A 57,671-nucleotide genomic window follows, 5' to 3' on the forward strand; every position below is an offset into this window, starting at 1 on the left:
ATCCGCGGAAGGGGCATCCTGCCCCTGCCGCGGACGGCGCACGTCCTTGTGCGCCGCCCCTTCGGGGTTTTTCCCCGTGATGGCCGCCGCTTCGGAAGGGGACCCGGTAAGTCAAAAGCCAAAGCCACTGCAACAGCAACAGCAACAGCAACAGCAACAGCAGTATTCGCTGACGGTGCAGTTGTGCGACGCGCATGAGGCGCGGACGTTCCTCGACGTTCTCCCCCAGTCCGCGCCCGACGATAGGAAGCTAGCGACCCACCAGCGGCCGCGAAACGGAATCGCGCGCGACCAGCCGATGCGGCACAACATGATCGACATAAGCGAGCTCGGAACCAGCCCCCTGCCGGATCTCCCGCAGCAGCAGATCGATGGCCGTGTCGGTCATGTCCGCCACCGGTTGATGGATGGTCGTCAGCTCCGGCCACACCATCGTCGACGCCGAGGTGTCGTCGAACCCCACCACCGACAGATCCTCCGGCACCTTCAGGCGGCGGCGATGCGCCACCGACACCACCGCCGACGCCATGTCGTCGTTGCTCGCGAAAATCGCAGTGGGGCGCGGCTGCAGGGCCAACAGCCGTTCGGCGGCCTCAAGTCCGGCGCGATAGGTGAAGTCGCCCGGCTGCACGAGCGTGGTGTCGTAGTCGATGCCCGCATCGGCGAGGGCATCCCGATAACCCTGCCAGCGGTGCGCACTGGCGGTCTGGTTCGGGTCGCCGGTGATGTAGCCGATGCGGGTATGCCCGTGCGCGATCAGGTGCGACACCATGTCATGGCTGGCACGGCGGTCGTCGATGTGCACGCAGGACAGCCTGTCGCTGAAACGGCTCGACGCAATGGAGACGACGGGAATCCCGGCGTCGACGAACACGGCGACGATGGCTTTCGATTCGCACAAGGGCGCCGGGAGCAACACGCCGGCCACGCTGCTGCAGAGCGTGCGTGCGGCCTCGCGGCGCGCCCGCGGATCCAGTCCGTCCCAGGTGGCGATCACCAGTTGCGCCGCCACGCGGGTGGAACCGCGCAGCGCGCCGACCAGCAGTTCGCGCAGATAGCTGGAGCTGGGATTGGTGTAGATCAACGCGATGCAGGTGTGCTGCGCTGCGGCCAGCGCGCTGGCGGCCGGGTTGGGCCGGTAGTCCAGTGCGTGCACGCTGCGCATCACCCGCTCGCGCGTGCTCTCGCGCACGCCGGCGTGGCCATGGGTGACGCGCGAGACGGTCATCGGCGAGACGCCCGCATGCGCCGCGACGTCGTCGATGGTGATGGCGTTCGCTCTTCGACGCGTCGTTTTGGGGGTGTTCTTCAAGGAATGCCGTCCTTTGTTGCGACGCATGATGACAAGCGATGTCCCGGGTGCGTAGTCTGCGCCGTGACGCGATGATAGCGCTATCAATCAGCGGCAGTCGGGCTCGGGGGGAGCCTTTATCGCGCGTCGTCTGGCAATCCTGAAACGGAGTTTTGAGTCGCAGCGACCGCAGAGCGCGCTGCGATGTTCGGCGTGGAAGACGGGCATCGCCCGTGCGTGCCTCTTAGGGGAGGGGCGGTACATCCATCGATCGCATGTCAGAGGGGAGAGTCATGAGCGCTTCTATGTTTCGTCGTAGCCCAGACCTGGGGGCTCGTCCATGAGCCGCACGCTGGCGAAGTTCAAATCCAGGGCCATGTTCACCTTCGTCGGTGGCGTCCTGGTCATCAATCCCGCATTCGCACAGGACGCGTCGACGCAGGCGCCGCCGGCGGCAGAGCAACAGGCGCAGAGCAGCCCGACGCAGCTGGACACGGTCCAGGTCACCGGCCTGCGCAACAGCCTCAGCCAGGCGATGGACATCAAGCGCGACGCCGCGGGCGTGGTGGATGCCATCAGTGCCGAAGACATCGGCAAGTTCCCCGATACCAACCTGGCCGAGTCGCTGCAGCGCATCACCGGCATCTCCATCGAACGGCGCGATGGCGAAGGCGCCCAGGTCACCGCGCGCGGCTTCGGCCCGCAGTTCAACATGGTGACGCTCAACGGGCGGCAGATGCCGGGAGCCGATGCGTTCGGCGCTGCCGGCCAGGTCCCCATCGGCGGCGTCGACGGCGGTACCCGTGCCTTCAACTTCGCCCAGCTGGCTGCCGAAGCCATCAATGGCATCGAGGTCTACAAGACCAGCCAGGCCAACATGCCCAGCGGCGGCATCGGCGCCACCATCAACATCCTGACCGCGCGCCCGTTCGACCACCAGGGCATCGTCGCCAGTGCCGGCGCCAAGGCCGTCTCCGACCGCAGCCAGCCGTTCGACAACGACATCACCCCCGAACTGTCGGGCATCTTCAGCTACAGCAATCCGGACAAGACCTTCGGCGTCGGCGTGAGCGCGAGCTACCAGAAGCGCAAGGGTGGCTCGGTGCAGGCCACCGAGAACTACTGGAACGTGCAGCCGTGGACCGGCTCGATGCCCGGCAATCCGACCGTGGTCAATGCGCCGCAGATCGGCGCGCTGTACGCCCGGCCGAACGACCTGCGCTATGCGTTCTCCGAGTTCGAACGCGAGCGCGTCAACGGCCAGGCGGTGCTGCAGTTCGCGCCCACCGACAGCCTGACCCTGACCCTGGACTACACCTACTCGACCAACGAGATCACCGAGAATCGCGGCGAGCAGGGCATGTGGCTGCAGAACAGCAACTACACCGATGTGACGTTCGACACCAGCGGCGCGGTGGCCGTGCCGACCTACATCCGCGAGATCGCCGGCACCAAGGATTTCGGCCTTGAGCAGCAGCGCAGCATGCAGAAGTACAAGCTGGGCTCGCTCGGCCTGAATGCGGTGTGGAACGTGACCGACCGGCTCAAGCTCAGCTTCGACGCGCACGACTCGAAGAACGAAAGCCGTCCGAACGATCCGCTGACCGGCGGCGGCTCCCTCTTCATGAGCATCGCCGGCACCAACAACTGCACCACCGGGCCGCACTGCGGCGGCTCCTGGGTGCAGGAGCTGAACTTCAACAACGGCCTGCCGGTCGGTACCCAGGTCTGGTATCCGAGCGATGCCGCCGCTGCGGCCAAGGCCAATGGCGTGGTCAACCCGGGCTTCGTGCCCGGCGAGATCGGTTCGCAGGTGCTGCGGGTCAATTCGCAGAGCCAGATCAGCCAGATCAAGCAGGCCCGCATCGACGGCGAGTGGAGCTTCGACCAGGGCCGCTTCCAGTTCGGCGTGGACAGCAACAAGTCGACCACCCATCGCATCCAGGCCGCCGAGGCGTATTCCACCCTGGGCGACTGGGGCGTGGCCAATGTCGACCGGGACACTGCCGGCGGCCTGATGAATCTGATGCAGCCGGTCAGCATCGTGGGCCTGTTCGACGACTACAGCGCCAACAGTTGGCCCGCATGGCGGGGCGATGCCGGCCGGCTCGCGCAATGGGCGGCCAGCCAGTACGGCGTCGGCCTGGGCGTGAGCCCACAGCGCGCCGCCGACAACTTCGTGGAGGAGAAGACCCGCTCGGCGTATTTCCAGGTCGAACTGGATGGCGAGCTGGCCGGTCGGCGCACCAATACCCGGCTCGGCGTGCGCTACGAAACCACCGATGTGGTGTCGACCTCGGTCATCGCCACGCCCGAAGCGATCGAATGGCAGTCCAACAACGACTTCCGCGTGGTGCTCTCCAACGAGCAGCAACCCTTCAGCGAGAAGACCACGTACAGCTACATCCTGCCCAACCTGGATTTCAGCATCGACCTCACCGACACGCTGAAGGGCCGCGTCTCGTTCGGCAAGAGCATCGCGCGCGCGCCGATCGGCAATCTGTATGCCGGCCCCGGGGCGCAGCAGCCGTTCGGCTCGGTGCTGATCGATCCGTCCTCGCGCGCCAGCGGCACGGCGCAGAACCCGTCGCTGAAGCCGCTGGAGTCCGACAACCTCGACCTGGCGCTGGAGTGGTACTTCGCCGACGCGAGCTATCTGTCGGTGACGTACTGGAACAAGTCGGTCAACAACTTCATCGGCAACACCGTCGTGCAGGAGAATCTGTACGGCCTGCGCGATCCCACCTCGGGTCCGGACGCGAAGTCGGCGCTGGCGTTCCTCACCAGCGGCGCCTGCCTCGCCCAGGTCGGCCCGGCCAATGCGGCGGCCTGCTCGGCCAACGACACCTCGCTGTTCACCGCGCTGGCCCTGCTGCGCAACAACCCGGCCGGCCTGGCCGCCTACAACGGCACCGGCGCGCAGGTGCTGGCGACCGAAGCGGCCTACGATCTGTACGGCGAGGCCGACGATCCGCTGTACGAATTCAACGTCAACCGTCCGATCAACCAGAACCAGGCCAAGCTGCACGGCTGGGAGCTGGGCGGGCAGTACTTCCTCGGCGACACCGGGTTCGGCATCCTCGCCAACTACACCATCGTCAAGGGCGACGTCGGCTACGACAACGGTGGCGACCCGGGCATCGACCAGTTCGCGCTCACCGGCCTGAGCGACACCGCTAACGCGGTGCTGATGTACGAGAAGTATGGGTGGTCGGTGCGCCTGGCCTGGAACTGGCGCGACCAGTACCTGATCCTGGCCAACCAGGGCACCAGCCGCAATCCGTACTATGTGGAACCCTACGAGCAGTGGGATCTCAGCGTGAATTACACGTTGAACGATCACTGGTCGTTCGGGCTGGAGGCGATCAACCTGACCGGCGAGGACGTACGCTGGCGCTCGCGCACCTCGAAGATGATCGTGAAGCTGGCCGACCAGAGCCCGCGTTATATGCTGGGCGTTCGCTACAAGTTCTGAACAAGGCGGAGAGGTTCTCTTCGCATGTCGCCACGGGCGCCGCTGCGATTGCGGCGGTGCCCCGTGCCGGGCTCCAGAGGGGAGTGCGCATCACCATGCCGCGTTACGAGATGCTCAACAACATCGCCCATCGCGACCTGCGCGTGGCCACCGACTTCGGCCCGGAGTTCGGCGACGCGGTGGGCATGGTGCCGGCCTACCCCAGCGAGTACGCGGAGCTGCAGCGGGAATATCCGATCTTCCTGCGCAAGGATCCAGCGACGGGAGAGTGGCAGTCCGTTGCGTTGCTGGGGTTCGAGCAGCACGAGAACCTGTTCCTGCAGGACCGGCGCTGGATGGCCTCCTATCTCCCCGGCGCGGCGGCCAAGGGGCCGTTCCTGATCGGCTTCCAGGAGCAGCGCATCGACGGCGTGCTGACCCAGGACGCGGTGTTGCACGTGGACATGGAGCATCCGCGGGTGACGGCGATGCAGGGCGAGCCGGTATTCCTGCCGCAGGGCGGCAACACGCCCTATCTCGACCACATCGCCGGCGTGCTGCGCGGAATCCACGAAGGCCATGCATTCGGCGCGGAGATGTTTGCTGCGCTCGATGCACACGGCTTGATCCAGCCGGTCGCGCTCGACGTGCAGCTCGATGCGCAGCACCGCGTCGGCGTCAACGGCCTGCACGCGATCGACCGCGAACGCCTGGCCCAGTTGGACGGCGCCGCGCTGGCCGCGCTCAACCGCGCCGGCTATCTGGAAGGCGCGTACCTGATGCTGGCCTCGCTGCACAACATGCGCCGCCTGATCGCCGAGAAGCAGCGACGCCTGCGCCTGCAGGATGCCGCCGGCGCGGCAGGCAGGAACTGAGCGTGCCGGACGGCGCAGCCATGCGGACACTGGAAGGCGTGCAGCCCACGGCCCTGCCGTTGCAGGCGCTGGTGGCGGCCGGGGAGCCGGTGGTCGTGCGCGGCATCGCGCGCGACTGGGGACTGGTCCAGGCCGGCTTGCGCTCCACGCAGGACGCCCTGGCCTACCTGCGAGGGTTCGATACGGGCGTGCCAGTTCCGTATTCCTTCGGCGAACCCGGGATCGAGGGACGCCCGTTCTACAAAGCCGATTTCACCCAATTGAACTTCGAGGTCCGCCGCGGACCGCTGACGCAGGTGCTGGAGGCGATCGCCGCCACCTTCGAGGATCCGCGGCCGCCCACCTACTATGTCGCGTCGCTGCCGATCGAGCGGGCGCTGCCGGGGTTCGCGCAGGCCAACGACGCCGGCCTGGCCGGGCAGGGCATCGATGCGCCGCCGAGCATCTGGATCGGCAACCGGGTGACCGCGTCCTGCCATTTCGACACGCCGGACAACCTGGCCTGCTGTGCGGTGGGCCGGCGCCGCGTCACCCTGTTTCCGCCGGGGCAGATCGACAACCTGTATCCCGGGCCGCTGGAGCCGACGCCGGGCGGCCAGGTGGTCAGCGTGGTGGATGTCGATCGCCCCGACTTCGCGCGTTATCCGCGTTTCCGCGATGCGCTGGCCAGCGCACGGCACGTCGAGCTGGAGCCGGGCGATGCGCTGTTCATCCCCAGCATGTGGTGGCACCACGTGCGCAGCCTGGCGCCGTTCAACGTGCTGGTGAACTACTGGTGGCGCAGTGCGCCGGCGTTCCTGCCCTCGCCGCTGACGGCGCTGCAGCACGCGATGTGGGCGTTGCGCGATCTGCCGGTGCGCGAGAAGCAGGCCTGGGCGAAGCTGTTCGACTACTACGTGTTCGGCCCCGGCGAACGTGCAGGCCAGCACCTGCCCGAGGCCGCCCGGGGCGAACTGGCGCCGTTCGACGAGGCACGCGCGCGCCGCACGCGTGCGCAGTTGCTGGCGCGGCTCAATCGCTGATGGGGAGCTTGCCGTGAACCTTGCCAACACAACGGACGGACGCATCCGCAAGGTCGTCATCGCCGGCGGCGGCACCGCGGGCTGGCTGGCCGGCTGCGCGCTGGCGCACCAGTTCCGCGATCGCCTGGACATCACCCTGGTGGAGTCCGAGCAGATCGGCACCGTGGGCGTCGGCGAATCGACCGTACCGCCGATCCGCACCTTCCACCGCTTCCTGCAGATCGACGAGCAGGAGTTCCTGCGCGCCGTGGCCGGCACGTTCAAGCTGTCGATCTCGTTCGAGCATTGGCGCCGCCCCGGCGATCGCTTCATCCATCCGTTCGGCACCATCGGGCAGGGCACCTGGGCCACGCCGTTCCATCATTTCTGGCTGGACAGCCTGCGCCGCGGCATGCCGTCGGACCTTGGCGATTTCTGCCTGGAAAGCGTCGCCTCGCGTGCGGACAGGTTCTCGCTGGAGACCCAGCCGCAGGTCAACTACGCCTATCACTTCGATGCCGCGCTCTACGCCAAATTCCTGCGCAAGAAGGCCGAAGGCCATGGCCTGCGCCGGGTGGAAGGGCAGATCCGCGAGGTGCGACAGCATGCGCACGACGGCTCGGTCGCGTCGCTGCTGCTGGAAGACGGGCAGGTGATCGAGGGCGACCTGTTCATCGACTGCACCGGCTTCCGCGGCCTGCTGACCGAGCAGACCCTGCACACCGGCTACGAGGACTGGCGCGACTGGTTGCCCAGCGATCGCGCCGTCGCGGTGCAGACCGAGGCGGTTGCGTCGCCGGTGCCGTATACCCGTGCCATCGCGCACGAGGCCGGGTGGCGTTGGCATATCGCCCTGCAGCACCGGGTCGGCTGCGGACTGGTGTTCTCCAGCCGCCACATGTCCGACGACGAGGCGCACGCCAAGCTGCTGCGCGACGTCGACGGCCCGCCGTTGCGCGATCCGTGGCTGGTGCCGTTCCGCAGCGGGCGCAGGCTGAAGGCCTGGAACAAGAACGTGGTGGCGCTGGGACTGGCCAGCGGCTTCATCGAGCCGCTGGAATCGACCAGCATCCACCTGACCATCAGTGCCGTGGTGCGGCTGATCCAGCTGTTTCCAAGCGATGGCATCAGCCCGGCGCTGGTGGAGCTGTACAACACGGTCAGCCGCCAGGAGATGGAGCACGTGCGGGACTTCATCATCCTGCACTACCACGCCACCCAGCGCGACGAGCCGATGTGGAAAGCCTGCCGCGAGATGGCGCTGCCCGAGTCGCTGGCGATCCGGTTGCGCGCCTGGCGCGAGCGCGCGCACGCCTGGCAGGACCCCGGCGAACTGTTCCGCGTGGACTCCTGGACCAGCGTGTTGCTGGGGCAGGGTATCCAGCCGGGGCCGCCGCACCCGCTGGCCGCCACCCTCGACGACGCCGACCTGCGCACGCTGCTGACGCGGATCCGCCAGCCGCTGCAGCAGGCGAGTGCGGCGATGCCATCGCAGGCGGAATTCATCGAACGCTATTGCAAGGCGTCGCCGGACGTCTGGCAACGGAGTGTTTCCCTGGCGTAACAGCACACACGCTGTTGTCCAAAAATGATAGCGCTAACTAGAAGTGGAGGCGACGTGGAAGAGCGGGAACTGGTGGCCGGAATCGATGCGGGGACGCAGAGCCTGAAGGTCGTGGTCTACGACCCGGTCGGGCGCAGCGTCGTGGCCAGCAGCAGTGCGCCGCTGGAGTTGCATTCCGCCGCCGACGGCAGCCGTGAACAGAACCCGGCCGATTGGGTCGCGGCCCTGCAGGCCTGCTTCCAGGCCATCGATCCGTCGCTGCGCTCGCGCCTCGCCGCGTTGGCGGTGTCGGGCCAGCAGCATGGCTTCGTTGCGGTCGATGCGGCAGGCGAGGTGCTGGCACCGGCCAAGCTGTGGTGCGACACCAGCACCGCGGCCGAGTGCGCGCAGATCATGGACGCGGTCGGCGGCGTGGCGCGCACCATCGCGCTGGCGGGCAATCCGATCCTCACCGGCTACACCGCCTCCAAGCTGCCCTGGACCAAGACGCACCGGCCCGACGCCTATGCACGGCTCGCCACCATCCTGCTGCCGCACGACTACCTCAACTTCGTGCTGACCGGCCAGCGCTTCTGCGAATACGGCGACGCCTCGGGCACGGGCTGGCTGGACGTGCGCACGCGCACCTGGTCGACCGAGCTGCTGCGCGCCACCGATCCGCAGCGCGACCTGGCGGACTGCCTGCCGCGCTTCGCCGCGCCGGATGCCTTGTTCGACATCGCCCCGGCCGCGGCCAGCCTGTTCGGCCTGCCGACGACGCTGAAGGTCGCCGTCGGCGGCGGCGACAACATGATGGCGGCCATCGGCACCGGCTGCGTCGTGCCCGGTCGCCTGGCGATGAGCCTGGGCACCTCGGGCACCCTGTTCGCCTACTCCGACACGCCGGTGGTCGATCCGGACGGTGCGTGGGCCGCGTTCTGCTCGTCGACCGGCGGCTGGCTGCCGCTGATCTGCACGATGAACTGCACCGTGGCGACCGAACAGGTCGCCGCCGCGTTCGGCTTCAGCACCCGCGACGGCGACGCGCATCTGCACGCCACCGCGCCCGGTGCCGACGGCCTGGTGATGCTGCCGTTCCTCAATGGCGAGCGCACGCCGGACCTGCCGTTGGGCAAGGGCGTGCTGGCGGGCCTGGACACGGCCAACATGACCCCGGCCCACCTCTATCGCGCGGCGATGGAAGGGGCGACCTACAGCCTGAAGTACGGCTTCGACGCGTTCGTGCGCGCCGGCATGCAGTTCGAGCGCATCGTGCTGACCGGCGGCGGCAGCAACAGCGGCGCGTGGCGGCAGCTGGTGGCCGATGTGTTCGGCCTGCCGGTGGACGTGCCCACGCAGCCGGAAGGCGCGGCGTTCGGTGCGGCCTTGCAGGCGCTGTGGGCCATCGGCCTGGCGCGCGGCGATGCCGCCTCGATCGCCGACATCGCGCAGCGGCACGTGGCGGTGGATCCGCAACGGTCCGCCTGCCCGGATCCGGCGCGCACCCAGGCCTATGCCGCGGCCTATGCGCGTTTCCTGCGCCATCTCGACGCCAGCATGCCGCTGTTCCGCGGCTGATCCCTTTTCGCGACCCCTCCCACCACGACAGGAACCCACACCATGCACACCCAGCCCTTTATCGGCGCCAAGGAATACTTCCCCGGCATCGGCCGCATCCCCTTCGAAGGCCGCGGCTCGGACAACCCGCTGGCCTTCAAGGTCTATGACGCGAACAAGGTCGTCGGCGGCAAGACCATGCAGGATCACCTGCGTTTCGCAGTCTGCTACTGGCACACCTTCTGCAATGCCGGGCAGGATCCGTTCGGCCCGGGGACGCGCCACTTCCCGTGGGAGGTCGGCGCGCCGATGGCCAGCGCCGAGGCGAAGGTGGATGCGGCGTTCGAGTTCTTCACCAAGCTCGGCGTGCCGTACTGGTGTTTCCACGACATCGACCTGGCGCCGGATGCCGACGATGCCGCGCAGTACGAGAAGAACCTCAAGCACATGGTCGGCCTGGCCAAGGCGCGCCAGGACGCGACCGGGATGAAGCTGCTGTGGGGCACGGCCAATCTGTTCTCGCATCCGCGCTACATGAACGGTGCCGCGACCAATCCCGATTTCGCCGTGGTGGCGCGCGCCGCGGTGCAGGTCAAGGCGGCGCTGGAGGCGACGGTGGAACTGGGCGGCGAACACTACGTGTTCTGGGGCGGTCGTGAAGGCTACGCCTCGCTGGTCAACACGCAGATGAAGCGCGAACTCGACCACTTCGCACGCTTCCTCAGCATGGCGCGCGACTACGGCCGCAGCATCGGCCTGAAGGGCAACTTCCTGATCGAGCCCAAGCCGATGGAGCCGATGAAGCACCAGTACGACTTCGACAGCGCGACGGTGGCGGGCTTCCTCAAGCAGCACGGCCTGGACAAGGACTTCAAGCTCAACATCGAAGCCAACCACGCCACGCTGTCCGGCCACACCTTCGAACACGACCTGCAGGTCGCCTCCGACCACGGCCTGCTGGGCAGCATCGACGCCAACCGCGGCAATGCGCAGAACGGCTGGGATACCGACCAGTTCCCGACCGACCTGTACGACACCGTCGGCGCCATGCTGGTGGTGCTGCGCCAGGGCGGCCTGGAGGGCGGCCTGAACTTCGACGCCAAGGTGCGCCGCGAGTCCACCGAACTGGAGGATCTGTTCATCGCCCACATCGGCGGCATGGACGCGTTCGCCCGCGGGCTGGAAGTCGCCCATGCGCTGCTCAACGACTCGCCCTGGGAGCAGTGGCGCCAGGAGCGCTATGCCAGCTTCGACAGCGGCGCCGGCGAGCAGTTCGCGCGTGGCACGCTCGGCCTCGCCGAGCTCGCCGCATTGGGCGCGAAGGGCGGCGAGCCGCGGCAGATCAGCGGCCGCCAAGAGCGCTACGAGAACCTGATCAACCAGTACCTGCTGCGCTGAGCGCGGCGGCAAGGAGAGCGCCGTGACCGACACCCATTCCACACGCAACACCGGCGCGCTGCTGGCCGCGCTGCTGCTCGCGCTTGCCGTGTGCAAGGGCGATGTCCAGGCCGCGGCGGAGGCCAGCGCCTGGCCCAACGTGACCTGGCCGCTGCCCGAGGATCCCGCGCTGGAAAAGCGCCTCAGCGACCTGATCGCCACCATGACGGTTGAGGAGAAGGTCGGCCAACTGGTGCAGGGCGATATCGGCAGCCTCACCCCGGAGGATGTGCGCAAATATCGCCTGGGGTCGATCCTGGCCGGCGGCAACTCCGATCCCGGCGGCCGCTACGATGCCGCGCCAGCCGAGTGGCTGGCGCTGGCCGATGCGTTCTATGCGGCGTCGATGGACACGTCGCAGGGCGGCAAGGCGATTCCGGTGCTGTTCGGCATCGACGCGGTGCACGGGCAGAGCAACATCGTCGGCGCCACCCTGTTTCCGCACAACATCGGCCTGGGGGCGACCCGCAACCCGGCGTTGCTGCGTCGGATCGGCGAAATCACCGCGCTGGAGACCCGTGCCACCGGCATGGAATGGACCTTCGCGCCGACCGTGGCGGTGCCGCAGGACGACCGCTGGGGGCGTACGTACGAGGGCTATTCCGAGTCGCCGGACGTGGTGGCCAGCTACGCGGGGGCGATGGTCGAGGGACTGCAGGGCAAGGTGGGATCGCCGGACTTTCTCGATGGCCGCCATGTGATCGCCTCGGTCAAGCATTTCCTGGGCGATGGCGGCACCACGGACGGCCGCGACCAGGGCGACACCAGGATCGGTGAGGCCGAGCTGGTCCGCATCCACGCCGCCGGCTATCCCCCGGCGATCGCCGCGGGCGCGCAGACCGCGATGGCCTCGTTCAACAGCGTCAACGGCGAAAAGATGCACGGCCACAAGGCCTACCTGACCGATGCGCTGAAGGGGCGCATGCACTTCGGCGGCTTCGTGGTCGGCGACTGGAACGGCCACGGCCAGGTCAAGGGCTGCACCCCCACCGATTGCCCCGCCACCATCAACGCCGGCCTGGACATGGCCATGGCCTCGGACAGCTGGAAGGGGTTCTACACCACCACGCTGGCGGCAGCGAAAAACGGCACCATCTCGCAACAGCGCCTGGACGATGCGGTGCGCCGGATCCTGCGTGTCAAGATGCGGCTGGGCCTGTTCGAGGCGGGCAAGCCGTCGTCGCGTGCGGTCGGTGGCCAGTTCGCGCTGATCGGTGCCCCGGCGCATCGCGCGGTGGCACGGCAGGCGGTGCGCGAGTCGCTGGTGCTGCTGAAGAACCAGGGCGGCGTGCTGCCGCTGTCGCCGACGCAGCGCATATTAGTGGCCGGCGACGGCGCCAACGACGTCGGCAAGCAGGCCGGCGGCTGGACGCTGAACTGGCAGGGCACCGGCACTACCCGCAAGGACTTCCCGAACGCGGACACCATCTACGAAGGCCTCGCGCAGCAGGCCAAGGCCGCAGGTGGCGAGGCCGTGCTGTCGGTCGACGGCACGTACACCACCAAGCCGGACGTGGCGGTGGTGGTCTTCGGCGAGAACCCGTATGCGGAGTTCCAGGGCGATCGGCCGACCCTGGCGTACAAGCCGGGCGACGACACCGACCTGGCGCTGATCAGGCGGCTCAAGGCCGACGGCATCCCGGTGGTCGCGGTGTTCCTCAGCGGTCGCCCACTGTGGGTCAACCGCGAACTCAATGCCGCCGATGCCTTCGTGGCGGCGTGGCTGCCGGGTTCGGAAGGTGCGGGTATCGCCGACGTGCTGCTGCGCAACCCGCAGGGCGGCGTGCAGCACGACTTCAAGGGCAAGTTGAGTTTCAGTTGGCCGCGCACGGCGACGCAATACGCGAACAACGTGGGACAGAAGGGCTACGACCCGCTGTTCGCCTTCGGCTTCGGCCTGCGCTATGCCGACAGCGGCAATCTGGCCAGGTTGCCCGAGGTGTCCGGCCTCACCGGCAACGAAGGCGCGGCCGGGGTGTTCTTCGTCCGCGGCGCGGCCGGCCCGGGCATGGCGCTGCGCCTGGAAGGCAGCACCGGCCAGGGCGTCACCGTCACCCGCGTGCCGGAATCGCTCGACGGCGCGCTGCTGAAGGTCACCGGCGTGGACCACCTGGCGCAGGAGGATGGCCGCCGCCTCGCCTGGTCGGGCGGGCGCGAGGCGGTGGTCGCGCTGCAGTCGCATACGCCGCTGGACCTGCAGCGCGAGAGCAACGGCGACCTGATGCTGGTGACCACGCTGCGCGTGGACGCCGCCCCGCAGGGCGAGGCGTGGCTGGCGGTCGGCTGCGGCAGCGGCTGCACCGCGCGGGTGGCGATCGGGCCGACGCTGGCAGCCCTGCCGGTCGACCAGTGGACGCGCGTGGGCGTGCCGCTCAAGTGCCTGGCGGCGGCCGGCGCGGATCTGAGCAAGCTGGACCGCCCCTGGGCGTTGACCACGGCGGGCGCGATGACGCTGTCGGTGTCGCGGGTGGCGCTCGGCGCGTTGAACGAAGCGGAGAGCACCGTCGCATGCCCGAGCGCGTGAGCATGCGTGCTGCGTCAGTGTCCCTTGGGTGGGCCGGCGACCGAACCGCGCAGCACCAGCCGGTGCGGGACCACGTGGTCGCTGGACACGCGCGCGTCGTCGCGCTTGCGGCGGATGCTGCGCAGCAGGATGTCGATGGCGGCATCGGCCATCGGGGCGATCGGTTGGTGGATGGTGGTGAGCTCCGGCCAGACGGTGGTGGCGGCCGAGGTGTCGTCGAAGCCGACCACCGACAGGTCGCGCGGCACGTCCAGGCCGCGCCGGTGCGCGACGGAGATCGCCGCCGCGCCCATGTCGTCGTTGCTGGCGAAGATCGCCGTCGGCGGCCGTCGGTGCGACAGCAGCTTTTCGGCGGCGGCCAACCCCGAGCGGTAGGTGTAGTCGCCCTGCTGGACCAGGCCGGGTTCGACCTTCAGCCCGGCCTCCTGCAGCGCGGTGACGAAGCCCTCGTAGCGCCGCGCGCTGGCGCTGAGGTCCTGGCGCCCGCGGATGAAGCCGATGCGCCGGTGGCCGTGCTGGATCAGATGCTCGGCCATCTCCTTGCCGGCATGGAAGTCGTCGATGCGCACGCAGGAGATCGCGTCGCTGAGGCGCCCGGCGGCGATCGCGATCACCGGGATGCCGGCCTTCACCAGTTCGCTCACCGCCGCCTGCGATTCGCACAACGGCGGCGGCAGGATCACGCCATCCACGCGCCCGCCCAGGGCACGTGCGGCCTTGCGCTCGGCGTCGGGGTCCAGGTCTTCCCAGTAGTGGATGACCAACTGGATGGCGGCGTTGGACGCGACGCGCAGCAAGCCGACCAGCAGTTCGCGCAGGTAGGCGCCGCTGGGATTGGTGTAGATCAGGGCGATGCGGGTGTGCTGCGCGGCGGCCAGCGAACTGGCCGCCAGGTTGGGCGTGTAACCCAGCTCGCGCACCGCGCGCATCACGCGCTCGCGCGTGGCATCGCGCACCTTGCCCTGGTTGATCGCGCGCGACACCGTCATCGGCGAGACCCCGGCCAAGGCCGCCACCTCGTCGATCGTCACCCCGCTGGTCTTGCGGCGGACCGCTTTCTTCGGCTTGTCCAAAACGCGTTCCCTTTGTTGTTCCTGACGCTGCCGCGCCGCGGGTACGCCGTCAGCTTACAAGGTTTGCTGGCGGCGCTTGGGCGCCGTCCGCATGTCATGCGGTGTCAGTGGATGGCGTGTGCTGCCATGGCGTTGATGGCCTGCGCGGGCAGCGTGCGCGCGGAGGACGGCGCTGCGCTGTGGCTGCGTTACCTGCCCTCACAAGGCGCCGCAGGTGCGGATGACGCCGCGCGCCTGGACGAGGTGGTGGCGCCGGCGCGGACGCCGACGCAGCGCGTGGCGCGAGACGAGCTGGTGCGTGGACTCACCGGCCTGCTGGGGCGCGCCCCGGCGGCGCGTGCGGCCGCAAGCGGCGATCATGCGGTGATGCTGGGCACGCCGCAGTCGTCGCCACCGCTCGCGCCGTTCCGCGAGGAGATCGCGTCGCTGGGCGAGGAGGGTTACCTGCTCAAGCGTGCCCGTATCGATGGGCACGCGGTGGTGCTGGTGGCGGGACGCCGGGACATCGGCGTGTTGTACGGGGTGTTCCATCTGCTGCGATTGCTGCAGACCGGCGCGTCGCTGGACACGCTTGAGGAACGCGAGTCGCCACGGATCCACTTGCGCGTGCTCGACCATTGGGACGACCTGGACGGCCACGTCGAGCGCGGCTATGCGGGCCGCTCGCTGTGGGACTGGCAAAGCCTGCCGGAATGGCGCGACCCGCGTTACACCGACTACGCGCGCGCCAACGCCTCGATCGGCATCAACGGCACCGTGCTCAACAACGTCAACGCCAACGCGCAGAGCCTGGCGCCGTCCTACCTCGACAAGGCGGCGGCGCTGGCGGACGTGTTCCGGCCCTACGGCATCCGCGTCTACCTGAGCGCACGCTTCAGCGCCCCCATCGAGTTGGGCGGGTTGAACACCGCCGATCCGCGCGACCCGGCCGTGCAGCGCTGGTGGCGCGACAAGGCCGACGAGATCTATGCGCGCATTCCGGATTTCGGCGGCTTCCTGGTCAAGGCCAATTCGGAAGGCCAGCCCGGCCCGCAGGACTATGGCCGTTCGCATGCCGACGGCGCCAACCTGCTGGCCGATGCGCTGGCGCCGCACGGTGGCGTGGTGATGTGGCGGGCCTTCGTCTACGCCCACGACGTGCCGGTGGACCGCGCCATGCAGGCGTATACCGAGTTCGTCGGCCTCGACGGGGTCTTCCGCCCGAACGTGATCGTGCAGGTCAAGAACGGCCCCATCGATTTCCAGCCGCGCGAGCCCTTCCACCCGCTGTTCGGCGCAATGCCGCGCACGCCGCTGATGCTGGAATTCCAGATCACCAAGGAGTATCTCGGCTTCGCCACGCACCTGGTGTACCTGGGGCCGTTGTACGAGGAAGTGCTGCAGGCCGACACCCATGCCCGCGGCACGGGTTCCACGGTGGCGGAGGTGGTGGACGGCTCGCTGGAAGGCCATGCCCTGACCGGCATCGCCGGCGTCGCCAACCTCGGCAACGACCGCACCTGGAGCGGCTCGCACTTCGACCAGGCCAACTGGTATGCCTTCGGCCGCCTGGCCTGGAATCCGCACCAATCCGCCCGCGCGATCGCCGCGGAATGGGCGGCGATGACCTTTTCGCCGGCGTCCGAGGTGGTGCAGCCCATCGTCGGGATGATGATGGGTTCGCGCGAGGCCGCGGTGAACTACATGACCCCGCTGGGCCTGCACCACCTGATGGCGCGCGGCCACCACTACGGCCCCGGCCCCTGGGTGGATGGCGGCCCGCGCGCGGACTGGACCGCGGTGTACTACCACCGCGCCGATCGGGATGGCATCGGCTTCGACCGCACCGCGCGCGGCAGCAATGCGGTGAGCCAGTACGCGCCCGAGGTGGCCGCCGTGTACGGCGATCTGGCGCAGGTGCCCGAGCCGCTGCTGCTGTGGTTCCACCATGTGCCGTGGGACCACCGCATGGCCTCGGGGCTCCCACTATGGGACGAGCTGGTCGGCCGCTATGCGCTGGGCGTGCGCCAGGTGCAGGCCATGCAGGCCACCTGGGACGGCCTGCGCGGCAAGGTGGACGACGAACGGCACGCGCAGGTGGTGGCGTTCCTGCGCATCCAGTTGCGCGAGGCGCAGTGGTGGCGCGATGCCAGCGTGGCGTACTTCCAGTCGGTAAGCGGACGGCCGTTGCCTGCAGGCGAAGCACCGCCGCCGCATCCGCTGGCCTGGTACCAGGCGCTGCAGTTTCCTTCCGCACCCGGAGATGGACGATGAAGCCGACCATGTGGAGGGGCTGGCTGCTGGCGGCGGCCTTGGGATGCTGCGCCACGCCCTGCATGGCACAGCATGCGGCGGCGCCGCTGTTGCACCCGCTGTTCCAGGATCACGCCGTGCTGCAGCGCGACCGGCCGCTGCCGGTATGGGGCGACGCCGCGCCGGGTGCCACGGTGTCGGTGACCTTCGCCCGGCAGTCCGTCAGCGCACGCGCTGATGCCGGCGGCCGCTGGCGTGCCACGCTCAAGCCCATCGCTGCCGGCGGTCCTTACGACATGACAGTGCGCGCGGGACGGGATCGCCAGGTCGTGCGCGATGTGCTGCTGGGCGATGTCTGGCTGTGTTCGGGGCAGTCGAACATGGAACTGCCGGTGTGGCGCGCGCTGGATGCGAGCCGCGAACTGGCTGCGGCCGCCCGGCCGAACATCCGTCTGTTCACCGTGCCCAAGGCCGCGGCAATCACGCCGCAGGGTGCGTTCGCGGCCGCCGTGGCGTGGCAATCCGCATCGCCGGAGACGGTGCGCGAGTTTTCCGCGGCCTGCTTCTACTTCGTACGCGAGTTGCAGAAGACGGTCAAGGTGCCGATGGGGCTGATCCAGGCGGCCTGGGGCGGCGCGCGGATCGAGGCCTGGACCAGCGCCGATGCGCTGCGCGCGCAGGGCGGCATGGACGAGGCGCTGGACGTGCTGGCGCTGTATGCGACCGACCCCGTCGCCGCGAGCGCACGCTGGGGCCGGCACTGGCAGCAATGGTGGGCCACGCGCGCCGGTGCCACGCCGGGCGATACGCCCTGGCAGCCCGGCACGGACAACACCGGGTGGCAGGACGCACCGACGGCGCTCGGCGCATGGGAGCGCTGGGGCGTGCCTGCGCTCGCCGACTACAACGGCATGGTCTGGTACCGCACGCAGGTCACCCTGACCGCCGCGCAGGCGGCGCAGGGTGCACGGCTGGTGCTGGGGCCGGTCGATGAGACGGACATGACCTGGGTCAATGGCGTGGCCGTGGGCAGCCAGAACGCACCGAGCGATCCACGCCGATATGCGCTCCCGCCCGGCCTGTTGAAGGCGGGCAGCAACACGGTGGTCGTCAACGTGCTGGATACCTACGGCGAGGGCGGGTTGGCAGGTCCGGCGAGCGCCCATGCCGTGCAGTTGGACGATGGCACGCGGATCGTCCTCGATGCGCCTTGGCAGTACCGCGTGGCGCCCGATCTGCAGTCCCCGCCGCTGGCGCCGTGGCACGCGGCCTCCGGCATGTCGACCTTGTACAACGGCATGATCGCGCCGTTGGGGCGTTACGGGCTGCGCGGCATGCTGTGGTACCAGGGCGAATCCAACACCGGCGAGGGCGCGGCCTATGCAACGCGGTTGCGTGGCTTGCGCGACGACTGGCGCCGTCAATTCGGTGCAAAGATGCCGCTGCTGGTGGTGCAGCTCGCCGGCTACGGCCTGCCGCCCCAGGCACCGACGGAGAGTGGCTGGGCGCAGGTGCGCGAGGCGCAGCGCCGCGTCGCCGCCGAAGACCCGCACAGCGGGCTTGCGGTGGCCATCGATATCGGCGATGCCTACGACATCCATCCGCCCAACAAGCAGGAACTGGGGCGGCGCCTGGCGCGGGTGGCGCGCCACGTGGTCTACGGCGAGCGCGCGCTGGCGCCGTCCGGCCCGATCCCGCGCACGGCAGCGCGCACGCAGGCCGGGGTGCGCATCGCCTTCGACGAAGTCGAAGGCCGCCTGGTCACGACCGGGGCGAGCGGCCCCATCGGCTTCGAACTCTGCGATGCCCAGGCGCAGCACTGCACGTATGCCGACGCGGCGCTGGACGGGCACACCGTCGTCCTGCGCAGTCCCCAGGCAGCCGCCGCCGCGCGCGTGCGCTACTGCTGGGCCGACGGCCCGGTCTGCACGCTGCGCGACAGTTCCGGTGCGCCGGCAGGACCGTTCGAACTCTCACTCTCCGAAGGAGGCCCCTGATGCGCCCGTTGCTCGCCACGGCCCTCCTGCTGTTGTCCGCTGCGCTGCAACCGCTGTGGGCGGCACCTGCGCCACCGGTCTACTTCGACTGGTTCGACTACGCCGGGCACGACGCGGCCTTCGATGCGCCCTTGCCTGCCGGACATTACCGCAACCCGATCCTGGCCGGTTTCCACGCCGACCCGAGCATCGTGCGCGCGAACGGGCGGTTCTACCTGGTCAATTCCAGCTTCACCTACTTCCCCGGCATCCCGGTGTTCGAGAGTGTCGATCTGGTGCACTGGAAACAGATCGGCAACGTGATCGACCGGCCGACGCAAGTCGACTTCGATGGCCTCAGCGTGTCGCGCGGCATCTTCGCGCCGGCCATCGCCCACCACGACGGCGTGTTCTACGTGGTCACCACAGCCGTGGACAGCGGCGGCAACTTCATCGCCACCGCACGCGATCCCGCCGGGCCCTGGTCGGATCCGCACTGGCTGCCGGGCATCGGTGGCATCGACCCGTCACTGTTCTTCGACGCCGACGGCCGCGTCTACCTGCTCAACAACGACGTGCCGCCCGGCCGCCCGCGCTACGAAGGTCATCGCGCGATCTGGATGCAGCAACTCGACCTGGCGACCTTCACTCCGGTGGGGCCGCGCAAGGTGCTGATCGACGGCGGCGTGGAGCCGGCGAAGAACCCGATCTGGATCGAGGGGCCGCACCTGTATCGCCGCGACGGCTGGTACTACCTCTCCGATGCCGAGGGCGGCACCGGGCCGCAGCACTCCCAGGTGGTGCTGCGCAGCCGCGACGTGTGGGGGCCTTACCAGCCGTACGCAGGCAATCCCATCCTCACCCAGCGCGACCTGCCCGACGAGCGGCCGCTGCTGATCGCCAATGCCGGGCATGCGGACATGGTGGAAGGGCCGGACGGTTCCTGGTGGGCGGTGTTCCTGGCCAGCCGCACCTACGACGTGCGCCACTACAACACCGGGCGCGAGACCTACCTGCTGCCGGTGCAGTGGCGCGACGGCTGGCCGGTGATCCTGCCGGCCGGGCAGGCCATTCCCTATGCGGTCAAGGCGCCGTCGTGGATGCAGGGCGAGGCGTCGCAGGCGCCGTCCACCGGCAACTTCGTCGAGCGCGACGAGTTCGACGCGCCGACGCTCGGCCGCGGCTGGTTGCGCGTGCGCGTGCCTAAGCGGGACTGGGCGGACCTGCGCACGCGTCCGGGCAGCCTGGCCGTGCATCCGCTACCGGAGAACCTGGACACCTTACGCAACCCCGCCTTCCTGGGGCGCCGCCAGCAGCACCTGCGCTTCAAGGCCAGCATCGCACTGACGCGGCCGGCGGCGGGCGTGGCTGCAGGGCTTGCGGCGTTCCAGAACGAGGATTGGTGGTACTTCCTTGGCGTGCGCCGCGTGGGCCGCAGTCGCGTGACGGTCTTCCTCGAAGCACGCGCGGGCAAGGGCGCAACCAGGACGCTGGCCAGCCGCGAACTGGACGCGTCCAGCGCGCTGCGTCTGAAGATCTCCGGTGACGAAGGAAAGTACGCGTTCGCCTTCGACGCCGGCACGGGGCAAGGCTGGCAGACCCTCGCCGATGATGTCGACGGGACGGTGTTGAGTACGGATCGTGCAGGCGGCTTCGTGGGCGCCCTGCTCGGTCCTTTCGCGCGCGACGAGCGCGCCTCCAGGAGCAAATGATGATGCGCAGGTCTTCCTTTCGTCGCGGCGTTCGTGGCCGCCTGTTCCGCACGCTGGCCCTGTGCGCCGCCATCACCCTGGCCGGCGTCGGCCACGCCGCAGACACCCCGCCGTGGCAAGACCCCTCCGCCAGCTTCGAGACCCGGGCGGCGGCGCTGGTCGCGCAGATGACCCTGGAAGAGAAAGCGGCGCAGATGCAGAACGCCGCGCCGGCGATCGACCGCCTGGGCGTGCCGGCCTACGACTGGTGGAACGAAGCGCTGCACGGCGTGGCGCGGGCCGGGCAGGCCACCGTGTTTCCGCAGGCCATCGGGCTGGCCGCCACCTTCGACGTGCCGTTGATGGGGCAGGTGGCCACCACCATCAGCGACGAGGCACGCGCCAAGCACCACCAGTTCCTCCGCGAGGGCGCGCATGGCCGCTACCAGGGGCTGACCTTCTGGTCGCCGAACATCAACATCTTCCGCGACCCGCGCTGGGGCCGCGGCCAGGAAACCTACGGCGAGGATCCCTATCTCACCGCGCGCATGGGCGTGGCCTTCGTGCACGGGCTGCAGGGCGACGATCCGGTGTACCGCAAGCTCGACGCCACCGCCAAGCATTTCGCCGTGCACAGCGGCCCGGAGGCCGACCGCCACCACTTCGACGCCCGCCCCAGCAAGCGCGATCTCTACGACACCTACCTTCCTGCGTTCGAGGCGCTGGTGAAGGAGGGCCAGGTGGACGCGGTGATGGGCGCCTACAACCGCGTATACGGCGAGTCCGCCAGCGCCAGCCAGTTCCTGCTGCGCGACGTGCTGCGCCGCGACTGGGGCTTCAAGGGCTACGTGGTCTCGGATTGCTGGGCCATCGTCGATATCTGGAAGCATCATCACCTCGCGCCCAGTCGCGAGGCGGCCGCGGCGCTCGCGGTCAAGAACGGCACCGAACTGGAGTGCGGCCAGGAATACGCCACGCTGCCGGCGGCGGTGCGCCAGGGGCTCATCCGCGAAGCGGAGATCGACGACGCGGTGACGCGCCTGTTCACCGCGCGCATGCGCCTGGGCATGTTCGACCCGCCCGAGCGCGTGCGCTGGGCGCGGATCCCCGCCTCGGTGAACCAGGCACCCGCGCACGATGCGCTGGCCTTGCAGGCCGCACAGGAATCGCTGGTGCTGCTGAAGAACGATGGCGTGCTGCCGCTCTCGCGCACGCTCAAGCGCATCGCCGTGGTCGGCCCGACCGCCGACGACACCATGGCCTTGCTCGGCAACTACTTCGGCACGCCGGCGGCGCCGGTGACCATCCTGCAGGGCATCCGCGACGCGGCCAAGGGCATCGAGGTGCGCTACGCGCGCGGCGTGGATCTGGTCGAAGGGCGCGACGATCCCGGCGCCACGCCGCTGATCGAGGCGGCCTATCTGCGGCCCTCGGCGGATTCGCCGGAACGCGGCCTGCGCGGCGAATACTTCCGCACGCCCGATCTGTCGGGGACGCCGGCGCTGGTCCGTACCGACGCGCAGATCGGCTTCCGCTGGGACCGCGGCTCGCCGACCGACAACCTGCTGGCGCGTGGCGAAGCGGGGCCGGGGCAGGGCATTCCCAACGATCATTTCAGCATCCGCTGGAGCGGCCAGCTGCTGCCGCCGGTCTCGGGCCGCTACCGGATCGAGGCGGCCGCCGACGATGGCTTCCGTCTCTATGTGGACGGCAAGCTGGTGCTGGACCACTGGACCGACAGCGACCGCATGCGCGCCGACGGGGTGGATCTGGACCTGCAGGCGGGCCGCGCCTATCCGGTGAAGCTGGAGTACTACGACGCCGAGCGCGACGCCGGCGTGCGCCTGGGCTGGCGCATGCCCGGCGCGAAGCCGCCGTTCGAGGAGGCACTCGACGCCGCGCGCAACGCGGACGTGGTGGTGTTCGTCGGCGGCCTGACCGGCGATGTCGAGGGCGAAGAGATGAAGGTCGACTACCCGGGCTTCGCCGGTGGCGACCGCACCGACCTGCGCCTGCCTGCGCCGCAGCGCGCCTTGCTGGAAGCGCTGCACGCCACTGGCAAGCCGGTGGTGATGGTGCTGACCGGCGGCTCGGCGTTGGCGGTGGAGTGGGCGCAGGCGCATCTGTCGGCGATCCTGATGAGCTGGTATCCGGGGCAGCGCGGCGGCACCGCGGTGGGCCAGGCGCTGTTCGGCGAGGTCAATCCTGCAGGCCGCCTGCCGGTGACGTTCTACAGGGCGGATCAGGCGCTGCCGGCATTCGACGATTACGCGATGGAAGGCCGCACCTACCGCTACTTCCGCGGCACCCCGCTGTATCCCTTCGGCCACGGCCTGTCGTACACGCGTTTCGACTACGGCAAGCTACGCGTGGATGCACCGCGCATCGCCGACGACGGACGCCTCAAGGTGCAGGTGGAGGTGGCCAACACCGGCAAGCGCGCCGGCGACGAAGTCGCGCAGCTGTACGTGCGGCGGCTGGCGGTCGCGCCCGGCGACGCGCAGCAGGCGCTGCGCGGCTTCCAGCGCGTGCGCCTGGCCCCGGGCGAACGGCGGACCCTGACCTTCGAGCTGGACGCGCAACAGGCGCTGCGCCAGTACGACGATGCGCGTGGCACCTACGTCGTGCCGGCAGGGAGCTACGAAGTACGGATCGGCGGTTCCAGCGCCGATGCCCGCGTGCATGGGCGCTTCACCGTGGAGGCGCACCGTGACTGAGTCCCGCAGTGCGGAGACCGCTGTGCACGTGCTGTCGGTGCGGGAGAAGCTGGGCTACAGCCTGGGCGACCTGGCGGCGAACCTGATCTTCCAGACCCTGATCACCTACTTGGCCTTCTTCTACACCGACGTGTACCGATTGCCGGCCGCCACGGCGGCAACGATCATCTTCGTGATCGGCCTGCTGGGCGCCTTCGTGTTCACCCCGCTGATCGGCATTGCCGCCGACCGCACGGCCACCCGCTGGGGCAAGTTCCGGCCCTGGATCCTGTGGACGGCGATCCCGTTCGGCGTACTGTCGCTGCTCGCCTTCAGTACGCCGGAGCTCGGCGCGCGCGGCAAGGTGCTGTACGCCCTGACCACCTACGGCCTGCTGATGCTGGTGTACGCGGCCAACAACCTGCCGTACTCGGCGCTCAGCGGGGTGCTGACCGGCAACATGGCCCAGCGCAACAGCCTGTCGGCCTACCGCTTCGTGGCGGTGATGATCGCGCAGTTCATCATCCAGGTGCTGCTGTTGCCGCTGGTGCTGATCCTGGGCGACGGCGACAACGTGCGCGGCTTCGAGCGCCTGATGACGGTGTTCGCGGTGGTGGGCACGCTGTTCTTCCTGATCACCTTCGCCACCACCCGCGAGCGCATCGTGCCGGCCAAGGAACAGAGCGCCGGCGTGCTGCAGGACCTGTCCGACCTGCTGCACAACCGGCCGTGGAAGGTGATGCTGGCGCTGACCGTGCTGGTCTTCGTCAACCTGGCACTGAAGGGCGGCACCTACATCTACTACTTCCAGTACTACCTGAGCGAGGCCGCGCTGGCGGGCTTTCTCGACGCCTCCGGCTTCAACGGCTTCATCGGCGGCGTGAACGCGCTGCTCAGCGGATGGGGCCTGTCCGGCTTCACCTGGCCACAGGATCCGGCGACCTCGGCCTTCAGCCTGTTCAACGCCTGCGGCATCCTGTGCATGATCCTGGGCATCGGCTTCTCGCGGCCCCTGGCCGACCGCTTCGGCAAGCGCGATGCCTTCGGCGGCGCGCTGCTGGTCTCCACCGTGTTCCTGCTGGCGTTCTACGTGTTTCCGCCCACCGCGATCGGCGTGGCCTTCGGCGCCTTCATGCTGCACGGGTTCTGCTACGGCATCACCATCCCGCTGCTGTGGGCGATGATCGCCGACGTCGCCGATTATTCCGAGTGGAAGAACCATCGCCGCGCCACCGCGATCATCTTCTCGGCGATGCTGTGCGGGCTGAAGATCGGGCTCAGCATCGGCGGCGCGCTGGTCGCCGGCATCCTCGCGCACCACGGCTACCAGGCGGGCGCGCCGCAGCAGCCGCAGGCCGTAGTGGACGGCATCCGCCTGACCGTGAGCGTCTATAGCGCCATTCCGTTCCTGGTCGCGGTGGCGTTGCTGTGCTTCTACCGGATCGACAAGCGCATGGAACGTCGCATCGAACACGACCTGCAGGCGCGGCGGGAGGGAAGCGACGTGAGTGACCTCAGCGACCTGGGCAACCTCGCGGCACGCGCCATCTCACAACCGCTGGTCACCCACATCTACACGGCCGATCCGTCGGCCCATGTGTTCGAGGGACGCCTGTACCTCTATCCGTCGCACGACATCGACAGCGGCGCGCCGTTCGACGACGACGGCGGGCACTTCGGCATGGAGGACTACCACGTGCTGCGCATGGACTCGCCGGAAGGCGCGGTCACCGACTGCGGCGTCGCCCTGCATGTGCGCGACGTGCCCTGGGCCAGCCGGCAGATGTGGGCGCCGGACGCGGCCCATCGTGACGGTCGCTATTACCTGTACTTCCCCGCCAAGGACACGCAGGGTTTGTTCCGCATCGGCGTGGCGGTGGCCGATCGCCCGGAAGGCCCGTTCGCCGCCGAACCCGAGCCGATCGCGGGCACCTACTCGATCGACCCAGCCGTGTTCGAGGACGACGACGGCACGCACTACCTGTGCTTCGGCGGCATCTGGGGCGGGCAACTGCAGAAGTACCGCGACGACCGCTACGACGGGTCACACACTGAACCCGAAGGCGATGCGCCGGCACTGGGCCCGCGCATCGCCCGGCTGGACTCGGGCATGACCCAGCTGGCGGAGCGCACACGGGAAATCGTCATCCTCGACGAGCACGGACAACCGCTGCGCGCCGACGACCACGCGCGCCGCTTCTTCGAGGGACCGTGGCTGCACAAGGACCAGGGCCGGTATTACCTGTCGTACTCCACCGGCGACACGCACCTGCTGTGCTACGCCATTGGTGACAGTCCGTATGGCCCGTTCACCTATCGCGGCGTGCTGTTGAAGCCGGTAGTGGGCTGGACCACGCACCACTCCATCTGCGCGTTCCAGGGGCGCTGGTTTCTGTTCTACCACGACGCCCTGTTGTCCGGCGGCGTGACCCACCTGCGCTCGGTCAAGTGCACGCCGCTGCACGTCGAGCCGGATGGGAGCATTCGCACCATCGATCCCTATGGCGGCTGAGAGGCTGATGTCCAGCGACGCTGCACGGGCGCTGGCCGTGGCAAGGCGGATCACGCCGGCGCCCTAGGCCGCGATCACCACCGAGCGCTGCGCCGGTCGCCCTGTCCCTGGTAGGAGCGGCTTCAGCCGCGACAGGCCTTCCCGGGAACGCCCGTCGCGGCTGAAGCCGCTCCTACGGGTGCATTGTCGATCGTGATTGGAGACTTCCTCCAGTCGCCGAAGGAAGCGGGAGAGCCTGGCCTCGTGTCCGCCACCGCATCCAGGTGCGGCTCTTCGTGGCATGGCGGCTCCCCTCGCGCCACCCGCGTCACGGCACCACCGCTACACCAACCGCGGCAACAGCTCCAACCCCTGGATATCGCGAATCCCCAACCCCGGCGCCTCGCCGATGCGGATCTGCGCCTCGTCGAACTGCACCCCGCCCACCACCGGGTCGAACGCGCCCAGCGACGGCCCGTCCAGGTCCACCTTGGTGATGACGTCCGCGCGCGCCACGGCCAGGTGCGCCGCCGCGGCCACGCCGATGCTCGATTCGAGCATGCAGCCGATCATGCACGGCACGCCGTACACCGCCGCGATGTCGGCGATGCGCAGCGCATTGGACAGGCCGCCGGCCTTCATCAGCTTGATGTTGACGATGTCCGCCGCGCGCCGCTGCAGCAGCGCGATCGCCTGCGCCGGCGAGAACACGCTTTCGTCGGCCATCACCGGGGTCTGCACGCGCTCGGTCACGTACTGCAGGCCGTCCACGTCGCCTGCCTTGACCGGCTGCTCCAGCAACTCCAGCGTCACCCCGGCATGCTCCAGTGCGTGCATCGCCTGCACCGCCTGCTTCGGCGTCCAGCCCTGGTTGGCGTCCAGCCGCAGTTGCGCGCGATCGCCGACCGCGGCATGGATCGCCTTGACCCGTGCGATGTCCTCGGCGAGATCGGTGCCGATCTTGATCTTCAGCGCCACGAAACCGCGCGCCAGCGCCGACAGCGCGTCGGCCACCATCGTGTCCACGGCATTCACGCTGATGGTGAGGTCGGTGGTCAGCTGCGGCGTGCCGCCGCCGAGCAGGCGGTACAGCGGCGCGCCGTGCTGCTGCGCCCACAGGTCGTGCACGGCGATCTCCATCGCCGCCTTGGCGTTGCTGTTGTGTTCCAGCGCGCCCTGGATCAGGCCGCGCAGGCGCTGCAGGTCGGCGATGTCCTCGCCGATCAGGCGCGGTGCCAGGCAGCGTTCGATGGCCGCGATGATCGATCCATGGGTGTCGCCGGTGATCGGCGGGGTCGCCGGGGCGCTGCCATGGCCGATCCGGCCATCGTCGGTGTGGACCATGACCACCACGTCCTCGATCGCCTGCACCGTGCGCAGCGCGGTCTTGAACGGGGTCTTCAGCGGAACGCGCAGCATGCCCAGGCGGATCTCGGTGATCTTCATTCGGCGGTCGGTGCGCGCAGGCGCTGGATGCGGGTGATGCGATCGATGAAGGGCGTGCCGTCGCCGAGCAGCAGCGGTTCCAGCGGCGTCACCGACACACCGTTGAGGCGCACGCGCTGCACCTGCCCGGCGGCGTCGCGGTAGCTGGCGCCGGCCACGTCGTGGATCACCCAGGTCCGGCCGTCTTCGTGGCCGATCACCAGCATCACGTGGCCGGGGATGTAGACCAGGTCGCCGACGCGCAGTTGCGCCAATGCCTGCCGTCGCTGCGGCAGCGGGTCGGTCGCGGTGTAGGGCACCGACGCAAGCGCAGGACTGCGCGCCTGGTCGCCGGTGTTGCGCGGCAGGTCGATGCCGAGGCTGCGGTGCAGGTCGACGACGAAGCCGCTGCAGTCGCGCGCGTCGTAACTGTTGCCCCAGCCGTAGCGCTCGCCGAGAAACTTGAACGCCTGCTGCAGCAGCACCTGCGGCGTGGCCGGCAGCGGCGCCTCGGCGACGTCGGCGCTGCGCGGTACCAGCGCCGGCACCAGTTGCAGGCGTCCGTCGCGGTCGCGCAGCGGCAGCTGCACCACGTAGGCGGCCAGCGGCGACTGGCCGTTGACCACGTTTTGCGGCGGCCAGTCGCGCAGCAACGGCAGCGCGCTGCCCATGTCCAGGGCCACCTGCGAGGCGGCCGGCAGCTCCGGGGTGAACACGGTGGCCACGCGCGCACCGGTGACCAGCAGCCGCGGCGTGCGCTGCGCGTACGCCAGCACGCTGGCGCGGTCGCTCTCGGCCACGCGGTCGCGGGCGATCCACGCGGCATAGTTGTTCGCCAGCACGAACAGCCACTGCCCATCGGCGCTGGCGTGCAGGATCGCCACCGGGCTGCCCGGATACAGCGCCGATTCCTGGAAGCGGTCGATGTCGCGATCGGCGCGGTCGCTGAACACGCGCTCGGCGGTCGGGAAGCGCCGCAGGTCGGCGCGTTGCACCACCAGCGCGTAGCGTGGCTGCACCTGCGTCGGCAGCGCATCCAGCGCCAGCGCGCGCTGCAGCGCCTGCAATCGCGCGACGTCGAGGACGCCGCCCCGGGTGTCGTAGAGCGTGCGGGTCGGCGGTGCCGACAGCGCCAGGATCCGCGTACGCACCTGCGCGCCAGGCAGGTGCGCCGGCAGCGCAGCCAGATCGTGCATCGACGGATCGTCGCGCAGCAGCCGGGCGTTGAACGCGGCGCGCTGCGCCGCCTCCAGCAGCGGGTGCGACGCCGCCGGCAGCCGCGCGATCCAGTGCGCGGCCTGCAACTGCGCCGGCTGTGCCTGCAGCGGCATGGCCTCGGTGGCGCGTGCTGGTGCGATGCCGCCGCTCGCCGCCGCGGCGAGCAACAGGCACAGGCCGCGCATCGTGATCATGGGATCCCACTGTCTGGAAAGAAGGCCGGCGGATGTCACGCGCCGACGCCAGGATCTTCGATTCCCGGTTTTTTCCTGTCAAGGCGCTGCGTTGACAGGTTTTGCGAGCGCGTGTTACATCCCAATGCACAGGGGGCGCGTGGCGATGGCGCTGGGGAACGTGCAAGCACCGCACGGCAGCGCCGCGTCCGCTCGGCAAGATGCAGGAACCCGCAACACGATGGCCGCGTGCGGTGCACGTGCCATCGCCGTGCGCGTGGACGCCAGGGACAGGCGCTCGGCCGTGGCTGCGCCCGCGGCGTTCGCGCCATCCACCGCGCCATGCAGGAGAGCCGCGTGCCCATGCGAATCGTTCGTCGTCCTTTTCCCTTGCGGTCCGTGCGCGTGGCGCTGGCCTCGTTGACGACGCTGGTCGCGGCGTTGCCGGCCGCGGCGCAGGAACAGGCCGCGACGCCACGCGATCTCGATGCGGTGCTGGTCACCGGCTCGCGCATCGCCCGCGCGCAGGTGGAAGGTCCGGTGCCGGTCACCGTCATCACCGCCGAGGACATCCGCAAGCAGGGCTTCGGCACGGTGTGGGAATCGCTGGGCACGCTGACCCAGTTCAGCGGCAGCACCTTCAACGAAAGCGACCAGACCGGCAGTTCGCCCAACGGCCAGTACCTCAACCTGCGCGGGCTGGGGCCGGGCTATCAGTTGATCCTGCTCAACGGCAAGCGCATGGCCGACTACCCGCAGCCCTACGGCGCCAACGGCACCGCGGTCAGCCTGGGCAGCATCCCCGCGGCGGCGGTGGAGCGCATCGAGGTGATGAGCGGCGGCGCCTCGGCCATCTACGGCTCCGACGCGGTCGCCGGCGTGGTCAACATCATCACCAAGCGCGATTTCCAGGGCGACAGCCTGCGCGTGCGCGCCGGCACCACCACCCGCGGCGGTGGCGACAGCGGGCAACTGCAGTGGACCGGCGGACGCCGCGGCGACGGCTGGAGTGTCACCTACGCCTTCGAGCGGCTGGACCGCGAACCCATCGTCGCCCGCCAGCGCGACTTCATGGATTCCTACGACGACCATCCGGCCAACAAGGCCGATCCCAGCTCGCCCAACGTGTCCATCTCCGGCGTGTACCTGCGCCGCGGCAATACCTATCTGTGGCCGCAGGCGGGCACGCTGTCGACCTCGCCGCAGGCGCTGGCCGCGGCCTGCACCGCGACCAATCCGGCGTTCCGTCCCTACCGCACCAGCGACAGCCTGCCCGCGTCCAACCGCTGCGGCGCGTTCGACTACTACGCCGGGCGCTCGGTACAGAACGGCTACGGCAAGACTTCCGCCTACCTGGCCGGCGATGCCGAGCTCGGCCACGACGTCGTCGCCTACGCGCAACTGCTGGCCAACCGTTCGCAGGACAAGAGCTCCAGCCAGACCCACTACTACATCGGCGAAGGCGCGTTCACCGCCTACGATCCGGACCTGGGCCTGGTCACCGCGCAGCGCATCTTCCTGCCGGACGAGGTCGGCGGGATCAAGACCATCGACTACGACGAGCGCAGCTGGAACCTCAATGCCGGCGTGCGCGGCAAGGCCTTCGACGGGCGCTTCGACTGGGATGCCAGCGTGTCGCTGTCGCGCTACGACATCACTACCCGGCGCCCGCGCTTCCTGACCAACGCGGTGCGCGATTATTACTTCGGGCCTGTGCTGGGCTATCGGCCGGACGGCACCGAAATCCGCCGCGTGCGCCCGGACCGGCTGTTCGCGCCCGGCAGCCCGGCGCTGTACCAGCAGCTCACCACCGAGGTGGTCAGCCGCGGCGAATCGGCCACCGACCAGGCCCAGTTCGTGGTCAGCGGCGACCTGTTCGAGCTGCCGGCGGGCATGGTGCAGATCGCCACCGTGCTGGAAGCGGCGCGGCAGACCTACGACCTGCAGCCCGACCCGCGCACCACCGTCGACTACACCGGCAGCGAGCGCATCTACAACCTCACCCAGACGCCGGGCGGCGGCCCGCGCAAGCGCTACGCCGCCGGCCTGGAGCTGCGCGTGCCGATCGCCAGCCGCCTCAGCGCCACCCTGGCCGCGCGCTACGACGCCTACGACGACATCACCGCGGTCGATGGCGCGGCCACCTGGCAGGCCGGCCTGGAATGGCGTCCATTCGACACCCTGCTGCTGCGCGGCAGCCATGCCACCAGTTTCCGCGCGCCGGACCTGCTGTGGATCTACGCCGGCACCAGCGCCAACAATCCCACCGTGGTCGACGAATACCTGTGCCGCCGCGACGGCCTGGATCCGTTGTCGGCGGCCTGCGCGAGCGCGCACGAGTACCAGACCTTCTCCACCCAGGCGTCCAATCCGCTGCTGCGCGAGGAGACCGGCAAGTCGACCACGTTCGGCGCGGTGTGGGACGTGCTGCCGGCGTTGTCGCTGAGCCTGGATTACTACCGCATCGAACTCAAGGGCCGGGTCGAAGCCATCTCCAGCGAAACCCTGCTGGAGAACAACGCCAACTGCCTGCTCGGCCGCGACCGCGCCGGCGCCGCGGTGGACACCGCCTCGGTGGCCTGCCGCTTCTACCTGGACGCGGTCACGCGCAGCCCCGGCACCGACCTGACCAGCGAAGGCCAGATCACCGCGTTCAAGACCTTTCCCATCAACCAGTCGCTGATGCGCACCGACGGCATCGACGCCAGCCTGCGCTACGACCTCGATCTCGGTGGCTGGGGCACGCTCGGCCTGCAGGGCGGGCTGACCCGGGTGCTGCGGATGGAGGTGGCGCAGTTCGCCGGCGCGCGCCCGGTGGACGTGATGAACGACGTCGACTACCTGGCGTTCCGCACGCGCAGCAACTGGCGCGCGAACTGGAGCCGCGGCGACTGGTCGGCCAGCGTGTACGGCTACCGCTACGGCTCGCGGCCCGACTATGCCGAGCGCGGCCGGGTCGCGCCCTACCTGGTGTGGAACCTCGACCTCGCCAAGCAGATCACCGACAAGGCCACCGTGGGCCTGAGCGTGCTCAACGTGTTCGACGCGCTGCACCCGCGCGACGACACCTACACCACCTGGCCGTACTTCCCGCGCGTGTACAGCGCGATCGGCCGGCAGTGGTATGTCAACTTCAACTACCGCTTCTGAGCGTGCGCGTGGCCGTCGACGCGCGCTTGCACGCCGCCGCCGCGCCGATTGCGTACGCTTGTGCGTCCCCGACCAGGAAGTGTCCATGACCCGCGTTCCCGTGCCGTCCCTGTCCGCCGTGCGCCGGCTGTTGCTGCTGGCCACGCTCGCGTTGCTGGGGGCCTGCGCGCACGCGCCGCAGCGCAATCCGCTGGCCACCTGGGTGCCGTCGCCGAACTACGACGCGCGCCGGCCGATCCTGATCGTCATCCACTACACCGACCAGCACTCGGTGCAGCAGAGCCTGGATACGCTGCGCTCGCACAACAGCAAGGGCAAGGTCAGTGCGCACTACCTGATCGGCCGCGACGGCACGCGCTACCAACTGGTCGCCGACCAGGACCGTGCCTGGCACGGCGGCGCCGGGCGCTGGGGCAGCATCACCGACATCAATTCCGCCTCGATCGGCATCGAACTGGACAACGACGGCAAGACCCCGTTCGCGCCGCAACAGATCGCCAGCCTGCTGGTGCTGCTCGAGGACCTGTGCACGCGCCTGCGCATCCCGCGCACCCAGGTGGTCGGCCACGAGGACTTCGCGCCCTCGCGCAAGGTCGATCCGGGTCCGCTGTTCCCGTGGAAGCGACTGGCCGACGCCGGCTTCGGCCGCTGGCCGGCCGCCGATACACCGCCGGCGCCCCCCGGCTTCGATCCGTGGCAGGCGCTGGCGCTGATCGGCTATCCGGTCGACGACCGTGCGGCGACCCTGCGCGCCTTCCATCACCACTACCGCGGCAACGACGCCACCGCCTTCGACGACGAAGACCTGCGGATCCTGTACGCGCTGACCCAGCCGCTGCTGGCGCGGCCGCAGCCGGTCCCGGCGATGGAGCCGGACGCACCCTGAGCCGGGGCGCTGCGGCGTCGGTGCCGGTCCCGGCGGCGTGCACGCCTGTCACTTGGCGTCGCCGTGGTTCTTGGTAGCATCGCGCGCCAACGGACTCCAAAGGACGCAGTGCGATGAGGCGAGGAACCACGGCCCTGTGGGCGGCAACCTTCCTGCTGTTGGGCGGGTGCAAGGACAAGGCCGCCGATGCGCCGGCCGCGGCGCAGACCCCGGCCACGTCGAGCGCGCCCGCCTCCGCCGCGCCCGCCGACGCGAGCGCCGCGGCGCAGCCGGCCGCCGCCGAGGTGCCGGCGCCGGGCCAGGTGCTGGCCGACATCTACGGCACCAAGGGCGACGGCTCGGCCTCCTACGCCATCGACAACGGCGCGGTGGCCAGCTTCTGGTACGGCTACCGCTTCGACCTCGGCGGCAAGCAGTACTACACCGGGTTCGCCAACGCCACCGGCGGCAAGTACGACAGGCCCGGAGACCCGGCCGGCGACCAGCACCTGCCCGACCCGGCAGCGACCGTCAGCATCAGCCAGGCCACCTACGTGCTCGACAGCGCCGGCGGCAAGCCGGCCTGGACCCTGTTCCACGCGCAGCGCTGGGCCGGCGATTTCGGGTCCGACGGCAAGGCCGACACCCTGGACGAGCAGCGCAAGCCGCAGAGCACGGAGACCAAGGACGGCCACCTGCTGCTGGCGCTGCCGACCAGCCGTTTCGCCGACGGCATCACCAGTACCGGCTTCGCGGTGTTCACCTTCGACCCGAACAAGAACGACCTGGGCGACTACAAGGGCTGGGTCTACCTGGGCACGGTTGCCGCCGGCGAGGACAACAGCGCCGCCTGCGACGACCAGGGCACCATGAAGTGCGCCACCAGCACCGGCACGCTGAGCTTCGTGCCGCCGACCAGCGGCAGCGTGCCGTCGCTGCGGGTGGCCCAGCAGGGCACGGCGGTGGAGGGGCCGGGCAAGGTCCGCACGCTGGGCCCCGCCGACGCCGTCACCTACACCTACGACCCGGCCAAGCAGCGTTACACCCCGCCGCTGGACCGCTGAACGGACGGCGCGGGGAGGCGACGCGGCGCGTACGGCGGCGGTGGTTTCGGGCGTAGGACCTGGTTTAAGATGCGCCCCACGGGGCCTGATGATCAGGCGAGTCATTCGCGAGCGGCATGGGATGCTGCACTCGCCCGAAATGCCGGCGTGGATTGCCGGCGTGCGGTTCGCCATGCGCGACCGCCGTCACCGCCCCTGCTCGGGGCCGGCGTGCACGTCACCTTGTTCCGTCCGAAGCTGCGCCTGCGGAGAGTGTGCTCTCCGTGCAGGGCGCCGCGTCCGCGTCGTGCGCCGCCTGCGCCACGCCGGCCGCGGCGGCCGGGCGCATCGGAATGTGCAGGTGGGTTCTTCCGGCTTCTTCACCGAATACAGGATGTTCTGGACATGTCGAACGACAACAAGCACGCCGCTCCCGAAGTGCCACCCGATGCGGGCAGCGTGCTGTACCTGATCTACGGCTGGGACGGCGATGGCGCCGTGTCCTACGAGATCGACAACGGTGCCGTGGTGAATTTCTGGGGCGGCCGGCATTTCGAGCTGGACGGCAAGCAGTACTACACCGGTTTCAGCTATGCCACGCCGGGCCAGTACGGCATCGACGACGCGGAAACCTTTCCGAACCCGGGCGAGGGCGTCTCGCTCGGTGCCGCCACCTTCCAGCTGACCACCCCGGGCGGCGAGCGGCCGTGGATGGTGCTGCATGCGCAGCGCTACGTCGGCAGCTTCGGCGCCTATGCCCGCGCCGATGCGTTCGATACCACGCGCGCGCCGCAGCAGCATGCGCTGGGCGACGGCCGGCTGCTGCTGGCCGTGCCGACCACCCGCTTCGGCAACGGCATCACCGAGGCCGGCTTCGCGCTGTTCGTCTTCGATCCCAACCGGCACGACCTCGGCGATTACCGCAGCTGGGTCTACTGCGGCACGGTGGCGGCCGGCGAGGACAACGAGGCGGCCAGCGACCCGGACGGCGTGGTGCCGCACGTGTCCAGCACCGGCACCCTGGAATTCCAGGCGGTGCCCGGCCAGCGCATGCCGGCGCTGCGGGTGGCGCTGCACGGCACCGCGATCGCCGGTCCCGGCCGCGCGCGCCTGCTCGATGGCAGCGACGTCCTGCAATACGCCTATGACCCGGACAGCGGCCAGTACCAGCCGACGCCCGACGCATGACCCCACGGCGCGCGGCGGCGCGCCGATGGACGCAGCATCCGATGTTCCGCAGCACGCAATCGTTCTGTTGACCGCGCACTAACAAGCTCATGGACGAGCTCGGTTGACCCAGGCGGCCGCGATGGCCGTACCTCAACCTCAAGGAGTTACACGAGATGGCACGCGATTACACCAAGGCAGAGAATCTCGACATCATCGAGCGGGAAGCCAAGCAGCGGCAGATTCCGGTCGACGATTTCATGCGTTTCGCCTACATCGAAACCGGCGGCCGCTTCGACGAGCAGGCCAGCCGCGGTCCCAACAGCGCCAAGGGCCTGTTCCAGTTCACGCCCGGCGCCGCCAGCGCCTACGGTATCCGCGGTCGCGAGCTCGACGCGGTGGCCAACACCGATGCAGCCGCGCGCATGTACCAGGACAATCGCAACAGCCTGACCCGCCAGCACGAGCGCGACGGCCGCGCCTACCTGTCCGGCAAGGCGCAGCCCGACGGCCTGGACATGTACATGGCGCATCAGCAGGGCGCCGGCGGCTATCGCTCGATCCAGGCCGCGATCGCCACCGGCCACTTCGAGCTGAAGGGCACCCGCGCCAACATCCTCAACAACGTCCCCGGCGAAAAGGACGCGCAGGGCGCGCGCCAGTTCCAGGCCTACACCGGCACCTCGCTGGCCGACTTCAAGAAGCTCTCCGACCAGGACATGGCCAAGGCCTTCGTGAAGTACTGGGACGCCAAGTACGACCACATCGCGATCCCGGAAAAGGGCATCAAGCCGATCGCCGAGGGCCAGGCCGCGCCGGCGCCCGCGCGCACGCCGGCACCGGCCGGCGGCAAGCAGGGCGGCCACGACGGTATCGCGCTGACCGCCGCCTACGACCTGGGCGTCAAGCACGACGACGTGAAGTACGCGATCAACGTCAGCAGCAGCAAGTACTACCACCCCGGCGTGGACGGCAAGCACCTGTCGCAGGGCTACATCGACTGTTCCGGCTGGGTCACCGAGCTGCAGAACGCGACGATGAACGAGATCAACCGCAAGGCCGGCCGCGACGTGTTCACCCAGAAGGACATGCTGGTGCAGGGCATGTCCGGCTCCGGCGAGATCGTCAAGAAGGCCTTCGACAACTCCGGCGTGCTGCTGCAGGGCAAGGACGTGTTCAAGCCCGGCGCGCTGAAGGAAGGCATGGTCATCGGCGTGGATTCGGGCAAGACCGCGCACGAGCACTGGAAGGGCATCGACCACATCATGATGGTCGTGCGCGATCCCAAGAGCGGCGAACTGCTGGTCAGCCAGTCCACCGGCAGCAAGGGCGTCAACACCATGCCGCTGGACGACTACCTGGCCACGCACCAGAACGCCAAGCTGTTCGCCTCCGATCCGCTGGCCAAGGGCCGCGACCTGCTGCAGGACCGCCAGCAGACCCAGGCGCAGAGCCAGGGCGCGCAGGAGCCGCGCACGGCGCTGAAGCCGGGCGAGCAGGGCGCCGACGTCAAGGCGATGCAGCAGCGTCTGATCGAACTGGGCGTCAAGGACGACCAGGGCAAGCTGCTCAGCGGCACCGGCTACTACGGCGAGCGCACCCAGCAGGTGGTCGCCAACCTGCAGCGCGAGAAGGGCCTGGCGCCGACCGGCATCGCCGACAAGGCCACCCTGGAGGCGATCGCCAAGCAGCCCGCGCCGGCCAAGGCGGAGGCTGCGGCGCTGGCCGACAACCCGCTGTACAAGCAGGCCATGGACCACCTGCAGAAGCAGGGACCCAACGGCGGCTTCAAGAACGCCGACGAGATGCAGCGCGCCGCCGGCCAGGTCGCGTTCGAGGCCAAGGTCAGCGGCATGAACCGCATCGACGACCTGGTGCTCAGCGGCGACCGCCGCGGCCTGATCGCCGTGCAGCGCAATCCCGACAATCCGCACGACGTCAATCGTGCCTACGTGGACAGGCAGCAGGCCGCGGCGGTGCCGCTGGAGCGCAGCCAGCAGCAGCTGGCCGCCGAAACCCAGCGGCAGGCGCAAGAGCAGCAGCAGCCGGATCCGCAGCGCGAGAAGACCCAGGCGCCGCGCTGATCGGTCTCGCGGCAACGGCCGCCGTCGCGCATTGCGCGGCGGTGGTCGTGCGTGGAGATGCCGAGCGCTGCGCAAGACCGCCGTGCATGCGCCGGCGCGACATTGCCCAACGCCGGCCAAACACGATCACCTGCCATCGCGACGTGCGATGGACAGGGTGCACGACGATCGATTAGAACCTCGCCTTCCCGCTCGCGCAAACGACAAGGACGCAACCCGACCATGGCCATCGCCAAGGCGTTCCAACACTCTTCCCTGCTGCTGTTGTGCGTGGCCGCCGCCGCGTGCAGTGCGCCGTCTTCCACCCCCAGCCAGACGCAGGCACCGGCCGCTCCGGCGGCGGACACGGCGGCCGCCGCGTCCCCTGCCGCCGCGCACGATGCCGGTACCCAGGCCGATGCGGGCGCGGCCACGCCGGCTGCAGCGGCTGCGGCGCCCACCCCTTCCACCGCTTCAGGAGATTCCCCCGTGCTGCGACCGTCCTACGACACCTGCATCACCGCCGCCGGCGGCGCGACCCCGGCGATGCTGGACTGCATTTCCGACGAACACGCCTACCAGGACCAGCGCCTCAACACCGCCTACAAGGCGGCGATGGCCAAGCTCGGCGAGGCCGAGCAGCACGCGCTGCGCGAGCGGCAGCGCAAGTGGATCGCCGAGCGCGACGAGAAGTGCGTCGCCGATCCGGACGGCGGCCAGGCCGAGCGCGTGGATGCGGCCGAATGCCGGCTGGAAATGACCGCGCACCGCGCCGACGAACTCGAAGCGCACTGACCACCCCTGTATCGAACCCGACGCGCGGCGCTTTCCACGCCGCGCGTCCTGCCAAGGAGATAGCGATGAGCGACAAGGATTGGGAACTGGGCCAGACCTCCAAGCACTACGAGACCGGCGGCTGCGGCGCGTCGACCGTGTCCTCCGGCGTCGACGACCCGGGCGGCGTGTCCTACGGCTCGTACCAGATGACCTCGCAGACGACGACCCGTGAGGGCAAGGTCATCAACGGCGGCACCGTTGCCGCGTTCGTCAAGGACAGCAAGTACAGCGACGACTTCGCCGGCCTCAAGCCGGGTTCGGCCGACTTCAGCGCCAAGTGGAAGGAACTGGCCAAGACCGACCCCGGCTTCGGCCAGGAACAGCACGACTACATCAAGCGCACCCACTTCGACAAACTGGTCGACCGGCTCAAGGACAAGGGCATGGACCTGTCCGACCGCGGCCCGGCGGTGCAGGACGCGATGTGGAGCACCGCGGTCCAGTACGGCCCGGGCAGCGACAAGAAGCCGGGCGGGTCCGGCGTGTTCCTGCGCGCCATGGAAGAGAAGTTCGGCAAGCAGGCGGATCTGTCCAAGATTTCCGACAAGGAGATCGTCAGCGCGGTGCAGGACTACAAGGCCGAGCACGTCAAGGAGCTGTTCCCGCGCGTGCACAAGCAGAAGACCCTGGACTCGCTGGAGAACCGTGCCGAGAACGAGAAGGCCGACCTGCTCAAGCTGGCCGACCTTGGCAAGACCGTGGCCAAGCCCGGCGAGCAGCGCGACGGGCACACCGCGCCGAAGCCGCACGACGGCCATCGCGAGCCGGCCGCGCACAACGGCGTGCTGGCGCGCAACGCGCAGGGCGAGGCGGTGAAGGGCCTGCAGGAGAAACTGGCCACGCTCGGCTACCTGGAGGCCAAGGATGCGATCGGCACCTACGGCCCGAAGACCGAAGCGGCGGTGGAGAAGTTCCAGCAGGACCAGCACCTGAAGGGCGTGGACGGCAAGGCCGGCCCGGAGACGCTGGGCGCGATCGACCGCAGCGTGCAGCGGCAGCAGGGCGTGGAGCAGTTGCGGCGCGACAGTCCGCTGTTCGACCAGGCGGTCGCGCAGCTGGAAAAGCAGGGGCGCAACGGTGGCTACGGCGACCGCGAGTCCATGCAGCGTGCGGCCGGGCAGTTGGCGTTCGAGGCCAAGGTCAGCGGCATGTCGCGTATCGACGACCTGGTCGCCAGCACCGATGGTCGCGGCATGATCGCGGTGCAGCGCAATCCGGAGAACGCGCACGACGTGCATCGCGCCTATGTCGACCGCCAGCAGGCGGCGACCGTGCCGCTGGAGCAGAGCCAGCAGCAACTGGCCGCCGAGACCCAGCGCCAGGCGCAGGAGCGGCAGGTGCAGGACCAGCAGCGCACCCAGACCCAGGCGCAAGCCCCCGGGCGCTGACGCGCGCCGCGCAGGGCGGCCATCGGCACGGGCCGATGGCCGCCCTGCATCCCGCGACCGCGCATCCAGTTGCAAACGCGTCGCGACAGGACAGCGGCGACGGCCATGGCCTATGCTGCGCACATGCCGCATGACCGCCGCTCCCGCCCCCGCTGTCCGTCGCGCCCCTGGCGCCGGCATGGCGCGTTGCGCGCGGTCGGCCTGGCGCTCGCGCTCGTGATCGCGGCTGTCGCGCCCGCCGCAGAACCGACCACCTCGCCGGCGACCACGCCGTCGCAGGCGGGACTGGTCGACGTGCACACGCTGGCGCCGGACATCGCGATGGACATCCGCTACGCCGGCCACGACAACTTCACCGGGCGTCCGGTGCCGGGCTACGACGCGCCCAAGTGCTATCTGCTGGCGCCGGCCGCGCAGGCCTTGGCGCAGGTGCAACGCGACCTGCAGGCCAAGGGCTACCGCCTGCAGGTGTTCGACTGCTATCGGCCGCAGCGGTCGGTGCGCGCCTTCGTCGCCTGGGCGCGCGATCCGCAGGATCAGGTCGCCAAGGCGCGTTACTACCCCAAGCTGGAAAAAAGCGTGCTGCTGGGCGACTACATCGCCGAGCGCTCCGGCCACAGCCGTGGCGCCACCGTCGACCTGGGCCTGCTGGACTGCCGCCACGGCGCTTGCCGGGCAGTGGACATGGGCACCGGCTTCGACTTCTTCGACCCCAGCGCGCATACCGACACGCCCACCATCGACGCCAACCAGCGCGCGCATCGTCAGCAGCTCCTGAAGGCGATGGCCGCGCGCGGCTTCGTCAACTATCCGATGGAATGGTGGCACTACACCTTCCAGCCCGAGCCCAGCCCCGGCGTCGCCTTCGACGTGCCGGTGCGCTAGCGCCTCCTCGCCTTCGCTACGGACCATCCATGACCGGCACGCACCAGTTCGTCGACCTGCAATGCCCTTATTGCGGCGAGTGGATCGATGTCGCGCTGGATCCGTCGGTGGACGTGCAGCAGTACGTCGAGGACTGCCAGGTGTGCTGCAAGCCGATGCTGATGACGGTGCGCTGGGACGAGGACGGCGCGCCGGTGGTGAGCGCGATCGCCGAAAACGCCAGTTGATCCGGGCGCCGGCGCGGTGCCTCGTACGCCGATGCGCGACACCCTCTAGACTTGCGGCCTTGCCGACCGAGGACACCCGATGAACCTGCCGCTGCATTTCGGCCTGCTGGGCTCGCTGGAAGCCGGGCTGATCGCCTTGGCGGTCGGCTTCCTGGTGTATGCGCTGTGGCAATGGCTGGGTCGGCGGCTGGGCTGGTCCGAGGGCCAGCAACTGGGCGGGGCCTGCCTGATCGCGGTGGCGGTGTCGGCCGGGATCGACTGCTGGAACCTGTTCTACACCAGCATCGTGCGCCTGGAGTCGCCGCTGTACGCGCGCATCGCCCTGGCCAGCATCCACGATCCGGACGAACTGGGCTCGCGGGTGGTGCTGGAAGTGGCCGGCGCACTCTCCGGCGTGGCCTTGGCGTGGGTCGTATTCAGGGCGCGTTCAAGCGAAAACGCCGGCGACGGCGGTCACGAAACACGCTGAAACAGACGTTTTCTTTCTGCAATCCAAACGTCTCGAATGGACGCCTTACTGCTTGCTGACGGAATCCTAACCAGCGCGGTAGCGCGCCGCGCGGACGCCGTGGTTAACGAAGCGTTTTGCGGCAAATTTCGACAGGGAATGGATTCAGTCTGAGACCGGCACGGTAGCGCCGTGTTCCGGAATCGACCGGACATGCCACACCGAGAGAGCCAAGGAGAATCCACCCATGAACATTCGCACCCGCACCCCGCTGATCGGTACCGCCGCCCTTCTCGCCGCCGCGCTGGCCCTGCCGGCGTTCGCCCAGGACGCGCAGGCCGATGCCGCCGCGCAGGCGCAGACGCAGTCGTCCACCAGCGCCACCGGCCAGAGCGGGCAGGCCGGCGCGGCCTCGGGCGGTGCCCAGACCTGGGCCGATGTGGACGCCGACAAGGACGGCGCCATCAGCAAGCAGGAGGCGCAGGTCAATGCGGGCCTCAGCCAGATCTTCGCGCAGGCCGACGCCAACCACGACGGCAAGCTGACGCCGGACGAGTACAAGGCCTACGTCGCCAAGCAGCAGGGCGGCGCGGCGACCGGCAGCGACAGCAACGGCGGCCAGTAACGGGAGCGGTACCGGCACGGCGGTCGCGCGGCGATGAGGACGCGCGCCGCCTGGCCGGGACCGACTCTGGTGCACCACGAGCCTCGTGTTGCACGCTGACGCTCCATCACGACGGCGGCCTTGGGCCGCCGTCGTGCGTTGTGCCTCAGGGCAGTGCCTGTCGTCTATTGGTCGGCGACCCGCTGCTATGCTTGGCGGATGATGCCGACACCTATCGCTTTGCGTTCCTCTCCCATCGCCCTGGTCGGTTTCGACGGCGACGACACCCTGTGGAAGAGCGAGGACTATTACCGCGACGCCGAGGCCGCGTTCGAAGCCATCCTCGGCCAGTACCTGGACCTGCAGGACGCCGGCACCCTGCGGCATCTGCTGGCGGTGGAGCGCCGCAATCTCAAGGTGTTCGGCTACGGCGCGAAGGGCATGACCCTGTCGATGATCGAGGCAGCGATCGAGTTGACCGACGCGCGCATTTCCGCGCACGACATCGGGCGCATCGTCGAGATCGGCCGGGCCACCCTGCAGCATCCGGTGGAGGTGATCGCCGGCGTGCGCGAGGCGGTGGCGGCGATCGCCGCCGAGTTCGAGATCGTGCTGATCACCAAGGGCGACCTGTTCCATCAGGAAGCCAAGATCGCGCAATCCGGCCTGGATGAGCTGTTCCCGCGCATTGAAATCGTGTCGGAGAAGGATCCCAAGACCTACGCCAGGGTGCTGTCCGAGTTCGGTATCGGCGCCGAGCGCTTCGTGATGATCGGCAACTCGCTGCGGTCGGACGTGGAGCCGGTGATCGCGCTCGGTGGCTGGGGCATCCACACGCCTTACACCACCACCTGGGCGCACGAGGCCGAGCACGGGCTGTCGGCCGACGAACCGCGCCTGCGCGAAGTGGCCGCGGCCGCGGACTGGCCGCAGGCAGTGGCCGATCTCAACCGGCATGCGGCGAGCCTGCAGCAGGGCTGAGCGATTCCCCTGCCCAGCGGTGTTGGCGTGCCGGCCTGGTAGCGTCTCGTAGGAGCGGCTTCAGCCGCGACCAGGCTTTCCCGGTACGGCCCGGTCGCGGCTGAAGCCGCTCCTACAAGAGCCGGCGATTGCGCCCCGTCGTGTTCTCTTGCTTGATTCAAACGCTTTGTTGATCCCTGCGCTAGCCGGCCTCCGTCAGTAACGCACATGTCCACGCGGTGCTGCCGACAACGGCTGTCGGTGAGCAAGCAGGGGCGCGCCTGCGCCAATGCGCCGCGTACGCGTGGCGGCGGTGGGCACCGCACGGCCGGTCGCCATGCCACCGAGGCCGCAGTGCGCACCTGCCGGTTGGTCTCCTCCGTCACGCGCGCTGACAGCGCCCGCCGCCTCCGGCAGAATCGGCGCATGCGCTTGCCTCCGTCTCCTGCCGGTCTGTTCCTGTGCGTCGCGCTGTGCGTTGCCGGCCGGGCCATGGCGCAGAGCACCGCAGCGCCCGCCGCTGCTGCCGCGGACGCCGCACCGGTGGAGGTGCCCGGCACCGACGATGCCTGGATCGATCGGCAGTTGCTGGACATCGACCGCTACGCCGCGCGCTACCCCGACAGCTTCCTGGACGAGGTGGCGCGCTACGCGCAGATGCCGCGCGGCTATGCCGAGGTGCTGCTGCGCGATCGGCGCTGGCCGCCGCGCGATGTCTATGTCGCCGCGTTCCTCGCCAAGGCGGCGGGACGGCCCTACCGCGAGGTGGTGCGCGCACGCACGGCCGCCGGCGTCGCGGCCGGCTGGGCGACCGTGGCGAGCGACATGGACGCGCCGCCCGGTTCGCTGGCCTACCGCGCGCTGCGCCATGCCATCGTCGCCAGCTACGACCACTGGGACCGGCCGATCGTGCTGGACGCGCTGTTGCGCCGGCAATTGGGCGACCGCGCCGCACGCGACCGCGCCGCGGCACAGCCGCAGGACGGATCTGCGCGCACGCAATAAGCGCGGTGCAGCACGACGACACAGGGCGGCCGCCTGCACGCGCGCCCATGTCGTTGCGCGAACGTCCCGTTGCCCTGCACGGCATGCAGGCAACGTTATGCATCCACTTCAGCGCGCACGAGCCCCTCTCCCCCCGGGAGAGGGGGTGAGGGTCGGGGCGCGCAGCGCCTCAGGCAGTTTGGGTGCACGAGGCTGCGCCCGGACCCTCATTCGCCCCTGCGGGGCACCTTCTCCCGGCGGGAGAAGGAGACAGCGGTGCCGGCCACTCCCGTGCCGCACCGGTACGCGCCGCCCATTCATCCACACTGGCCGCGCCGCCGCCACAGCGCGAGAATAGGCGTTCTGCCGGTCCTGCTGCCGGCGCCACCGCCGCTCCGGACCGCCCGATGACCAACGCCTTCGTTTCGCCCGACGCTATCCGCAGCCTGTTCGCGCAGGCCATGTCCGACATGTACCGCACCGAAGTGCCGCTGTACGGCACGCTGATGGAGCTGGTGGCGCAGGTCAACGCGCAGACCCTGGCCGCGGACCAGGCACTGGAGGCGCAGCTGCAGCGCAACGACGAACGCGCGCGCCTGGACCAGGAACGGCACGGCGCGATCCGCGTCGGCACCGCCGAGGAACTGGCCACGCTGCGCCGCCTGTTCGCGGTGATGGGCATGGCGCCGGTCGGCTATTACGACCTGTCGGTGGCCGGCGTGCCGGTGCACTCCACCGCGTTCCGCCCGCTTGACGCGGCGGCGCTGGCGCGCAATCCGTTCCGCGTGTTCACCTCGCTGCTGCGGCTGGAGCTGATCGAGGACCCGGCGCTGCGCGAACAGGCGGCGCAGATCCTCGCCAAGCGGCGCATCTTCACCGACGGCGCGCTCGCGCTGATCGCGCAGTGCGAACGCGACGGCGGCCTGGCCGACGCCGACGCGCAGCGCTTCGTCGCCGAGGCGCTGGAGACCTTCCGCTGGCACAGCGACGCGACCGTGAGCCTGCCGACCTACCGCGCGCTGAGCGAGGCGCACAAGCTGATCGCCGACGTGGTCAGCTTCCACGGCCCGCACATCAACCACCTGACCCCGCGCACCCTGGACATCGACGCCGCGCAGGCGGAAATGCTGCGCCGGGGCATCGACGCCAAGGCGGTGATCGAAGGCCCGCCGCGTCGCGCCTGCCCGATCCTGCTGCGCCAGACCAGCTTCAAGGCGCTGGAGGAAACCGTGCGCTTCCCGGCGGCCGCGGACGGCGCCGAGGCCGGCACCCACACCGCGCGGTTCGGCGAGATCGAACAGCGCGGCCTGGCCCTGACACCGAAGGGCCGCGCGCTGTACGACGCGTTGCTGGAACGTGCACGCGCCGCCGATGGCAGCGCCGGTGCCGACTACGCCACGCGCCTGCAGGCCGCGTTCGCCGATTTCCCCGACGACTACGCCACCCTGCGCCGCGAGGGCCTGGGTTATTTCCGCTACGCCCTGACCGATGCCGGTCGCGCCGCCGGCGCTGCGGCCCTGGCCGGCAAGCCGGCCGAAGCGCTGATCGCCGATGGCCTGGCTAGCGCCGACCCGATCGTCTACGAGGACTTCCTGCCGGTCAGCGCCGCCGGCATCTTCCAGTCCAACCTCGGCGGCGGCGAACAGCGCGCCTACGCCGCGCACGCCAACCGCGCCGCGTTCGAGCAGGCGCTGGGCGCGACGGTGCACGACGAGTTCGCGATCTACGCCGGTATCGAGCGCGAATCGCTGGAGGCGTTGGCGGGCTGACAGCTGTGTTCCTGTTGTCAACGACGGTAAGACAAGGACGATGTCCGACGTCGTGGGTACCTGTCTCTGGATGTCCGGGGCTTGGTTGCACCACCAATGATGTCGCCTGATTTGAAACGGCCGGCGTCACTGGTAAGTGATTCACTTGACGGTACCGTCGATTGGTATCAGTATTTGAACCGAAAACCGGCCGTTTGCAGGTGACATATAAGCGGGGCTTGCCCCCCACCTGCATCCGGCCATCTTATTGCCTAAGGAGATGGGCATGCATCGGCGCTTTGCCGTCCTGTTGGATGCGGGATTCGTCAAAAGAAAATTGAAGTCGAGCGGTGAAGTTTCCGCCAACCGCATACAGCAACTTGTAGAGGCAATTCGCAAGCACGAATGCCTTCAGGATTGCCTTCTGCATCGCGTCTACTACTACGACGCTGCGCCACTTGGAAGATCGGTTGAGCAGCCTGTCACTGGCGAGGTCATCGAGTACGACAAGACGCCTGTGTTCCAATCCAACGTGGCCTTGGTGAGGGATGTTGCCAAGCTTCCCCATTTTGCGCTTCGTCAGGGTGAATGTAGCCACGATGGTTGGATGGCAAAGTTCAAGTCGCTGAAAAGCGCGGGGAACTACGATGCCGGGTCTGACACGTTGAAGCTGAAAAGCTCGGACCTGAAACCGGTCATCAAGCAAAAAGGCGTGGACATGCGTATCGGCATGGATATCGCTGCCCTGACTCTAAAAAAGCATGTGGAAGTCATCGTGCTTGTCACGGCAGACAGTGATTTCATTCCTGCAATGAAGTTTGCGCGTCGGGAAGGCGCGCAACTCTATTTGTTCAGCCTCGGCCATGGAACAAAAGAGGATGTGGTCGAGAACGCGGATCTTATGATCGTGTCGACAGCTAAATCTCTGATGGACGCACTGGCGGCATGACCGGCTCCGCACCTCGGAATTCGAAACGAATGGCGCGAGGCGCTGTGCTCGACAAGATCCAGGTGCGCGCGCCGCGCTCCCGCCGGATTTACCCCGCGTAACGCGCCTTCAGCATGGCGTACGCCGAGCGCAGCGCCAGTGCTTCGCCACCCGCCGGGCGGCCGGGGCGGTCGCTGTCGTTCCAGGCGTACACGTCCAGGTGCGCCCAGGCCTGCCGTGCCGGCACGAAGCGCTCCAGGTACAGGGCCGCGGTGACTGCGCCGGCCATGCGCGAGCCGGCGTTGGCCAGGTCGGCGACCGAACTGGTGAGGTAGCGCAGGTAGGGGCGCCACAGCGGCATGCGCCAGACCGGGTCGCGGGTGCGCTCGCCGGCGGCGATCCAGGCCTGCGCCAGCGTGTCGTCGTTGCTGAACAGCGCGGGCAGGTCCGGACCCAGGGCGATGCGCGCGGCGCCGGTCAACGTGGCGAAATCCAGGATCGCGTCGGGGCGCTGCTCGCCGGCGTAGGCCAGCGCATCGCACAGCACCAGGCGGCCTTCGGCGTCGGTGTTGTCGATCTCCACGCTGGTGCCCTGGCGGGTGGCGATCACCTCGCCGGGGCGGAACGCGTTCGGGCCGACCGCGTTCTCCACCGCCGGCAGCAGCACGGTCAGCCGCAGCGGCAGGCGCTGCGCCATCACCAGCCCGGCCAGCGCCAGCGCGTGCGCGGCGCCGCCCATGTCCTTCTTCATGTTGCGCATGCCGTCGGCCGGCTTCAGGTCCAGGCCGCCGGTGTCGAAGCACACGCCCTTGCCGACCAGCGCCACGTGCGGGTGCGCCTCCTCGCCCCAGCGCAGCACCAGCAGGCGCGGTGCGCGGTGCGAGGCGCGGCCGACCGCGTGGATGGCCGGGAAGTTCTGCTCCAGCAGCGCGTCGCCGACGATGCTCTCGAACTGCGCGCCGTGGTCCTGCGCGATCGCGCGTGCGGCCTCTTCCAACTGCTCCGGCCCCATGTGCTCGGTGGGCGTGTTGACCCAGTCGCGCACGCGCAGGCTGGCGGCGATCAGGTCGCATACTTCGGCCTGCGGCGTGGCCAGCAACTGCGCCGGCAGCCGCGGCGGTTGCTTGTAGCGGGCGAAGCGATAGCTGCCCAGGCCCCAGCCCAGGTGCAGCGCCGCCAGCGTGTCGGCGTCCAGCGCGCTGTCCACGCGCCAGGTGCTGCCGGCCGGCAGCGCGAACGGCGCATGCGCATAGGCATACGCATCGCCGCGATCGCCGACGCCCAGCACCGCGGCGGCCACGCCGTCGGCGCCCGGCAGCAGCAGCACGCTGCCCGGCGCGGCCATGAATTGCTGGGTGTCCATCCACGCCACCCACGCCGGCGATTGCGCCGCGCGCCATTCGGCCAGGTGCTCGCGGTCGAGCACGTACAGCGGCAGCGCATGGGTGGAGGCGTCGGTGAAGCCGGTCGGCAGGGACATCAGCGGATCCTTGGAAGAGGGAGAAGACCGGTGGGCGAGAGGGCGCGGATCAGGCGCGCGCCGCGTCGGCCGGCTGGGTCGCGTCCAGCCAGTCGGCCAGGCCGGTAAGAGTGTCGAAGTGCAGATCGGGCGGGGTCGGCGGATGCCAGGCCTGCGCCTCGCGGTTGATCCAGCAACCGCGCAGGCCGGCCTGCATCGCACCGACCACGTCGATCTCGATATGGTCGCCCACGTGCAGCACCTGTGCGCAGGGCAGGCCCAGGCGCGCGCAGGCGGCGCGGAAGATGCCCGGGTCCGGCTTGGCCGCGCCGTGTTCGCGGGCACTGAGCTGGAAGGCGAAATGGCGGTCCAGGCCGATCGTGGCCAGGTCGGCGTTGCCGTTGCTCAGCGCCACCACCGGCACGCGCGCGGCGATGCGCTCCAGCGCGGCGATGCTGTCCGGGTAGCACTCCACCTGGTTGCGCGCGGCATGGAACACCGCATACGCAGGTTCCAGCAAGGCCTCATCGGCGCCGCTGTCCTGCAGCGCACGGCGCAGGGTCAGCCGACGCAGTTCGCTGAGGTCGTGGTGCAGGTGCGGATGCGCGGCGAACACTTCTTCGCGCAGTTGCCGCATCGCCGCGACCGGGAAGCGCGCGGCGGTGGCCGGGCTGTGCTGCAGCAGCCAGTCGTGCAGCACCTGCTCGATGCGCGCGCCGATCGGCGCGAACGGCCACAGGGTGTCGTCCAGATCCAGCGTGATCGCGCGGACGGGGAAGGAGGGCATGGAAGTCACCGGCGCATTTTACGCCAAGCGCCGCCGCCGCCGCGGGCCGCGCCCGGTAGACAGCACTCGCGCGCTTCCGCCAATCCCCAATCCCGACTCCCCAATCCCGGCCTCACTCCAGCAACCGCGCCCAACGCTGCATGCCCTCGACCCGCGCCAGCACCATCTTGATGCACACCAGCAGCGGCACCGCCAGCAGCAGGCCGATCATGCCCCACAGCCAGCCGAACAGCATCAGCGCCAGGATCAGCATCAGCGGCGAGATCGCCATGCGCCGGCCGAGCACGATCGGCGTCACCACCTGGCCTTCCAGGGTGTGCAGCGCCAGGTACAGGATCGCCGGCAGCGCCGCGCTCAGCGGTTCGCGGAAGGCGACGAAGCCCATCAGCAGCATCAGCACTGCGCCGATCAGCGGCCCCACGTAGGGCGCGAAATTCAGCAGCGCCACCACCGTGCCCCACAGCAGCGCTTCCTGTGGCGCGATGCCCAGCAGGATCAAGATGCCGGCGAAGATCAGGCCGACCAGCGTATTGATCACGGTGATGGTCAGGACGTAGCGCGAGACCTCGCGTTCGATCGAGCGCAGGATCTCGGTAGTGAATTTCTGTTGCTGCCGACTGGGCAGCAACGCGATCGCATGGCGCTGCAGGTTCTCGCCGAACACCATGAAGAAGAACGTCAGCAACACCACCGCCAGCGCCGAGGCGGCCACCCGCGGGGTCCGCACCAGCGCCTTGTACGGGTCATCCATCTGCGTGCGGATCACCTGCACGCGGCGTCCACTCTCGCCGCCAGCGGCGCGGGCGAAGTTTTCCGCGGCCTGGTTGGCCTGCTGCATCGGCTTGGTCAGGTCGCGCACCTGGGTGGCGAGGTGGCGCAGCTGCGCCGGCGCCTGCTGCGCCCACTCGGCGGCGGGGCCGGCCAGTTGCACGGTCAGCGTCGTCGCCACCGCCATGCCCGACAGCAGCACCAGCAGCGCGGCCAGGAAGCGCGGCAGGTACAGCCGTTGCAGCATGCGCAGGATCGGGTTGCCGACCAGGGCGAAGAAGGCGGCGAGCAGGATCGGCAGGATCACGTCCTGCGCGGCCCACAGGGTGTAGCAGACCGCCAGGGTGGCCAGCACCACCAGCGAGACCGGTCCGCGCGGGCGCGGAGCGGGGGGAGGCGGCAGGGTGCCGTGCGGGGCGTCGTCGGCGACGACCGCGGGATCGGGAACTGTGCTCATCGGACCTGCGATGCAGTGGCCTCGGCGCGCGCCGCAGTGCACGCGCCGAACGGCGTCGAAAAGGAAGCGAAGTGTAGGCCGGATCGTGGCCGGCGCGATATCAAGGCGGCGTGGCCGCCGCGTGCGCGCGGCGTGGCGGCCCAGGCCAGCCACGCGCGGATCCCAGGAACGTCAGTCCTGGCCCTGGCGCTCGGACAGGTCGGTCGCCGCTTCGGCCGCGGCGGGTTGCCCGGGGCGCGAGGCCATCGGCGGCCGCGGCGGCTGCGGGCGGGCAGCGGATGGGGGAACGGGTGCAACGGGAGGCGGGGCCTGGGTGGCGGCATCCACGGCCGCATCCTGTGCGGTGTCCGCCGCCTGCTCGGCATCGTCGGAGGCGCGCTCGGCGTCGTCGGACGCGCTCTTGGCGGTGGTGGCGTTGATCAGGCTCGAGACCGCGCTGAGCATCTGCAGCCAGCGCGCGCCGCCGAGCTTGCCGACCACGGCCGCCGGTTCGGCGCGACCGACCAGGAAGCCGGTGCCGAGGCCGACGATCACGATCCGCCACGGCGTCCAGCCTTCGCGCCAGACCTGCTGCAGGGTCGTCCAGTGCGTGCGCACCTGCTCCTGGCGTCCTTCAAGCACCGATTCGGCGCGGGCGATGCGGTGCTGCAATTGCCGCAGGGTCATGGTGTGGCCTCGCGCTTGGCGATATCCTCGTCGCCGTCCTCGTCGTCGCCGCCGATGCCCAGCTTGGCCAACTGGCGGCGGGTGGCGTCGAGCTTGCTCATGTCGAAGTAGCGCAGCGCCTGCCAGGCGCCGAGCGCTGTGACCACCAGGCTGAAGGCCGCGGTCGCCGAGATCGACGCCAGCCACGACCAGCCCATGCGCTGCAGCAGGGCGATCATCGCGCCCATCAGCAGCATCCACGCCGACGCGCCGAACGCCACCGACACGGTCAGCCACACCAGCGCCCGCGCCAGGGCGGCACGGGCCAGGGCGAAGTCCGCGGCCACCAGCTTGCGCAGCGCGCGGCCGGTGTCCAGGGTGGCATTGAGTCCTTCGCGCCCGGCCGTGCCGAGCGCGCGGAAGGATTCCTCCAGCGACGGTGCGGCCGCGGCGTCTGCCGCGGCGCCGTCGGTGCGGGCCTGCTCCTCGCTCACGCGCGGCTTACTTGTCGCCGCCGCTGCGCGCCAGCTTGGCGATGATCCAGCCGGTGGCGAAGGCCACGCCGAACGAGGCCAGCGGACGCTCGCGGATCAGTTCGGCCGCGCTGTCGATCAGGTCGCGGCCCTTGTCCAGCAGCACGTCCACCTGCTCCTTCGCCGCCGCGCCGCCGAACTCGGCCGCCGCCAGTCCGGACAGCGCGCTGTCGGACAGCTCGGCCTTGACGTTGGCCTTGCCCAGCTTCAGTTCTTCGCCGGCGGCACCGGCAGCGCCCTTGATCGCGTCGCCTGCATAGCTGGCCGCGGACTTCAGGTGCGCGCCGGCTTCGCTCAGGTTGTCCTTGAGGTTCTCGGTATTGGTCGGGCTGGCATTCATGGGCATGTCTCCTCTGGGGTTTGGGGGCCTGCCGTCCGCCAATGCGGACGCTGCGCAGAACGGGGCGACACCAATACCATCGGCGGGGTGTACGGGGTGTTAGCTCGTCGCCGCACGCGGTGCGCCATAGTGTCGGCGCTCGCCGGCGAGCAGCCAAGTCCCGGAGGAACTGTCATGCACGCGTACGGCAATCGGAGCGGCCATGCCGGGGTGGTCGCCTACGACAGCGGCCCGGACTGGATCGTGCTGCGCTTCGCCGACGGCGCCACCTACCGCTACGACCGCCAGCATCCCGGCCTGCTCCATGTCATGGAGATGCAGCGCCTGGCCGCGGCCGGGCGCGGCCTCACCACCTATCTCAATCAGCACGTGCGCGACGACTACGCCGCGCGCCTGGACTGAGCGTGCCGGCTCACTGCATGACCAGGTCGGCCTGCGCACCGCCGCGCACCACGCGCAGCACCAGTTGCGCCGGCTTGCGCGCGAAGTTGGCGCGGTAGCTGGCCAGGTCGGCGAATTCGCCGACCGAGGCGGCCACCACGATGTCGCCGCTGGCCAGGCCGTTGCGCGCCGCACGGCTGCCGCGCGCCACGCTGCCAATCAGCACGCCGGAGATGCCGGACTGGCGCAGCGATTCGGGCAGGTCGGCGAAGGTGGCGCCGCTCAGCCGCGGATCCAGCGACTCGCCGCTGATCGCGCGCGGCTGTTCCTTGAGCGTGGCCTTGAGCTGCAGCGGCTTGCCGTCGCGGCGCACGTCCAGGGTCACCGTGCTGCCCACCGGCTGCAGGCCTTCGTAGTTGTGCAGCGCCTCGGCACTGTCCAGGCGCTCGCCGTTGGCGCCGGTGATCACGTCGCCCGGCTGCAGCCCGGCGGCCGCGGCCGCCGAGCCGGCCAGCACCCGCGTCACCAGCGCCCCGCGCGGCGCCGACAGGCCCAGGCCCTGCGCCATCTGCGTGGTCAGGTTCTGCGTCTCGATGCCGAAGGTGCCGCGGATCATCACCCCGTTGTTCTTGATCAACTGGTCGACCACCGCGCGCGCCAGGTTCGACGGGATCGCCAGGCCCAGACCGATGTTGCCGGCCATGCTGCCCTGCGGGTTGAAGCTGGCGGTGTTGATGCCGACCAGTTCGCCGCGCAGGTCCACCAGCGCGCCGCCGGAGTTGCCCGGGTTGATCGAGGCGTCGGTCTGGATGAAGTTCTGGTAGCCCAGGCCGCGGATGCCGTTGCGGCCCATCGCCGAGACGATGCCGGAGGTGACGGTCTGGGTGAAGCCGAACGGGTTGCCGATGGCCGCGACGAAATCGCCCACGCGCAGCTTGTCGCTGTCGCCCAGGCGGATCTCGGTGAGGTTGTCGGCCTTGATCCGGATCAGCGCGATGTCGGTGTCCGCGTCCGAGCCCATGAACTCGGCCTTGAAGCTGCGCCCGTCGGCCAGGGTCACCTGCACGTCGTCGGCGTTCTCCACCACGTGGTGGTTGGTCAGCACGTAGCCGTTCTTCGCGTCGATGATCACGCCCGAACCCAGCGATTCGTTGATGCGCTCCTGCGGGATGTCCGGGAACAGGCGGCGCAGGATCGGGTCGTTGAAGAACGGATTGCGCACCCGCACCACCTGCTTGGTGTTGATGCTCACCACCGCCGGCATCACCTTCTGCAGCATCGGCGCCAGGGAAGGCAGCGGCTCGCCGGCCACCGCGGAGGGCAGGCGCGCGGCCCCGGACAGCGGCGGCGCCGCGACCGGCGCGGCCTCGGCGCGGTTGTCCAGTTGCGCATTGATCGCGGTGGCGGCGAAACCGCCGAAGGCAGCGGCGGCGGTCAGGGTCAGCAGCGTGGGCAGCGGTCGCATGGGGTCGGTTTCCGGGGAACGCGGGAGACGTGGGGCAGATGGGCGCGCGTGCGCGTAAATCAAGATGAACGCGCGGCGTTTAACCGCCAGTGAAAGCGCTCCGACGCCACCTGCGCAAGGCCGCCAAGGCGCCCCGCGTGCACAGCCGCTCGACAGCATGTGATCGGCGCGCGACGACGTTGACAGTCGGCCTGCCCGGCGTTAGCGTTCACGCTTGCATTAGCCACTACATGTAGCGGTATCGGTTCGGTACGGCACTAGAACTAGGGCTTTCTTCACCAGGACTTCACATCCAGGGGCGTGCTCGGCGGTGCATGACGGGACGGTGACAGGGGACGTCGCGAATTCGGGGAATTTCGGTCGGTCGAGCGCAGGCGCCGCGTGCGCTGCCGCGGCCGTCGCTGCCGTGCAGCGCAAGTGCGATAGAGACAAGACACACGGCGGATGACCACCCATCCGCCCCATCGGGACAGGTTCGAGGAGAACACAGCAGAATGAGTACGGTGCGCCTGGAAGTCGTCCAGACCGGATCCAAGCACGACCCCATCCCGATGCAGCCGGCGTCGCAGGACATCTGGGACAAGAAGTATCGGCTCAAGACCAAGCAGGGCGAGCCGCTGGATGCCGACATCGACGGCACCTACCTGCGCGTGGCCCGTGCGCTGGCCGACGCGGAGACCGGCGAGGAGCAGCGCGCCTACTGGTTCGAGCGCTTCGCCTGGGCGCTGCGCCGCGGCGCGATCCCGGCCGGGCGCATCACCTCCAATGCCGGCGCGCAGGAACACAAGCCGGCCACCAGCACGATCAACTGCACCGTGTCCGGCACCATCACCGACTCGATGGACGGCATCCTGGAGAAGGTCCACGAGGCCGGTCTGACCCTCAAGGCCGGCTGCGGCATCGGCTACGAGTTCAGCACGCTGCGCCCGCGCGGCGCGTTCGTGGCCGGCGCCGGCGCCTACACCTCCGGGCCGATGTCGTTCATGGATATCTTCGACAAGATGTGCTTCACCGTGTCCTCGGCCGGCGGTCGCCGCGGCGCGCAGATGGGCACCTTCGACGTGTCCCACCCGGATGTGAAGGACTTCATCCGCGCCAAGCGCGAGGACGGGCGCCTGCGCCAGTTCAACCTGTCGCTGCTGATCACCGACGGCTTCATGCAGGCGGTGGAGCAGGACGCCGACTGGCCGCTGGTGTTCCCGGTGAACCGCAAGGAAGAGGCCGACGTCGACCTGGCCGACGCCAGTGCCGTGGTGTGGCGCGACTGGCCCACGCACAAGGACTACATCGTGCGCGACGACGGCCTGGTCGCGTGCAAGGTGTACGGGCACATCCGCGCCCGCCACCTGTGGGACATGATCATGGTCTCCACCTACGACTACGCCGAGCCGGGTTTCATCCTGATCGACCGCGTCAACGAAATGAACAACAACTGGTGGTGCGAGAACATCCGCGCGACCAATCCTTGCGGCGAGCAACCATTGCCGCCGTACGGCGCCTGCCTGCTCGGCTCGATCAACCTCACCACCTTCGTGCGCGAGCCGTTCACCGAGCGCGCCCGCTTCGACTGGGAGGAATACAGGGAAGTGGTGCGGGTGTTCACCCGCATGCTCGACAACGTGGTCGAGGTCAACGGCCTGCCGCTGCAGCAGCAGCGCGACGAGATCATGCGCAAGCGCCGCCACGGCATGGGCTTCCTCGGTCTGGGTTCGACCATGACCATGCTGCGGATGAAGTACGGCAGCGCCGAGTCCTGCGAGTTCACCGAGTCCATCGCCCGCGAGATGGCCGTGGCCGGCTGGGAGACCGCACTGTCGCTGGCCAAGGAAAAGGGCCCGGCGCCGATCATGCAGGAAACCTTCGAGGTCACCGCGGCGATGCTGCGGCAGCGCCCGGAGATGGCCCGCGATGGCTGGCGCGTCGGTGAGCGCATCGAGGGCCGGCTGCTGCATGCCAAGTACAGCCGCTACATGCAGCGCATCGCCGAAGTTGCGCCGGCGCTGGTCGAGGAACTGGCCGAGGTGGGCGCGCGCTTCACCCACCACAGTTCCATCGCCCCCACCGGCACCATCTCGCTGAGCCTGGCCAACAACGCCTCCAACGGCATCGAGCCGAGCTTCGCCCACCACTACAGCCGCAACGTGATCCGCGAGGGCAAGAAGAGCAAGGAGAAGGTGGACGTGTTCTCCTTCGAGCTGCTGGCCTACCGCCACCTGGTCAACGCCAAGGCGATGCCGTTCGCCGAGGACGCTGCCGCGCGCCTGCCGGACTACTTCATCGCCGCCGACGACATCCACCCCAAGGAACACGTGGACGTGCAGGCCGCCGCGCAGAAGTGGGTGGACAGCTCCATCTCCAAGACCGCCAACGTCCCCACCGACTATCCCTACGAGCAGTTCAAGGACATCTACCGCTACGCCCACCAGCAGGGCTTGAAGGGCTGCACCACGTTCCGCTTCAACCCGGCCGCCTTCCAGGGCGTGCTGGTCAAGGAGGCGGACCTGGAGAACACCACCTACCGCTTCGAGCTGGAAGACGGCAGCGTGGTCGAGGTCAAGGGCAACGAACAGATCGAGTACGACGGCGAGATGCACACCGCCGCCAACCTGTTCGATGCGCTGAAAGAAGGGTATTACGGCAAGTTCTGACGCCGTCCCGTCTCCCCTTTCGCGCCGGCGGAGGGGAGGGCGGCGGTGGGAGCCCCGGAAGTGCGGCGCGCCGCACTTCCCCAACGCTTCCCCACCGTCCGCCGAATGTCGCCGTTTCCGGCTCCCCGCTTCGCTGCAATCGGTATAGCATCGCCCGCGTTACATAAACACTGACACCCTGAGGAGGGTTTTATGAGCAATGGGAATGGCGTCACGGCGACGCTGACGCAGGTCGCCGAGAACGTGAAAGAAACCGCCACCAACGTGGGCGAGACCATCGCGGCCACCGCCAGCGAGGCCGTCGCCAGCGTCAAGCAGACCGCCGAGAACGTGCAGAAGCGCGTGCAGGACCAGGTCGCCAAGACCCGCAAGGCGGTGAAGAAGGCCGAGAAGGCCGTGGCCAAGCGCGCCGAGAAGGCCGGCAAGGCGGTCAAGAAGACCGTCGCCAGCGCGCGCCAGAAGCTGGAAGCGGCCAAGGCCAGCGCCCAGGCCGAAGCGGCCGCGCTGACCAAGGGCGGCAAGAAGACCGCCAAGAAGGCGGCTGCGAAGAAGGCGCCGGCGAAGAAGGCCGCTGCCAAGAAGGCCGTTGCGAAAAAGGCCGTCGCCAAGAAGGCTCCGGCCAAGAAAGTGACCGCCAAGAAGGCCGCGCCGAAGAAGGCGGTCAAGAAGGTCGCCGCCAAGAAGGCCGTGACCAAGAAGTCGGTGGTCGCCAAGAAGAGCGCGGTGAAGAAGAGCTTGGGCGCCCGCAAGGCCGTCGCCAAGAAAGCGGTGAAGAAGGTCGCCAAGGCGGTCAAGAAGAGCACCGCCAAGGTCGCCAAGAAGAGCGCCGCCGTGAAGAAGACCGCCGTGCGCAAGGCCGCCGGCAAGAAGGCCGCGGCCACCCGCGCCAAGAAGTAAGCCGTCCCGTCGCACCCTCTCTCCCGTGCGCGGGAGAGAGGCCGGGCCCACGCCCGTCCCGCTCCGCCTTCCAGGAACGCACGCCTCATGGCCATCAAGATCGACCAGAAAATCAAGGGCTACGCCGTCGTCACTCCCGAGGACAAGGCGCGCGACGCCGCCGCCGCGGTGCCCGCCTCGTCGATCGACCGTGCCACCGCCGAGGCCGAAGCGCCTGCCGACAACATCATCCACATGCACGAGCGCATCGAGCGCCCGGACGTGCTGATCGGCAGCACCTACAAGATCAAGTCGCCGTTGGTGGAACACGCCATGTACGTGACCCTCAACGACATCGTGCTCAACGCCGGCACCGAGCACGAACTGCGCCGCCCGTTCGAAATCTTCGTCAACTCCAAGTCCATGGAGCATTTCCAGTGGATCGTGGCGCTGACCCGCATCATGTCCGCCGTGTTCCGCAAGGGCGGCGACGTCACCTTCCTGGTCGACGAGATGAAGGCCGTGTTCGACCCCAAGGGCGGCTACTTCAAGGCCGGCGGCGTGTACATGCCGTCGCTGGTCGCCGAACTGGGCAGCATCGTCGAAGAGCACATGAAGTCGATCGGCCTGCTGCACGACCCGGAAATGAGCGACCACCAGCGCGCGCTGATCGCCGAGAAGCGCAAGCAGTACGAAGAGCGCTCAAAAAAAAACAGTGACGTGAGCAAGGCGGTTCCTTCTCCTTCGGGAGAAGGTGCCAGCAGGGCGGATGAGGGGACGGTTTCCGCCGACTCCACCGCCGACCACGAAGAGGACATCGCCGTCACCGGCGACGGCGCGAGTTTCCCGCCGTCGGCAACGATGTGCCATAAGTGCAATACCAAGGCGCTCGTCATCATGGACGGGTGTGCGACTTGTTTGAATTGTGGGTATTCGAAGTGCGGGTGAGTTGAACTATGGGATAGGGGGAGTAATGGATTATAAAGAAGAGATTTTCAAAGCTGTTCTTAGTGGGGCAACTAAGGCTGCGTTAGACCAGATTATTGGTCGTTTGCGTAAAAAGAGTTCTAATCATAATTTTGATGCGGAGCTTATCCGGAGTAGGTTGGAACTCAATGCAGCAGGTCTGTTGAAGGTTAAAACCTTACTTGCCCCAGAAAATCTTACCCCGCTGGGGAAGTTTTATTGTGCGCCTCGAGTGACGGGTGACTTGTCAAGAGGTAGGCCTGAGTCCGTAGATCATTTTAAAGAGGATCACGTACTTATCGAAGGTATTGCTGGGCAGGGTAAATCCATGTTGCTTAGGATGCTTTGCGCCAATGCAATACTTAATGAGGGTAAAATAGGTGTTTTTATTG

At 69.0% G+C, this 57,671-nt stretch carries 43 protein-coding genes and 1 pseudogene (1 of these 44 running past the window's edge); 33 read left to right on the forward strand and 11 right to left on the reverse strand.

The features are described from left to right. Nucleotides 1–250 precede the first annotated feature (250 nt). Complete coding sequence (locus PIQ37_RS03845; protein WP_342072613.1) at nucleotides 251–1,228, reverse strand: LacI family DNA-binding transcriptional regulator; 978 nt, start codon at nucleotides 1,226–1,228, stop codon at nucleotides 251–253. Nucleotides 1,229–1,631: 403 nt separating this feature from the next. On the opposite strand from PIQ37_RS03845, the gene PIQ37_RS03850 reads away from it, so the two are divergent. From PIQ37_RS03850 to PIQ37_RS03880, 7 genes are all read left to right on the forward strand, one after another. After that, nucleotides 1,632–4,766, forward strand: a complete 3,135-nt coding sequence (locus PIQ37_RS03850; RefSeq protein WP_342072434.1) for a TonB-dependent receptor — start codon at nucleotides 1,632–1,634, stop codon at nucleotides 4,764–4,766. A 95-nt stretch (nucleotides 4,767–4,861) separates the two neighbouring features. Continuing rightward, nucleotides 4,862–5,620 carry a SapC family protein gene (locus tag PIQ37_RS03855; protein WP_295974709.1) on the forward strand — a complete coding sequence of 253 codons (759 nt, stop codon included), beginning with the start codon at nucleotides 4,862–4,864 and terminating at the stop codon, nucleotides 5,618–5,620. 20 nt (nucleotides 5,621–5,640) lie between these two features. Beyond that, nucleotides 5,641–6,642: a cupin-like domain-containing protein gene (locus tag PIQ37_RS03860; protein ID WP_342072435.1), complete on the forward strand. Its 1,002-nt coding sequence runs from the start codon at nucleotides 5,641–5,643 to the stop codon at nucleotides 6,640–6,642. Between the two features lie 13 nt (nucleotides 6,643–6,655). Beyond that, the gene (locus tag PIQ37_RS03865) at nucleotides 6,656–8,185 is read left to right on the forward strand and encodes a tryptophan halogenase family protein (protein WP_342072436.1); all 1,530 of its coding nucleotides are present in this window, start codon (nucleotides 6,656–6,658) and stop codon (nucleotides 8,183–8,185) included. A gap of 24 nt (nucleotides 8,186–8,209) precedes the next feature. Then, nucleotides 8,210–9,742, forward strand: coding sequence for a xylulokinase (xylB, locus tag PIQ37_RS03870; RefSeq protein WP_342072437.1), 1,533 nt, complete (start codon nucleotides 8,210–8,212; stop codon nucleotides 9,740–9,742). A gap of 42 nt (nucleotides 9,743–9,784) precedes the next feature. Then, entirely contained in the window at nucleotides 9,785–11,119 is a 1,335-nt protein-coding gene (gene xylA / locus PIQ37_RS03875; RefSeq protein WP_342072438.1) for a xylose isomerase, read from the forward strand. A 22-nt stretch (nucleotides 11,120–11,141) separates the two neighbouring features. Then, a complete protein-coding gene (locus tag PIQ37_RS03880) occupies nucleotides 11,142–13,682 on the forward strand; it encodes a glycoside hydrolase family 3 protein (protein WP_407136859.1) in 2,541 nt (846 codons plus the stop codon). A gap of 14 nt (nucleotides 13,683–13,696) precedes the next feature. Here the strand turns inward: PIQ37_RS03880 and PIQ37_RS03885 are convergent, their stop codons facing one another. Continuing rightward, nucleotides 13,697–14,755 (reverse strand): LacI family DNA-binding transcriptional regulator, encoded by a 1,059-nt coding sequence (locus PIQ37_RS03885; protein WP_342072439.1) that lies wholly within the window; start codon nucleotides 14,753–14,755, stop codon nucleotides 13,697–13,699. A gap of 96 nt (nucleotides 14,756–14,851) precedes the next feature. Here PIQ37_RS03885 and PIQ37_RS03890 point away from each other — a divergent pair, with 96 nt between their 5' ends. From PIQ37_RS03890 to PIQ37_RS03915, 6 genes and pseudogenes are all read left to right on the forward strand, one after another. Continuing rightward, the gene (locus PIQ37_RS03890) at nucleotides 14,852–17,008 is read left to right on the forward strand and encodes an alpha-glucuronidase family glycosyl hydrolase (RefSeq protein ID WP_407136860.1); all 2,157 of its coding nucleotides are present in this window, start codon (nucleotides 14,852–14,854) and stop codon (nucleotides 17,006–17,008) included. Then, nucleotides 17,005–18,984 carry a sialate O-acetylesterase gene (locus tag PIQ37_RS03895; protein WP_342072441.1) on the forward strand — a complete coding sequence of 660 codons (1,980 nt, stop codon included), beginning with the start codon at nucleotides 17,005–17,007 and terminating at the stop codon, nucleotides 18,982–18,984. The genes PIQ37_RS03890 and PIQ37_RS03895 overlap by 4 nt, the downstream gene beginning before the upstream one ends. After that, nucleotides 18,984–20,675: a glycoside hydrolase family 43 protein gene (locus PIQ37_RS03900; protein WP_342072442.1), complete on the forward strand. Its 1,692-nt coding sequence runs from the start codon at nucleotides 18,984–18,986 to the stop codon at nucleotides 20,673–20,675. The genes PIQ37_RS03895 and PIQ37_RS03900 overlap by 1 nt, the downstream gene beginning before the upstream one ends. Nucleotides 20,676–20,677: 2 nt before the next feature. Beyond that, nucleotides 20,678–23,371 (forward strand): glycoside hydrolase family 3 protein, encoded by a 2,694-nt coding sequence (locus PIQ37_RS03905; RefSeq protein WP_407136861.1) that lies wholly within the window; start codon nucleotides 20,678–20,680, stop codon nucleotides 23,369–23,371. Next, nucleotides 23,337–24,860, forward strand: a pseudogene (locus tag PIQ37_RS03910) (MFS transporter); the annotation flags it as partial. The gene PIQ37_RS03905 and the pseudogene PIQ37_RS03910, both read left to right, overlap by 35 nt. Continuing rightward, nucleotides 24,855–25,862, forward strand: coding sequence for a glycoside hydrolase family 43 protein (locus PIQ37_RS03915; protein ID WP_342072616.1), 1,008 nt, complete (start codon nucleotides 24,855–24,857; stop codon nucleotides 25,860–25,862). The pseudogene PIQ37_RS03910 and the gene PIQ37_RS03915, both read left to right, overlap by 6 nt. A 321-nt stretch (nucleotides 25,863–26,183) precedes the next feature. On the opposite strand, the gene PIQ37_RS03920 is transcribed toward PIQ37_RS03915, so the two are convergent. Together PIQ37_RS03920 and PIQ37_RS03925 are read right to left on the reverse strand one after the other, a co-directional pair. Continuing rightward, entirely contained in the window at nucleotides 26,184–27,287 is a 1,104-nt protein-coding gene (locus tag PIQ37_RS03920) for a dipeptide epimerase (RefSeq protein ID WP_342072443.1), read from the reverse strand. Then, a complete protein-coding gene (locus PIQ37_RS03925) occupies nucleotides 27,284–28,678 on the reverse strand; it encodes a C40 family peptidase (protein ID WP_342072444.1) in 1,395 nt (464 codons plus the stop codon). Before PIQ37_RS03925 ends, PIQ37_RS03920 begins: the two co-directional genes overlap by 4 nt. A gap of 342 nt (nucleotides 28,679–29,020) precedes the next feature. Between PIQ37_RS03925 and PIQ37_RS03930 the strand changes: the two genes are divergently transcribed. From PIQ37_RS03930 to PIQ37_RS04000, 15 genes are all read left to right on the forward strand, one after another. Next, the gene (locus tag PIQ37_RS03930) at nucleotides 29,021–31,807 is read left to right on the forward strand and encodes a TonB-dependent receptor plug domain-containing protein (protein ID WP_342072445.1); all 2,787 of its coding nucleotides are present in this window, start codon (nucleotides 29,021–29,023) and stop codon (nucleotides 31,805–31,807) included. 85 nt (nucleotides 31,808–31,892) lie between these two features. Then, on the forward strand, nucleotides 31,893–32,693 hold the full coding sequence (locus PIQ37_RS03935) for an N-acetylmuramoyl-L-alanine amidase (RefSeq protein WP_342072446.1): 801 nt from the start codon (nucleotides 31,893–31,895) through the stop codon (nucleotides 32,691–32,693). Between the two features lie 113 nt (nucleotides 32,694–32,806). Next, a complete protein-coding gene (locus PIQ37_RS03940; protein WP_342072447.1) occupies nucleotides 32,807–33,736 on the forward strand; it encodes a hypothetical protein in 930 nt (309 codons plus the stop codon). Between the two features lie 384 nt (nucleotides 33,737–34,120). Further along, complete coding sequence (locus tag PIQ37_RS03945; RefSeq protein ID WP_342072448.1) at nucleotides 34,121–34,903, forward strand: hypothetical protein; 783 nt, start codon at nucleotides 34,121–34,123, stop codon at nucleotides 34,901–34,903. A 155-nt stretch (nucleotides 34,904–35,058) separates the two neighbouring features. Then, complete coding sequence (locus PIQ37_RS03950; RefSeq protein ID WP_342072449.1) at nucleotides 35,059–36,966, forward strand: peptidoglycan-binding protein; 1,908 nt, start codon at nucleotides 35,059–35,061, stop codon at nucleotides 36,964–36,966. A 222-nt stretch (nucleotides 36,967–37,188) separates the two neighbouring features. Then, nucleotides 37,189–37,740, forward strand: a complete 552-nt coding sequence (locus tag PIQ37_RS03955; protein ID WP_342072450.1) for a lysozyme inhibitor LprI family protein — start codon at nucleotides 37,189–37,191, stop codon at nucleotides 37,738–37,740. 65 nt (nucleotides 37,741–37,805) lie between these two features. Beyond that, nucleotides 37,806–39,170, forward strand: coding sequence for a peptidoglycan-binding protein (locus PIQ37_RS03960; protein ID WP_342072451.1), 1,365 nt, complete (start codon nucleotides 37,806–37,808; stop codon nucleotides 39,168–39,170). Between the two features lie 123 nt (nucleotides 39,171–39,293). After that, entirely contained in the window at nucleotides 39,294–40,055 is a 762-nt protein-coding gene (locus PIQ37_RS03965; RefSeq protein WP_407136866.1) for a M15 family metallopeptidase, read from the forward strand. Nucleotides 40,056–40,084: 29 nt separating this feature from the next. After that, nucleotides 40,085–40,282, forward strand: coding sequence for a CPXCG motif-containing cysteine-rich protein (locus PIQ37_RS03970; RefSeq protein WP_010340161.1), 198 nt, complete (start codon nucleotides 40,085–40,087; stop codon nucleotides 40,280–40,282). A 79-nt stretch (nucleotides 40,283–40,361) separates the two neighbouring features. Beyond that, nucleotides 40,362–40,751, forward strand: coding sequence for a membrane protein (locus tag PIQ37_RS03975; RefSeq protein ID WP_017916398.1), 390 nt, complete (start codon nucleotides 40,362–40,364; stop codon nucleotides 40,749–40,751). 226 nt (nucleotides 40,752–40,977) lie between these two features. Next, complete coding sequence (locus PIQ37_RS03980) at nucleotides 40,978–41,355, forward strand: EF-hand domain-containing protein (RefSeq protein WP_017910738.1); 378 nt, start codon at nucleotides 40,978–40,980, stop codon at nucleotides 41,353–41,355. Nucleotides 41,356–41,556: 201 nt separating this feature from the next. Beyond that, nucleotides 41,557–42,315: an HAD family hydrolase gene (locus PIQ37_RS03985; protein WP_342072452.1), complete on the forward strand. Its 759-nt coding sequence runs from the start codon at nucleotides 41,557–41,559 to the stop codon at nucleotides 42,313–42,315. Nucleotides 42,316–42,720: 405 nt separating this feature from the next. Further along, nucleotides 42,721–43,299, forward strand: a complete 579-nt coding sequence (locus PIQ37_RS03990) for a hypothetical protein (RefSeq protein WP_342072453.1) — start codon at nucleotides 42,721–42,723, stop codon at nucleotides 43,297–43,299. Between the two features lie 386 nt (nucleotides 43,300–43,685). Continuing rightward, a complete protein-coding gene (gene hglS / locus PIQ37_RS03995; RefSeq protein ID WP_342072454.1) occupies nucleotides 43,686–45,047 on the forward strand; it encodes a 2-oxoadipate dioxygenase/decarboxylase HglS in 1,362 nt (453 codons plus the stop codon). A 265-nt stretch (nucleotides 45,048–45,312) separates the two neighbouring features. Beyond that, complete coding sequence (locus PIQ37_RS04000; protein WP_026144719.1) at nucleotides 45,313–45,975, forward strand: NYN domain-containing protein; 663 nt, start codon at nucleotides 45,313–45,315, stop codon at nucleotides 45,973–45,975. An 88-nt stretch (nucleotides 45,976–46,063) separates the two neighbouring features. Here PIQ37_RS04000 and PIQ37_RS04005 read toward each other — a convergent pair whose 3' ends face one another. The 6 genes from PIQ37_RS04005 to PIQ37_RS04030 form a co-directional block, all read right to left on the reverse strand. After that, complete coding sequence (locus PIQ37_RS04005) at nucleotides 46,064–47,434, reverse strand: leucyl aminopeptidase family protein (protein ID WP_342072455.1); 1,371 nt, start codon at nucleotides 47,432–47,434, stop codon at nucleotides 46,064–46,066. 49 nt (nucleotides 47,435–47,483) lie between these two features. Beyond that, nucleotides 47,484–48,200: an HAD family hydrolase gene (locus PIQ37_RS04010; RefSeq protein ID WP_342072456.1), complete on the reverse strand. Its 717-nt coding sequence runs from the start codon at nucleotides 48,198–48,200 to the stop codon at nucleotides 47,484–47,486. 112 nt (nucleotides 48,201–48,312) lie between these two features. Further along, nucleotides 48,313–49,425, reverse strand: coding sequence for an AI-2E family transporter (locus PIQ37_RS04015; protein WP_342072457.1), 1,113 nt, complete (start codon nucleotides 49,423–49,425; stop codon nucleotides 48,313–48,315). A gap of 171 nt (nucleotides 49,426–49,596) precedes the next feature. Next, nucleotides 49,597–50,091 (reverse strand): hypothetical protein, encoded by a 495-nt coding sequence (locus PIQ37_RS04020; protein ID WP_342072458.1) that lies wholly within the window; start codon nucleotides 50,089–50,091, stop codon nucleotides 49,597–49,599. Further along, entirely contained in the window at nucleotides 50,088–50,564 is a 477-nt protein-coding gene (locus tag PIQ37_RS04025; protein ID WP_342072459.1) for a phage holin family protein, read from the reverse strand. Before PIQ37_RS04025 ends, PIQ37_RS04020 begins: the two co-directional genes overlap by 4 nt. A gap of 7 nt (nucleotides 50,565–50,571) precedes the next feature. After that, nucleotides 50,572–50,943, reverse strand: a complete 372-nt coding sequence (locus PIQ37_RS04030) for a hypothetical protein (protein WP_010340149.1) — start codon at nucleotides 50,941–50,943, stop codon at nucleotides 50,572–50,574. Between the two features lie 174 nt (nucleotides 50,944–51,117). On the opposite strand from PIQ37_RS04030, the gene PIQ37_RS04035 reads away from it, so the two are divergent. Then, nucleotides 51,118–51,345: a hypothetical protein gene (locus PIQ37_RS04035; protein ID WP_017916407.1), complete on the forward strand. Its 228-nt coding sequence runs from the start codon at nucleotides 51,118–51,120 to the stop codon at nucleotides 51,343–51,345. Between the two features lie 10 nt (nucleotides 51,346–51,355). Here the strand turns inward: PIQ37_RS04035 and PIQ37_RS04040 are convergent, their stop codons facing one another. Next, a complete protein-coding gene (locus PIQ37_RS04040; RefSeq protein ID WP_342072460.1) occupies nucleotides 51,356–52,789 on the reverse strand; it encodes a Do family serine endopeptidase in 1,434 nt (477 codons plus the stop codon). Nucleotides 52,790–53,283: 494 nt separating this feature from the next. On the opposite strand from PIQ37_RS04040, the gene PIQ37_RS04045 reads away from it, so the two are divergent. The 4 genes from PIQ37_RS04045 to PIQ37_RS04060 all read left to right on the forward strand — a co-directional run. Continuing rightward, a complete protein-coding gene (locus tag PIQ37_RS04045) occupies nucleotides 53,284–55,437 on the forward strand; it encodes an adenosylcobalamin-dependent ribonucleoside-diphosphate reductase (RefSeq protein ID WP_342072461.1) in 2,154 nt (717 codons plus the stop codon). Between the two features lie 192 nt (nucleotides 55,438–55,629). Next, the gene (locus tag PIQ37_RS04050) at nucleotides 55,630–56,334 is read left to right on the forward strand and encodes a hypothetical protein (RefSeq protein ID WP_342072462.1); all 705 of its coding nucleotides are present in this window, start codon (nucleotides 55,630–55,632) and stop codon (nucleotides 56,332–56,334) included. Between the two features lie 87 nt (nucleotides 56,335–56,421). Next, nucleotides 56,422–57,261: a TSCPD domain-containing protein gene (locus PIQ37_RS04055; protein ID WP_342072463.1), complete on the forward strand. Its 840-nt coding sequence runs from the start codon at nucleotides 56,422–56,424 to the stop codon at nucleotides 57,259–57,261. A 25-nt stretch (nucleotides 57,262–57,286) separates the two neighbouring features. After that, on the forward strand, nucleotides 57,287–57,671 hold the beginning of the coding sequence (locus tag PIQ37_RS04060; RefSeq protein WP_342072464.1) for an NACHT domain-containing protein. The gene runs 1,352 nt beyond the window's last position; only the first 385 of its 1,737 coding nucleotides appear in the window; it begins with the start codon at nucleotides 57,287–57,289; the stop codon falls past the right edge of the window.

Source organism: Xanthomonas protegens, from assembly GCF_038442435.1.
In the GTDB taxonomy this organism is placed as follows: domain Bacteria; phylum Pseudomonadota; class Gammaproteobacteria; order Xanthomonadales; family Xanthomonadaceae; genus Xanthomonas_A; species Xanthomonas_A sontii.

Coding starts and splice junctions, on each gene's coding strand:
- PIQ37_RS03855 (WP_295974709.1), top strand. CDS start 4,862: ATGCCGCGTTACGAGATGCTCAACAACATCGCCCATCGCGACCTGCGC.
- xylB (WP_342072437.1), top strand. CDS start 8,210: ATGATAGCGCTAACTAGAAGTGGAGGCGACGTGGAAGAGCGGGAACTG.
- PIQ37_RS03930 (WP_342072445.1), top strand. CDS start 29,021: ATGCGAATCGTTCGTCGTCCTTTTCCCTTGCGGTCCGTGCGCGTGGCG.
- PIQ37_RS04015 (WP_342072457.1), bottom strand. CDS start 49,425: ATGAGCACAGTTCCCGATCCCGCGGTCGTCGCCGACGACGCCCCGCAC.
- PIQ37_RS03970 (WP_010340161.1), top strand. CDS start 40,085: ATGACCGGCACGCACCAGTTCGTCGACCTGCAATGCCCTTATTGCGGC.
- PIQ37_RS03860 (WP_342072435.1), top strand. CDS start 5,641: ATGCGGACACTGGAAGGCGTGCAGCCCACGGCCCTGCCGTTGCAGGCG.
- PIQ37_RS03890 (WP_407136860.1), top strand. CDS start 14,852: ATGCGGTGTCAGTGGATGGCGTGTGCTGCCATGGCGTTGATGGCCTGC.
- PIQ37_RS03965 (WP_407136866.1), top strand. CDS start 39,294: ATGCCGCATGACCGCCGCTCCCGCCCCCGCTGTCCGTCGCGCCCCTGG.
- PIQ37_RS04040 (WP_342072460.1), bottom strand. CDS start 52,789: ATGCGACCGCTGCCCACGCTGCTGACCCTGACCGCCGCCGCTGCCTTC.
- PIQ37_RS04035 (WP_017916407.1), top strand. CDS start 51,118: ATGCACGCGTACGGCAATCGGAGCGGCCATGCCGGGGTGGTCGCCTAC.
- PIQ37_RS03950 (WP_342072449.1), top strand. CDS start 35,059: ATGGCACGCGATTACACCAAGGCAGAGAATCTCGACATCATCGAGCGG.
- PIQ37_RS03845 (WP_342072613.1), bottom strand. CDS start 1,228: ATGACCGTCTCGCGCGTCACCCATGGCCACGCCGGCGTGCGCGAGAGC.
- hglS (WP_342072454.1), top strand. CDS start 43,686: ATGACCAACGCCTTCGTTTCGCCCGACGCTATCCGCAGCCTGTTCGCG.
- PIQ37_RS03925 (WP_342072444.1), bottom strand. CDS start 28,678: ATGATCACGATGCGCGGCCTGTGCCTGTTGCTCGCCGCGGCGGCGAGC.
- PIQ37_RS04020 (WP_342072458.1), bottom strand. CDS start 50,091: ATGACCCTGCGGCAATTGCAGCACCGCATCGCCCGCGCCGAATCGGTG.
- PIQ37_RS04010 (WP_342072456.1), bottom strand. CDS start 48,200: ATGCCCTCCTTCCCCGTCCGCGCGATCACGCTGGATCTGGACGACACC.
- PIQ37_RS03945 (WP_342072448.1), top strand. CDS start 34,121: ATGTCGAACGACAACAAGCACGCCGCTCCCGAAGTGCCACCCGATGCG.
- PIQ37_RS03850 (WP_342072434.1), top strand. CDS start 1,632: ATGAGCCGCACGCTGGCGAAGTTCAAATCCAGGGCCATGTTCACCTTC.
- PIQ37_RS03985 (WP_342072452.1), top strand. CDS start 41,557: ATGCCGACACCTATCGCTTTGCGTTCCTCTCCCATCGCCCTGGTCGGT.
- PIQ37_RS04055 (WP_342072463.1), top strand. CDS start 56,422: ATGGCCATCAAGATCGACCAGAAAATCAAGGGCTACGCCGTCGTCACT.
- PIQ37_RS04050 (WP_342072462.1), top strand. CDS start 55,630: ATGAGCAATGGGAATGGCGTCACGGCGACGCTGACGCAGGTCGCCGAG.
- PIQ37_RS04045 (WP_342072461.1), top strand. CDS start 53,284: ATGAGTACGGTGCGCCTGGAAGTCGTCCAGACCGGATCCAAGCACGAC.
- PIQ37_RS04000 (WP_026144719.1), top strand. CDS start 45,313: ATGCATCGGCGCTTTGCCGTCCTGTTGGATGCGGGATTCGTCAAAAGA.
- PIQ37_RS03955 (WP_342072450.1), top strand. CDS start 37,189: ATGGCCATCGCCAAGGCGTTCCAACACTCTTCCCTGCTGCTGTTGTGC.
- PIQ37_RS03940 (WP_342072447.1), top strand. CDS start 32,807: ATGAGGCGAGGAACCACGGCCCTGTGGGCGGCAACCTTCCTGCTGTTG.
- PIQ37_RS03920 (WP_342072443.1), bottom strand. CDS start 27,287: ATGAAGATCACCGAGATCCGCCTGGGCATGCTGCGCGTTCCGCTGAAG.
- PIQ37_RS04030 (WP_010340149.1), bottom strand. CDS start 50,943: ATGAATGCCAGCCCGACCAATACCGAGAACCTCAAGGACAACCTGAGC.
- PIQ37_RS03895 (WP_342072441.1), top strand. CDS start 17,005: ATGAAGCCGACCATGTGGAGGGGCTGGCTGCTGGCGGCGGCCTTGGGA.
- PIQ37_RS04005 (WP_342072455.1), bottom strand. CDS start 47,434: ATGTCCCTGCCGACCGGCTTCACCGACGCCTCCACCCATGCGCTGCCG.
- PIQ37_RS03905 (WP_407136861.1), top strand. CDS start 20,678: ATGCGCAGGTCTTCCTTTCGTCGCGGCGTTCGTGGCCGCCTGTTCCGC.
- PIQ37_RS03980 (WP_017910738.1), top strand. CDS start 40,978: ATGAACATTCGCACCCGCACCCCGCTGATCGGTACCGCCGCCCTTCTC.
- PIQ37_RS03935 (WP_342072446.1), top strand. CDS start 31,893: ATGACCCGCGTTCCCGTGCCGTCCCTGTCCGCCGTGCGCCGGCTGTTG.
- PIQ37_RS03975 (WP_017916398.1), top strand. CDS start 40,362: ATGAACCTGCCGCTGCATTTCGGCCTGCTGGGCTCGCTGGAAGCCGGG.
- xylA (WP_342072438.1), top strand. CDS start 9,785: ATGCACACCCAGCCCTTTATCGGCGCCAAGGAATACTTCCCCGGCATC.
- PIQ37_RS03990 (WP_342072453.1), top strand. CDS start 42,721: ATGCGCTTGCCTCCGTCTCCTGCCGGTCTGTTCCTGTGCGTCGCGCTG.
- PIQ37_RS03900 (WP_342072442.1), top strand. CDS start 18,984: ATGCGCCCGTTGCTCGCCACGGCCCTCCTGCTGTTGTCCGCTGCGCTG.
- PIQ37_RS03960 (WP_342072451.1), top strand. CDS start 37,806: ATGAGCGACAAGGATTGGGAACTGGGCCAGACCTCCAAGCACTACGAG.